The sequence below is a fragment of the Streptomyces sp. NPDC101490 genome (assembly GCF_044767145.1).
GTDB lineage: Bacteria > Actinomycetota > Actinomycetes > Streptomycetales > Streptomycetaceae > Streptomyces.
On record NZ_JBIWNI010000006.1, the window covers coordinates 284,250 to 334,518 of the forward strand.

Here is a 50,269-nt window from a genome sequence, read left to right on the forward strand (position 1 = left end):
CGGCGCGGACCAGCGGCGGAACAGGGTCGTGCCGGTGTCCTCGGCCAGGGCGAGGGACGCCGCCGTCAGGACCTCGGGCGGGTACGGCAGCCAGACCTGGAACTGATGGGTGTGCGGCCGTTCCGGATGAATGCGGAACCAGCCCGTCCCGGACTCCTCGAACACCTCCCGCAGGGCGTCCGCCACCACGCGCGCGTGGGCCACGTACGAGGGCAGCCGGGGCAGCTCGACGGCCAGGCCCCGGAGCGCGGAGAGCGCCGCCGGGTACTGCTGGAAGACATCGCCCCCGTACCGGTGCCGCCAGACCCTGGCCTCCGCCATGACGTCCTCGGGTCCGGCGAGCGCGGCGCCCGACATGCCGCCGAGGGACTTGTAGAACGACACGTACACGCTGTCCGCGAGCCCCGCGACCTCCGCGAGCGGACGGCCGAAACGCGTCGGGCACTCCCAGAGCCGTGCCCCGTCGAAGTGGACCACCGCGTCCCGCTCCCGGGCCGCCGCGACGACCGAGGCCAGCTCCTCCCAGGTCGGCAGGACGAAACCGGCGTCCCGCAGCGGCAGCTCCAGCATCAGCGTCCCGAAGGGCTCCGGGTGGTCCCGCACCTCCTCGGCGGTGGGCAGCCGGGGCTCGCCGGTCGGGTGGACGGTGCGGAGCCCGGAGACGGCCCCCAGGGCGCCGTCCTCGTGGACCTCGGGGTGGGCGAGCGGATGGAGGGCGACGACCGGGTTCCCGGTCCGTCCGGCCCAGCAGCGCAGGGCCACCTGCTGGGCCATGGTGCCGGTCGGGAAGAAGACCGCGGAGGGCATCCCGAGCACGTCGGCGACCCGCTGCTCCAGGAGCTCCACGACCCCGTTCCCGTACGCGTCCAGGGGCTCGTCGCCGTGCCCGGCGGAGTCCGTCCAGTCGGCCAGTCCGCGCAGGGCCGCGCCCGCCGTGCCGTCCACCGAGGCACGCCACAGGGTGCGCTCGGCACCGCCCCAGACCTTCGCCCGGTACAGCCGGGCCGCTTCCTCGTCCACGGGATCCACAGGTTTCATGCGCCGATCATCACACCGCCGTCCCCACCCTGTGGACAGCCGCGGGACAGCCACGGGAGAGCGTGAAACGCTGGCGTAGCATGACCAGAAATCGTCCGGTACCCGCCGAGGACTGGAACGGAAGGCCGTCCCCACCGTGAACGCACCAGCAGCGCCAGAGCCCCGAGCCGAGGACCGACCCGCCCGGCTCACCGTCGGAGTCGTCGGCGCGGGCCGCGTCGGCCCCGCTCTCGCCGCCTCCCTCCGGCTCGCCGGGCACCGCCCCGTCGCCGTCTCCGCGGTCTCCGACGCCTCCCGGCGCCGCGCCGCGGTCCTCCTGCCCGACGTCCCCGTCGTCGAGCCCGCCCAGGTCCTGGCCCTGGCCGACCTGGTGCTGCTCACCGTCCCCGACGACGCCCTGCCGGGCCTGGTCGAAGGCCTCGCCGACACCGGTTCCGTCCGCCCCGGACAGCTGCTCGTGCACACCTCGGGACGGTTCGGGGCCCGGGTCCTGGACCCCGCCCGGCGGGCCGGTGCCCTGCCGCTCGCCCTGCACCCCGCCATGACCTTCACCGGCACCGAGGTCGACGTCCAGCGGCTCGCGGGCTGCTCCTTCGGCGTGACCGCGCCCGAGGAACTGCGGATGGCCGCCGAAGCCCTGGTGATCGAGATGGGCGGCGAGCCCGAGTGGATCGCCGAGGACGCCCGCCCGCTGTACCACGCGGCCCTGGCCCTGGGCGCGAACCACCTGGTCACCCTGGTGGCCCAGTCGATGGAGCTGCTCCGCACGGCGGGCGTCGCCGCCCCCGACCGGATGCTCGGCCCGCTCCTGGGCGCCGCCCTGGACAACGCCCTGCGGTCCGGGGACGCGGCGCTCACCGGGCCCGTCGCGCGCGGTGACGCGGGCACGGTCGCCGCGCACGTCGCGGAGCTGCGCAAGCACGCGCCCGGCGCCGTCGCCGGATACCTGGCGATGGCCCGTACGACCGCCGACCGGGCCCTCGCGCACGGCCTGCTCAAGCCCGAGCTGGCCGAGGACCTGCTGGGCGTGCTCGCCGAGGGGGAGACCCGATGACCACGCAGAGCCCTTCGGGGACCCCGCACCAGCCGGGCACCCCGGGCACTCCGCACCAGCCGGGCACCCCGAGCGCGTCGGCCACTCCGGCCGCACCGGCCGCACCGAGCCCGGCGACCGCACCGAGCCCGGCGACCGCACCGAGCCCGGCGAACTCGCCGACCACGCCGACCACGGCCCTCGTCCGCACCGCACACGAGCTGCGGGCCGTCGGGGCGGGCGGTCCCCGGGCCGTCGTCATGACCATGGGCGCCCTCCACGAGGGCCACGCCACCCTGATCCGGGCCGCCCGCGAGCGGGCCGGGGAGCGCGGCACCGTCGTCGTCACCGTCTTCGTCAACCCGCTCCAGTTCGGGGCGGGCGAGGACCTCGACCGCTACCCGCGCACCCTCGACGCCGATCTGGCGCTGGCCGTCGGCGCGGGCGCCGACGCCGTCTTCGCCCCCTCCGTCGACGAGGTCTACCCGGGCGGGGAACCGCAGGTCAGGATCACCGCGGGCCCCATGGGCGAGCGCCTCGAAGGCGCCTCGCGGCCCGGCCACTTCGACGGCATGCTGACGGTCGTCGCCAAGCTCCTCCACCTCACCGCGCCCGACCTGGCGCTCTTCGGCCAGAAGGACGCCCAGCAGCTGGCGCTCATCCGCCGCATGGTCCGCGACCTGAACTTCCCCGTGGAGATCGTCGGGGTGCCGACGGTCCGCGAGGACGACGGCCTGGCCCTGTCCAGCCGCAACCGCTACCTGTCGGCCGGGGAGCGCCGCACCGCGCTCGCGCTGTCCGGCGCGCTGTTCGCCGCCGCCGACCGGCTCGCCGCGCAGGAGGCGCTCCGCGCGCGCGCCACCGCCCTGCCCGGTGCCCGGGAACGGGCCGGGACCCGCGCCGAGGCGCTCTCCCGGCTCGGCGAGGCCCGGTCCGCCGCCGACGCCCACGCGGTCGCGCGGGCCTCCGGGGGCCACGGCGCCGGAGCCGTCCGGGCCGCCGCCCGAGCCGTCCTCGACGAGGCCGCGAAGGCCGAGCCACCGCTCACCCTCGACTATCTGGCGCTCGTGGACCCGGCGGACTTCACCGAGGTCGCCGACGACCACGCGGGAGACGCGGTCCTGGCCGTCGCCGCGCGCGTGGGCGCCACCCGTCTGATCGACAACCTCCCCCTCCGCCTCGGAGGCACCACGTCCCCCGAGGACCCCACGTTCGGAGCGACCCCGTGACCGGAATACGGCTGCCCGCCCCCGCGCCCGGCTGGGCCGTCGACGCCGATGTCGTCGTGGTCGGCTCCGGGGTCGCGGGCCTCACCGCCGCCCTGCGCTGCACCGCCGCCGGGCTCCGTACGGTCGTCGTCACCAAGGCGCGCCTCGACGACGGCTCCACCCGCTGGGCCCAGGGCGGCATAGCGGCGGCCCTCGGCGAGGGCGACACCCCCGAGCAGCACCTCGACGACACCCTCGTCGCCGGGGCCGGGCTCTGCGACGAGCGGGCCGTGAGGGCCCTGGTCACCGAGGGCCCCGACGCCGTCCGCAGGCTCATCGCGACCGGCGCCGACTTCGACAAGGACGCCGACGGCGAGATCGCGCTGACCCGCGAGGGCGGCCACCACCGCCGCCGGATCGCCCACGCGGGCGGCGACGCGACCGGCGCCGAGATCTCCCGCGCCCTCGTCGGGGCCATCCGGGACCGGGGCGTACGGACCGTCGAGCACGCCCTCGTCCTGGACCTCCTCACGGACGCCGAGGGCCGTACGGCGGGCGTGACCCTGCACGTCATGGGCGAGGGACAGCACGACGGGGTCGGCGCGGTCCACGCGCCCGCGGTGGTGCTCGCCACCGGCGGCATGGGCCAGGTCTTCTCCGCCACCACCAACCCGGCGGTCTCCACCGGCGACGGCGTGGCGCTCGCGCTGCGCGCCGGTGCCGAGGTCTCCGACCTGGAGTTCGTCCAGTTCCACCCCACGGTGCTCTTCCTCGGCGCCGGGGCCGAGGGCCAGCAGCCGCTGGTCTCCGAGGCGGTCCGGGGCGAGGGCGCCCATCTGGTCGACGCCGACGGGGTCCGCTTCATGCTCGGGCAGCACGAGCTGGCCGAACTGGCCCCCCGGGACGTCGTCGCCAAGGCGATCACCCGCCGGACGCGCGAGCACGGCACCGACCACATGTACCTCGACGCCCGCCACTTCGGCGCCGCGATGTGGGCGGAACGCTTCCCCACCATCCTCGCCGCCTGCCGGGCCCACGGCATCGACCCGGTGACCGAGCCGATCCCGGTCGCCCCCGCCGCCCACTACGCCTCCGGAGGCGTCCGCACCGACCTGCGGGGCCGTACCACCGTCCCCGGCCTCTACGCGTGCGGGGAGGTCGCCTGCACCGGCGTCCACGGCGCCAACCGGCTCGCCTCGAACTCGCTCCTGGAGGGCCTGGTCTTCGCCGAGCGGATCGCCGACGACATCATCGCGGCCGCGCCGCGCGTGCCGGGGACCCCCGTGCCGCACCCGTCCCCGGCGCCCCTGCCGCTCCCGGTGGCCGGAGCCAGGACCCGCATCCAGCGGATCATGACCGCCGACGCGGGAGTGCTCCGCTCCGAGGCCGGCCTGCGGGAGGCCGCCGAGGCCCTGGAGGCACTGCACGGCGACGCCCTCGCGGGCGGCACCGACGACACCAAGGCCGGTGAACCGGGCGTGGACGCCTGGGAGACCACCAACCTGCTCTGTGTGGCCCGCGTCCTGGTCGCCGCCGCCCGCCGCCGCGAGGAGACCCGCGGCTGCCACTGGCGCGAGGACCGGCAGGACCGGGACGACGCCGACTGGCGCAGGCACCTGGTCGTCCGCCTCACCCCCGAGCGGACCCTCGACGTCCGGACGACCGACACCCATGACTTCCCCCCCACCTCCGATGCCCCGAGGGAGCCGTAAGTGACCACGCCCGAGGAAGCCCGTCCGCAGCCCGTGGACGTCCCCCTGATCCAGATCGGCGCCCCTTCGGCGGCCGAGGAGCCCGGCGGCTGCGGCGACGGCTGTGGCTGCGGCGGCGCGGAGGAGTTCGAGTGCGGGCTCGACCCCGCGCTCGCCGCACTGCTCGCGGACGCCGGTCTCGACCCCGTACAGGTCGAGGACATCGCGCACCTGGCCATCGCCGAGGACCTCGACGGCGGCGTCGACGTGACCACCGTGGCGACCGTCCCCGAGGACGCCGTCGCCACCGCCGACTTCACCGCCCGCGAGGCCGGTGTCGTGGCGGGCCTGCGGATCGCCGAGGCCGTCCTGTCCATCGTCTGCGCCGACGAGTTCGAGGTCGAGCGGCACGTCGAGGACGGCGCCCGCGTGGCGGCGGGCGAGGTCCTCCTCAGCGTCACCGCCCGCACCCGCGACCTGCTCACCGGCGAGCGCGGCGCGCTCAACCTCCTGTGCCGCCTCTCCGGCATCGCCACCGCCACGCGCGCGTGGGCCGACGTCCTGGAGGGCACGAAGGCCGAGGTCCGCGACACCCGCAAGACCACCCCCGGCCTGCGCGCCCTGGAGAAGTACGCGGTCCGCTGCGGCGGCGGCGTCAACCACCGCATGTCGCTGTCCGACGCGGCCCTCGTCAAGGACAACCACGTGGTGGCGGCCGGAGGCGTGGCCGAGGCGTTCAAGGCCGTCCGCGAGCTCTTCCCCGAGCTGCCGGTCGAGGTCGAGGTCGACACCGTGCACCAGATCCGCGAGGTCCTGGACGCGGGCGCCGACCTGATCCTGCTCGACAACTTCACCCCGGCCGAGACCGCGGAGGCCGTCGCCCTCGTCGATGGCCGCGCGGTCCTGGAGTCCTCGGGCCGGCTGACCCTGGAGAACGCGGCGGCGTACGCGGCGACCGGCGTGGACTACCTGGCGGTCGGCGGGCTCACCCACTCCTCCCCGATCCTCGACATCGGCCTCGACCTGCGCGAGGTGCGGGCCTGATGCTGCTCACCATCGACGTCGGCAACACCCACACGGTCCTCGGGCTCTTCGACGGCGAGGAGATCGTCGAGCACTGGCGGATCTCCACCGATCCGAGCCGGACCGCCGACGAGATGGCGGTCCTGCTCCAGGGCCTCATGGGGATGCACCCGCTGCTCGGCGTCGAGCTGGGCGACGGCATCGAGGGGATCGCGATCTGCGCGACCGTCCCCTCGGTGCTGCACGAACTGCGCGAGGTCACCCGCCGGTACTACGGGGACGTCCCCGCGGTCCTGGTGGAGCCGGGCGTCAAGACGGGCGTCCCGATCCTCACGGACAACCCCAAGGAGGTCGGCGCGGACCGCGTGATCAACGCGGTCGCGGCCGTCGAGCTGTACGGCGGCCCGGCGATCGTCGTCGACTTCGGCACCGCGACGACGTACGACGCGGTCACCACGCGCGGCGAGTACGCGGGCGGCGCCATCGCACCCGGCATCGAGATCTCCGTCGAGGCGCTCGGTGTCCGGGGCGCCATGCTCCGCAAGATCGAGCTGGCCAGGCCGCGCAGCGTGATCGGCAAGAACACGGTCGAGGCCATGCAGTCGGGCATCGTCTACGGGTACGCGGGGCAGGTCGACGGCGTCGTCGCCCGGATGAAGCGCGAACTGGTCGGCCCGCAGGGCGACACCTCGGACGTCACGGTGATCGCCACCGGCGGCCTCGCGCCGATGGTCCTCTCCGACTCCAAGGAGATCGACGAGCACGAGCCCTGGCTGACCCTGATCGGTCTGCGCCTGGTGTACGAGCGGAACGTCTCCCGCATGTGAGCCCCGCGCGGGCACGGCCGCCCGCGCGGGCGCGTACGAAGGGGGCTCCTGGCCCCGGGGAGCCTGTGCGGGCCCCGCCCGGGAAGCCCCCGGGGCCCGAGGGGCGCCCGGTCGGGCACGGGACGGGCACAGGCGGCTCGACGCGCCGTAAACATCCTGAGGGAAATTTGTCCGATTAGCGCGTATCGTCGGCCCATGCCCACGCCATACGGATCCCGTGGCGGCATGGCGTTCAGCGCGGACGAACTGCGCGTGCTCCGTCGTGCCCTCGCTGTCGCCCTGCATCCCGCCCCGCTCCAGGACGAGGACGTCCGGGACGCCCTGCGCCTGGCCGAATCGGTGGACGAGGCCGCGCGCGAGGCCGGTCGCCTGCGCGCCTTCCTCCTCGACGACCTGGCCCGCTACCGCCAGGCGCTGCCCGGGTCCCTCAGCGGCTATCTGGAGCTGCTCCAGGACGCCCTGGCCGCCGGGTACGAGCCCGCGGCCGACGACCTGGCCGCCCTGCGCGCGCTGCGCGGCAACCCGGCCGCCGCCGAGCTGCTGGCCCGCTGCCAGGTGCTCGCCGAGCGGTCCGTCCGCGCGCGGCTGGCCCGGATCTCCCAGGCCACCGCCACTCCCGCCCCCGGTGTCTCCCGGGCCCGGCTGCTCGCCCTCCCCGGCGGGCGGACGGCGGCCGACGACCCCCGGCCGAAGCCCCCGGCCCCGGCCGAACGGCCGGTGCCCAAGCCGTCCGAGGTGTTCCCGCCACGCCGGAGGCCCGTACCGCCGCCCCCGCCCGAGGAACGCGCCGCCGGATAGTTAGTCTGGTCGCCATGGACTACGTATCCGCGCTCCTGCCCCCCGTCGTGATGGCCGCCTTCTTCATCGGCCTCGTCGTCACGATCGTCAAGAGTCAGGGCGGTTCGAACAAGAACAAGGAGGACGCGGCCGTGGACGCCGCGTTCGCGCGCGCCGAGGCGGCCCGTCAGCCGAACGGCACCGCCACCTCCTGAACGGCACCGCCACCTCCTGAACGGCACCGCCACCTCCTGAACGGCGGAGCCCGGACGCGGCCGCACCCGAGCGCGGCCGCTCCCGACGCCGTCACTGCCTGATCCCCACCGCCCGGACGCCGTGGCCCTGCCGGGCCCCGCACCGGGCGGTCGGACGTGCCCAGGGCGCATGACCTTTCATGGTCATGCGCCCTTTTTGTTTGACTTCCTTCGTTTTGCATCGCCAATGAACACTTATTGACTGTTTGCGCACTAAAGTGACGCTGTGCCCCGTCCCCTGGGAGAGCTCGAAGACGCCGTCATGACGCGCGTCTGGCAATGGAACCGTCCGGTGACCGTCCGGGAAGTCCTGGAAGACCTTCAGCAGGAACGGTCCATCGCCTACACCACCGTCATGACCGTCATGGACAATCTCCATCAGAAGGGCTGGGTGCGCCGGGAAGTCGAAGGCCGCGCCTATCGATATACGGCGGTCTCCACCCGGGCCGCGTACTCGGCCGCCCTGATGAACGAGGCATGGGCCCGGAGCGACAATCCTGCGGCCGCCCTCGTCGCCTTCTTCGGGATGATGTCCCAGGAGCAGCGCGAGGCCCTCGACGACGCCGTCCGCATGGTGCAGCGCGACACCCCGCCGACCGCCCCCGCCCCGCCCGAGGAGGGCGCCGGGGGCCCCGGCGACGGGGAGCGATAGCGTCCCCCCATGTCGACGTCCGCTTCTTCCCCGGCCGCTTCCCCGGCCCCCGCCAGAGCCGTCACCGTCCGCAGGGCCCGCACCGGAGACGTCGCCGCGATCCGCCGTCTCGTCGATCCCTTCGTGGACCGGGGCATCCTCCTCGACAAGGCCACCGTCACCCTTTACGAGTCCATCCAGGAGTTCTGGGTGGCGGAACGCGACGAGGACGCCGTCGTCGTCGGCTGCGGCGCTCTCCACGTCATGTGGGAAGACCTCGCCGAAGTGCGCACTCTCGCCGTCGACCCCGAGTTCAAGGGCGCGGGCGTAGGACATCACGTGCTCGCCAAGTTGTTGCACACCGCCCGTTGGCTCGGCGTGCGCCGGGTATTCTGTCTGACCTTCGAAGTCGACTTCTTCGCGAAGCACGGCTTCACCGAGATCGGTGAGACCCCGGTGGACGGAGATGTCTACAGCGAGCTCCTGCGTTCCTATGACGAGGGAGTCGCCGAGTTCCTCGGTCTCGAACGAGTGAAGCCGAACACCTTGGGCAACAGCCGGATGCTTCTGCACCTGTGACCGGAACCCGGCACCGGCTCCACCCGGAACCCTATGTCCGAATCGCGCACGTTTCCCGCGCCGCCGGGCTTCTGAACCTCTCCCAGGGGTTTGTGTTTTTCCGGGAAAAGCGGTTTCCTTTCCGCGTACTGCATTTTCGATGAAAGGAAATCCGGTGGCACAGAAGGTTCAGGTCCTTCTTGTCGACGACCTCGACGGCGTCGAGGCGGACGAGACCGTGACGTTCGCGCTGGACGGCAAGACCTACGAGATCGACCTCACCACCGCCAACGCGGAAAAGCTCCGGGATCTGCTCGATCCGTACACCAAGAGCGGTCGTCGCACCGGTGGCCGTACGACCGGCGGACGCGGCAAGGGCCGTGTGGTGGCGACGGGCGGCCAGGACACCGCGAAGATCCGCGCGTGGGCCAAGGAGAACGGCATGAACGTGAACGACCGCGGTCGCGTTCCCGCCGACATCAAGGCCGCCTACGAGGACGCGAACCGCTGAGGCGCCAGCTGCTGAGCAGACGGGCCCCCGGCCCGGACACTCAGCAGCCGCGCCCGGTGGCACTCCACGGCCGCGGCGGCCACGAGCCGCGTCAGGCACGGGATGCCCGCACCGCCCCAGGGCGTGGAACGCAGGGCCGGAAGCGAGGACTCGACCTCACGGCCCGGCGCCGGAGGGCGCAGCCACACGGAGGCGTCCGGTGCGCCGGATCCGCCCCGCCCCGGAGGAAGGGGCGCGGTCATCCGGCCCCCGGCGCCCAGCACCGTGAGGTCCAGCGCGATCCCGCCCCATTCCAGCCAGTCCAGCAGTCCCGGCAGCTCCTCCGCCGCCCCGGCCGCCACGAGCAGCCGCATCCGGCGCCCGGTCACGGCCACCGGTCCCGTCGCCGGTCCCGTCCGGCGCAGCACCCGGAGCCCCGCGCCGAGGGGCAGCTCCAGGACGTCGAAGCGCAGCCCGGTGACCAGCCGCACCGGAGGGCCCGCCGCCGTCGCCCAGCCGAGCTCCCGCTCGTACCACCGTGCCGTCCCGCCGTCGGGCGGCGTACGGGGCGGCGGCACGGTGAGGGACATGTCCGGGGAACTCCCGGAGGAGCGCGTTGGTTACGCCCGCGGTGACGCACCGTCGCCCACTGGACGCGCAAGGTGTCCGTGATGGGGCGTACGAGTGCATTCGGCAGTGCGGGGTTGTTCGCTGGTAGCGGAGGGGACGGGGGTCTCCCGCATGGAGTGTCCGTCCCCACGGGTAAGACATTCCTAGTGGAGAGGGGCGACTCGCGGGCTTCGGGGTCTCACGTTCGCCATCGGCGTACTGATGGTGTGGGTAACTACTTGGCCTGCGGGAACATCATCTCGCACCATCGGGTTGGAGCATTTGTCGGCTGTTCGGCAGCAGGTCTCCCCACGCGAAGAGGGGGTGATCCGGACGGATGTCGGCAGTTGGAATGAGCGGTCCCCGCTTGCGGGACTAAGCTGCGGAAGGACAGGGAGGGGATCGACCCCTAACTGACTGACCGCTCTGAGGAGCGATTAACGATGTTCGAGAGGTTCACCGACCGCGCGCGGCGGGTTGTCGTCCTGGCTCAGGAAGAAGCCCGGATGCTCAACCACAACTACATCGGCACCGAGCACATCCTTCTGGGCCTTATCCACGAGGGTGAGGGTGTCGCCGCTAAGGCCCTGGAGAGCCTCGGGATTTCGCTCGAGGCGGTCCGCCAGCAGGTGGAGGAGATCATCGGGCAGGGCCAGCAGGCCCCGTCCGGCCACATCCCCTTCACTCCCCGTGCCAAGAAGGTCCTGGAGCTCTCGCTCCGCGAGGCCCTCCAGCTCGGCCACAACTACATCGGCACCGAGCACATCCTGCTCGGCCTGATCCGCGAGGGCGAGGGCGTCGCCGCCCAGGTCCTCGTGAAGCTGGGCGCCGACCTCAACCGGGTGCGGCAGCAGGTCATCCAGCTGCTCTCCGGCTACCAGGGCAAGGAAGCCGCCACCGCCGGCGGTCCTGCCGAGGGCACCCCCTCGACGTCCCTGGTCCTCGACCAGTTCGGCCGCAACCTCACCCAGGCGGCCCGCGAGTCCAAGCTCGACCCGGTCATCGGGCGCGAGAAGGAGATCGAGCGGGTCATGCAGGTGCTGTCCCGCCGCACCAAGAACAACCCGGTCCTCATCGGCGAGCCCGGCGTCGGCAAGACCGCCGTCGTCGAGGGCCTGGCCCAGGCCATCGTCAAGGGCGAGGTGCCCGAGACCCTCAAGGACAAGCACCTCTACACCCTGGACCTCGGTGCCCTGGTCGCCGGCTCCCGCTACCGCGGTGACTTCGAGGAGCGCCTGAAGAAGGTCCTCAAGGAGATCCGCACCCGCGGCGACATCATCCTGTTCATCGACGAGCTCCACACCCTCGTGGGTGCGGGTGCCGCCGAGGGCGCGATCGACGCCGCCAGCATCCTCAAGCCGATGCTGGCCCGCGGTGAGCTCCAGACCATCGGCGCCACCACGCTCGACGAGTACCGGAAGTACCTGGAGAAGGACGCGGCCCTCGAGCGCCGCTTCCAGCCCATCCAGGTCGCCGAGCCGTCGCTGCCGCACACCATCGAGATCCTCAAGGGTCTCCGCGACCGGTACGAGGCCCACCACCGGGTCTCCATCACCGACGAGGCCCTCGTCCAGGCCGCGACCCTGGCCGACCGGTACATCTCGGACCGCTTCCTCCCGGACAAGGCGATCGACCTGATCGACGAGGCCGGTTCCCGGATGCGCATCCGCCGGATGACCGCGCCGCCGGACCTCCGCGAGTTCGACGAGAAGATCGCCGGTGTCCGCCGGGACAAGGAGTCCGCGATCGACTCGCAGGACTTCGAGAAGGCCGCTTCGCTCCGTGACAAGGAGAAGCAGCTCCTCGCCGCGAAGGCCAAGCGGGAGAAGGAGTGGAAGGCCGGCGACATGGACGTCGTCGCCGAGGTCGACGGCGATCTGATCGCCGAGGTCCTGGCGACCGCCACCGGCATCCCGGTCTTCAAGCTGACCGAGGAGGAGTCCAGCCGTCTGCTCCGCATGGAGGACGAGCTGCACAAGCGTGTCATCGGGCAGAAGGACGCCGTCATCGGCCTCTCGCGTGCCATCCGCCGTACGCGTGCCGGTCTGAAGGACCCGAAGCGCCCCGGTGGCTCGTTCATCTTCGCCGGTCCGTCCGGTGTCGGTAAGACCGAGCTTTCGAAGGCGCTCGCCGAATTCCTCTTCGGCGACGAGGACGCGATGATCTCCCTCGACATGTCGGAGTTCAGCGAGAAGCACACCGTGTCCCGGCTCTTCGGTTCGCCGCCCGGATACGTCGGCTACGAAGAGGGCGGCCAGCTCACCGAGAAGGTGCGCCGCAAGCCGTTCTCCGTCGTCCTCTTCGACGAGGTCGAGAAGGCCCACCCCGATATCTTCAATTCCCTTCTCCAGATCCTGGAGGACGGTCGTCTGACCGACTCCCAGGGCCGGGTCGTGGACTTCAAGAACACGGTCATCATCATGACCACCAACCTCGGGACCAGGGACATCTCGAAGGGCTTCAACCTGGGCTTCGCGGCCCAGGGCGACACGAAGTCCAACTACGAGCGGATGAAGGCGAAGGTCAGCGACGAGCTGAAGCAGCACTTCCGTCCGGAGTTCCTCAACCGTGTGGACGACGTCATCGTCTTCCCGCAGCTGACCCAGAGCGACATCCTCCAGATCGTCGACCTGATGATCGGCCGCGTGGACGAGCGCCTGAAGGACCGGGACATGGGCATCGAGCTCTCCCAGTCCGCGAAGGAGCTGCTCGCCAAGAAGGGCTACGACCCCGTGATGGGCGCCCGTCCGCTCCGCCGGACGATCCAGCGCGAGATCGAGGACACGCTGTCGGAGAAGATCCTCTTCGGCGAGCTGCGTGCCGGTCACATCGTGGTCGTGGACACCGAGGGCGAGGGCGAGCAGCGCACCTTCACCTTCCGCGGCGAGGAGAAGTCGGCCCTGCCGGACGCCCCGCCGATCGAGGCCACGGGCGGCACGGGCCCGAACCTGTCGAAGGAAGCGTAGGGCTCACGTCCTGACGCGAAGGGGCGGCCCCGGAACCTGTCGGTTCCGGGGCCGCCCCTTTTCGCGCGTGCGTGGTGTCACTCCCGGGCGATCTCGACGCGGACATCCGGGGTCAGCCGGTCGGTCCCGGTGAGGACGGTGTCGCTCCACAGGGCCGTCAGCCGCTCCAGGTCTGCCAGCACCGAGACGTCCAGCAGGTCGACGGTATTGCTGGTCAGGGAGAGCCTACGCAGCGAGGGGAACACCCGGACGACGGTGATGAGCGAGGACGGGGTGCGGAGGGCGAGCCACAGGTCCGTGATGCCCGGCATGACGAGATCCTCAGGCAGCGCTTCCAGGTCCCCCTGGGTGACCGAGAGGGATGTCAGGGAGGGCAGTGTGGTGAGCTGCCTCCATTCCTCCTCGCGGATGGTGGGCGACAGCCACAGGTTCAGCTTGGTGAGTGCACCCAGGTGTGCCAGGGCTCCGAAGCCGCCGTCCGGCCAGGTGTCCAGGGTGAGCGAGGCCAGGGGCCCTGGGGCGGGGAGCACATCGGGGGACCAGGGCGCGTCGTTGGTTTCGAGCTGGAGGCTCTCCAACCGGGTGAGGGATGACAGGGCGCTCAGGTCGGGGTCGGGCTCATTGACGACCAGGCTGAGGTGGACGGGGTCGCAGCGGCGCAGCAGCGCGGTCACCGCGGCGGGTGAGACGGTGTCGTCGATGTCCAGGCGGTCCGGGCACAGGCCCAGCCGTTCCAACTCGGCGGCGTGCTCGTCGCCCCGGACCGTGAAGTCGAGGCCGGCCGGGTCGAGCCGGGCGACGATCCGCTCGGCGTAGGCGCGGGTCTCGAAGCGGGGCCACGCCCAGACCAGCTGGGAGCGGACGGGCAGCGAGGGGTGGCCGGTGAAGCGGGCCAGATAGGGGATCGCCGCGTCGCCGGGGATCCGGGAGGCCGTGATCACGGACATCAGTGCCTGCTCGTCGTCGAGCCCGGCGGGGGAGGGGAGCAGGCCGAGGACAGCGGGGCCGACGGTGGCCAGGGCGCGCGCCTCGTCAGGAGTACGGGGCGGGATGACCCGGGCCGTACGGTCCAGCAGCTCCTCGCGGATCTCCGGGGCCACCTCCGTCGCGTGGTCGAGGGCGGTCGCGGCGACGACGAGCAGCCGCAGCCGGGCGCCGGGCTCCTCGGCGCGGTCGGCGGCGGCCAGCAGTTCCCGGAGGATCTCCGCGCACTCGCGGGGCCGGGAGTGGCCCACCGCCATGCGGACGACGTCCTCCCACTGGTCGTCGGCGGCGTGGCCGATCAGGACGCCGATGTCCCAGCGGTCCACCAGGTGCTTGGCGGCCAGATAGTCCTGGAAGGTGCGGTGGACGAAGTCGAGGGTGCCGGGCGTGGGCTCGCGGAGGAGACCGCTGCGGTGCAGCAGATGGTCGAAGACGCGCTGCGGGTCGCCGTGCGCCGCGGCCTCGGGGACGGCGGGCACGGCCTCGGCGACGATCGTACGGGCGTGGTCGCGGTCCATCTGGGTGCGCCCGTTGAGCGTGAGCCAGTACGCGAGGCGCTGGATCAGCTGGATCTGCGGGGCCTCGCCGAGTTCCACCCCGTACGGGGCGCCCATGTCCCGCTCGCGGTCGCGGCGGGTGAGGAGCATGGAGAGGGCCGCGTCGTAGAGGGCCTTGCGGCCGCGCGGCAGGAAGCCGCGCCGGTCCCGGTGGAGGGCGCAGATCAGTCCGCACATCAGCGGGTTGGTGGCGAGCTTCGCGAGGTCGGGGGTGGCGTGCAGGGCGTCGACGAGGGGCTGCTCGTACGGGCCGGCGTCGGGTCCCGCGGCCGTGTGCCAGCGGCGTACGAAGGTGGTGACCTCGGCGCGGGACATCTCGGAGAGGGTGAGTTCGGTGAAGCCGTCGGCGGTGAGCCAGTCGTCCTTGACGGCCGAGGGGCGTGAGGTGACGAGCCAGCGGTTGGGGCCGTCGTAGGCGTCGACGAGGTCGCGCAGCCAGCGGCGGGTCCGGGCCCGTTCGGGTTCGGGGACCTCGTCGATGCCGTCGACGAGGACGAGGCCACGGCCCGCCCGGAGGACCCGGTCGGCCCAGCCGTCGGGCGGGGTGAGGGGGCAGCCGACGGCGGAGAGGAAACGGTCCGCCGGGGGCAGCGGGGCGTCGTGGCGGGTGAGGGTGCGCAGGGGCAGGACGAAGGGGACGGCGGCCCCGGTCGTTCCCGCCGGTCCTGCCTGCCCCGTCTGTCCTCTCTGTCCTGTGTGCCCCGCCTGCCGCTCCTGTCCTGCCTGTCCTGCCTGCGCCGCTTGTCCCGTAGGGCCTGTCCGTCCGGTGCTTCCGGCGCTCGTGGTCCGGCCGGTGCTTCTGGGGGTTCCGGTGGAGGTGATCGCCAGCCACTGGACGAGGGTGGTCTTGCCGGAGCCCGCGACCCCGCGCAGCAGGATGCGGGGGTGGCGGTGGAGGGCGCGGTCGGCGGGGACGCCGTGGCCGGGTGCGGCGCCCTGCCCGTTCCCGTCGGACCGGGCGGTCTCGCGGCCCGTCGCCTCCAGGGAGAGGTACGCCATGTCGAGGGGCCACTCGTCCGGTGAGTGGTGCAGGTCGATGCCGTAGATGGTGAGACGGCCGTGCTTCCTGGCGAGGTGCTCCAGGTAGCGCCGTTCGAAGTCCGCGTCCCGGGTGTCGGCTCTCGGTGTCCGGCGGACGAGTTCGTCGACCTTGGCGATGAGCTCGCTCTGGCCCCGGGTCTGTTCCACCAGGCTGCGGGCGACGAAGGTGGACCGGCGGGTGAAGAACTCGAGGACGTGGAGGCAGGCCCACTCCACGAGGGTCTCCAGGTAGTGGACGGAGTCCGTGGAGAGGCCGTCGGCGGCCGGGGCGGCGGCGCGCAGCCGCCGGGCGAGGGCGGTGTGGCCGAGGCGGACGGCCTGGACGTCGTCCATGTCGAGGTCGCCGAGGGCCAGGAGGGTCGCCGCGAGGGCGTCGGTGACGGCCTCGGCCTCGTCGGCGGGGAAGGGCCGCTCGCCGTCCCCGTTCAGGGACCGCTCGACCAGGGTCCCGGCGAGCCTGCGGACGTCCTTCTCGGTGAGGGTGCGGTGCTCGCCGCGGAAGGAGACCAGGGAGGAGAGCCGGACGGCGTCGGACCGTTCGATGAGACCCGCCCCGGGACCCTCGCTGACCAGCAGTTTCTTCAGGAGTGGGCCGATCGCGGCCGAGGCGAGGCGGGTGCCGATGAGCGCCGGTTCCATATGCGTGTGTCCCCCCGTGGGTTCCCCGGGGACGCGTCCCCCGTGGGTCCCCGAGGCGGTCAGCGTAGTGCGGGACCTCTCCGGGAGGTCTCCGGAACCTCGCGGGGACCTCTCCGGTACCTCTCCCGAACGTCTCCGGTACCTCTCGGGGAGGTCTCCGGCACCTCTCCGGGACCTCGCGAGGACCTCTCCGGGGCGGTCCGGGCGCGTGACCCAGGTCGCATCGGGGCCCGGTGCGTGGTGACAAGGCGCACAGGGGTTTTCGGGGGTACTAGCCGGAATAGTGGCGGCCTCCGGTGCCGGTTCGGTGCTTCCGGGAGGGAACCCGTGGGACGCGGCCCCGGGATCCGCGAAAAGGACGCGGGGCGGTTTCCCCGGCGGTTCGGGTCGCCCCTGACGTGCGGATAAACCGATCGTTTTGAGTCGTTATATCCCTTTTGTGGGGATCGATCCGAGGGTGTTCGAGGTGGATCTCCAGCGGAGATCGCTACGACGCAATGTCGTAGATGGGGTGTTTTGGGCTAGGTGGGGGTCCGGGTTACCAAGGTGGAGCAAGCCCGGTGCGGCACGTTCGCCCCGGGCTCCGCATCCCCCCGTTCGTCCCACCCGGAGGTTTTCCCCCGTATGTCGAAGCGCGTCATGAACCCCGTCGCCCGTGTCACCGTCGCCGCTCTCGCCGCCACGGGCCTGGGAGCGTCGCTGGTGGCCGGAGCAGGGTCCGCCTTCGCCGCCGAGGGCAGGACCGTCGCCCCGGTCACCGTCACCGCGTCCGCCGCGGTCGCCGCCCAGGCCCAGGCCCAGGCGCACGTCGCCGCCCAGGTGAAGGCCGCCACCGCGAAGGCGATAGGCGTCCAGCAGGCCGCCGCGAAGGCCGCCCCCGCCTGGGTCAAGCCGGTCAGCTCCTACACGCTGACCGCCGGCTACAACCAGGGCGGCGCCATGTGGGCCAGCAAGCACTCCGGCCAGGACTTCGCCGTCCCGGTCGGCACCCCGGTCAAGTCCGTGGGCGCGGGCACCGTCGTGAAGGCCGGCCCGAACGGCGGCGGCGACGGCCCCGCGTACGGCAACGCGATTGTCGTCAAGCACGCCGACGGCCGCTACTCGCAGTACGCCCACCTGTCGCAGGTCAAGGTGAACATCGGCCAGAAGGTCGCCGCCGGCCAGCAGATCGCCCTCTCGGGCAACACCGGCAACTCCTCCGGCCCCCACCTGCACTTCGAGATCCGTACGACCCCGAACTACGGCTCCGCCGTGAACCCCGGCGCCTTCCTGCGCGCCCAGGGCGTCACCATCTGATCCAGTACGTCTGATTCGGTACGTCTGATCCAGTACGCCTGATTCAGCGCATCTGATCCGGCGCGCGGAGGCCCGCGCGCCGGATCCAGTGCGTCCGGCCCACCGCGAGGTGCGGTCAGTCGGCCCGGTGGGCCGCTTCCAGCAGATCGAGGGCGACCTCGAGGGTGGCTTCGTGCTTCTCCTCGGTGTCGCCCTCGACGTTCTGCATGAAGAAGGTGCCCGCGTGCAGGGTGAAGACCGCGCTGACGCAGCGGACCTTGTCGACCACCGCGAAGTCCGGCTCCTGGGTCAGCCCGACCAGGGTGATCATGCGCTCCTTGAAGGTGAGGCCGACGGACAGCTCGCGGACCGTGGCCTGGTTCTCCTGCATGAAGCGGTAGAGCGGGGCGGCGGTGCGCAGGGCCCGCTGGTAGCGGCGCAGCATCTCCCGGCGGGTCTCCAGGGTGGCGGGCTGTTCCTGGGCCCAGGCGATCAGCTCGTCCATGGGCCGGGTCAGGTCCTCGAAGATGCCGACGAGGATGTCTTCCTTCGTCTTGAAGTGGTAGTAGAGCGCGGCCTTGGTGACGTCGAGGCGTTCCGCGATCTCGCGCAGCGAGGTCTTCTCGTAGCCCTGCTCGGCGAACAGGTCGAGGGCCACGTCCTGGATGCGCTGGCGGGTGTTGCCTCGGGCCATGGGTGGCCTCCACTTTCCAAAGAACTTACTTGACGACCGGCTAGTTACGGGTCTACTTTCCCCAGTGTAGTAACTAGCCGGGCGGCAAGTAAGGGAACGACATGACGACGCAAGCCACAGCGGTACCGGCGCAGGGGGAGACGGGGCAGCCACGCAGCGTCCGGGTCGTCCTCCTCGCCCTCATGATCGCGATGCTCCTCGCGATGCTGGACAACATGATCATCGGCACCGCGATGCCGACGATCGTCGGCGAACTCGGCGGCCTCGAACACCTCTCCTGGGTCGTCACCGCCTACACCCTGGCCACCGCCGCCTCCACCCCCCTCTGGGGCAAGGTCGGCGACATGTTCGGCCGCAAGGGCGTCTTCCTCACCTCGATCGTGATCTTCCTGATCGGTTCGGCCCTCAGTGGCATGGCCCAGGACATGGGCCAGCTCATCGGCTTCCGGACGGTCCAGGGCCTCGGCGCGGGCGGCCTCATGGTCGGCGTCATGGCCATCATCGGCGACCTCATCCCGCCCCGCGAGCGCGGCAAGTACCAGGGCATGATGGCCGGCGTCATGGCCCTCGCCATGATCGGCGGCCCCCTCGTCGGCGGCACCATCACCGACCACTGGGGCTGGCGCTGGTCCTTCTACATCAACCTGCCGCTCGGCGCCGTCGCCCTCGCGATGGTCACCGCCGTCCTGCACCTGCCGAAGAAGCAGCGCGCCACGGGCACCCGCATCGACTTCCTCGGCGCCGCGCTGCTCACCGTCGGCATCACCGCGATCGTCCTCGTCACCACCTGGGGCGGCACCGAGTACGCCTGGGGCTCGGCCACCATCGTCGGCCTCGGGGTCGGCGGCGCCGCGGCGCTCGCAGCCTTCCTCCTGGTGGAGACCCGGGCGAGCGACCCGATCATGCCGCTGCACATCTTCCGCAGCCGCAACTTCACCCTGATGTCCCTGATCGGCTTCATCACCGGCTTCGTCATGTTCGGCGCGGTCCTCTACCTGCCGATCTTCCAGCAGTCCGTCCAGGGCGCCTCGGCCACCAACTCCGGGCTGCTGCTCCTGCCGATGCTGCTGTCGATGATGGTCGTCTCGCTGGTCGTCGGCCGCTTCACCACCAGCACCGGCAAGTACAAGATCTTCCCGATCCTCGGCGGCGCGCTCATGACCGTCGGCCTGTTCCTGCTCTCCACGATGGACACCGACACCTCGCGCCTGGTCTCCGGCGTGCACATGGCGGTCCTCGGCGCGGGCATGGGCTTCCTCATGCAGATCACCATGCTGGTCGCCCAGAACAGCGTGGAGATGAGGGACATGGGCGTCGCCTCCTCCTCCACCACCCTCTTCCGGACGCTCGGCTCCTCCTTCGGCGTCGCGATCATGGGCGCGCTCTTCACCAGCCGCGTCCAGGACGAGATGACGGCGAACGGCGGCTCCGGGCTGACCGAGCGGACCGCGCAGCTCGACGCGGCCAGTCTGGCCAAGCTCCCGGCGGCGCTCCGCGAGGCCTACCAGCACGCGGTCGCCTCCGGCACGCACGGTGCCTTCCTGCTCGCGGCGGCGGTCTCCGTCCTCGCCTTCGTCCTCGCCCTTTTCGTCAAGGAGGTGACGCTCCGCGGCGCGGGCCCGGCGACATCCCCGAAGACCGCGGAGGGCGACGGCACGGCGAAGGTCGCCGAGACGGTCTGACGACTCGTCCCCGTACCCGCTCGTACCCCCGCTCGTACGCCCGTGGAGGGGCCGGTTCCGCCGAAGGGACCGGCCTCTTCGCCGTGCGCGGGGAGCCCGGTGCGATACGAGGGAAGGGCCCGGCGCCGTGCTTCCCCGCAGGCCCGAGGCCGTGTCCCGCGCGTCCCCGGTGCCGTGATCCGACCGGGCTCCTCGTCGTGTCCCGCGAGGCCCCGGTCCGTCCTCAGTCCTGGGGACGCAGGATCGGGAAGCTGCCCGTGTTCGTCGGCGCGTGGTCCGGCAGCCACAGGACCGCGATGGCCCCGCCGACGCCGTTCGGCGCCGACTCCGACGCCACGTTGCGGAAGGTGAGCCGGGCGCCGAGGACCCGCGCCTGGCCCGCCGCGATGGTCAGTCCGAGTCCGTGGCCCTGCCCCGCCCGGTCGCTCGTCCCGGTGCGGAAACGGCTCGGGCCCTCCTTCAGGAGCGCCTCGGGGAAGCCGGGGCCGTGGTCGCGGACCCGGACGACCCGCCCCTCGACCGTCACCTCGACCGGCGTCCCGCCGTGCTTGGCCGCGTTGGAGAGGAGGTTCCCGAGGACGCGTTCGAGGCGCCGGGGGTCGGTGTTCACCCAGGACTCGTGGACGACCCGGACGACCACCTCGGGGTCCAGGGCCCGTACCCGCCGCTCCACGAACTCGCCCAGCGCGATCTCCTGGAGCTCCGCGCGCTCCGACGCGCTGTCCAGCCGGGCCACCTCCAGGACGTCCTCGACCAGGGTCCGCATCGCCTGCGCCCGGTCCCGCACCAGCTCGGTGGGGCGCCCCGGCGGCAGCAGCTCGGCGGCGGTGAGCAGCCCGGTGACGGGGGTGCGCAGTTCGTGGGCGATGTCGGCGGTGACCCGCCGTTCCGCCTCGATCCGCTCGTTGAGGGCGTCGGTCAGGGCGTCCACCGCCCACGCGAGGTCGTCGGTCTCGTCCCGTACGACCCCGCCGACGGCGTCCCGGACGCGGACGTCGGTGTTGCCCTGGGCGACCCGCCCGGCGGCGACGGCCGCCTTCCTCAGCCGCCGGGACAGCTGGCCGCCGATGAGCACGCCGAGCGCGCAGCCGCCGAAGACCACCGAGACCGAGCCGATGACCAGGGCCCGGTCGAGGTCGTTCATGACGGTCGCGCTGCGGTCGGCGAAGGGGATGTGCAGGGACAGCACGTCCCCGTTGGCGAGGGGCACGGCGGCCCACACGTCCGGCGGCCCGCCGTGCCGGTGCTCCTGCACGTAGGTGCCGCGCCGCTTGTCCCGCATCAGCTGGTCCAGCTGGGCCGGCAGCGCGGGGTCGTTGAGCTTGGTGCCGAAGCGCGGTTCCTTGGGCTTCGAGGTCTCGTACATGCGCTGGGCGAAGAGCAGCCGCTCCATCTGCACCTCGCGCGCGTTGTCGAGCATCGAGATGCGGGCGGCGTTGTGGACGACCACGCTCAGAGTGACCGCGATGAGCGCGCCGACCGCCGCGATGGCGACGGCGATCTTCCAGCGGACCCCGGTACGGAGGGGGAGCAGCTTCACCGGTGCGGGCCCGCCCTAGCTCTTGAGCTTGTAGCCGAAGCCGCGGACCGTCTCGATCCTGTCCTGGCCGATCTTGGCCCGCAGCCGCTGCACATGGACGTCGACGACCCGGGTGTCGCCGCCCCAGCCGTAGTCCCAGACCCGCTCCAGGAGCTTGTCCCGGGACAGTACGGTGCCGGGCGAGGAGGAGAACTCCAGGAGCAGCCGCATTTCGGTCGGGGTCAGCGCGACGGGCACCCCGCCCCTGCGGACCTCCATGCCCTCGGTGTCGACCTCCAGATCGCCGAAGACGAGCAGCCCGCCGCCGTCGGTGCCGTCCTCCGCGCGCTCGCCCGTGCCGAGTCCGGCGTGGCCGAAGCGGCGCAGCACGGCCCGGATGCGGGCCATCAGGACGGAGCCGTCGAAGGGCTTGGTGACGTAGTCGTCGGCGCCCGCCTCGAGGCCGAGGACGACGTCGATCGAGTCGGCGCGCGCCGACAGCATGATCACCGGCACGGTCGACTCGTCGCGGATGCGGCGGCAGAGGCTGACGCCGTCCATGCCCGGCAGCATCACGTCGAGCAGGGCGATGTCCGGCCGCTGGGCGCGGAAGGCGTCGAGCCCGGAGAGCCCGTCGGGCATGGCGGTGACCCGGAAGCCGTCCCGCTCCAGGGCGAGCTGGGTGGCCTCACGGATGACGTCGTCGTCCTCGACGAACAGGACATGGGTTTCGGCCATCGTGCGGGTCCTTCGGGGTCTGCGGTTCCGGGGCGGACGGGACAGGAGCGGTGGGTGGGGCGGAGGGTGACGGACAGGGGCAGGGGGTACGGCTCAGGTCGGCGGGGTCACGGAGGGCGCGGGCTCCGCGATGCCCGAGTCGCCGACGGCCCGGCTGTAGTCGTTGTGCACCCAGTCGTGCTGGGTGAACCTGGTCCCCGCCCAGCGGTACGTGATGACGTCCTCGCCCGAGGGGTACGCGACCGGGTCGCCCTCCGCGTACACCTGCTTGGTGACGACGAGCTCGCCCCGGTCGATGGTGCCGTAGACCGCAGCGTCCTCCGCCGTGAACACGTTCTCGTACCGGTCGCTCTGCTTCCGGTAGACGTAGGTGCCGATGCCGACGGCGTCGCCGCAGGTCATCACGTTGACGACGACATCGGGCGCGGTGGAGTTGGTGAGATTGCCGTAGGAGGCGTCCACCGGGTAGGCGTCCGCGACGCACGGCTTCAGATCGGCCTTGAGCCGCTTGCCGATCTTGGGGTCGTCCTTGAGGAGCGCGATCGGGTCCACCCGCGCGGCGGACTCGGACTCGGGGCCGGTGGTCGCGGAGGGCGCGGGCGTCGGCGCCGCCGCGGCGACCTCGCCGCTGCGGGCCGCGCCCTCGTCGCGGGAGCCGGTGCCGCCGGTCGAACAGGCCGCGAGGGACAGGCCGACGGCGACGAGCCCGGCCGTCGCCGTGATGCCCGCCGCCCTGGCCGAGGAGAGCCTCCGCCGACCGGTGCCGTCCGCCCTGCGCGGGGGATGCCCCCGCAGGCCGGTGCCGTCCCGGTCGCGGCGGGACCCGCCGGACCAGCCGGACCTGTCGGACCAGCCGGGGGCGACGGTCGCGCCCGGGCCGTCCCCGGTGCGGCCCGCGCGGACATCGCCGCCGGGGCGGTCACCGTCATCGGTGCCGCCCCCGTGTCCTCTGCCGTCCGCTCCGCCGTCTAGGCCGCGCACCGCTCCCGCCCCCGCTCGTCGCCTCGTACGGTCGTCCGCTCCCCGGTCCGCCCCAGGGCACGGGCGTCGAGGTCACGGCTCTCCAGTTCCTGACGGAGCCGGGCGAGCGCGCGGTGGAGCGTGGACTTCACCGTACCGGTCGACATGCCGAGCGCCGCGGCGGTCTCCTCGGTGCTCATCTGCTCCCAGTGCCGCAGCACGACGACACTGCGCTGCTTCGGGGCGAGGACCTTCAGGACGTCCATGAGCAGGGCGCGGTCGGCGTGCTGCTCGGTCGGGTCGTCGACGCAGGCGTCGGGGAGCTGCTCGGTGGGCACCTCTTCGAGCTTGCGGGAGCGCCACCACTCGGTCCGGGTGTTGATCATGACCCGGCGGAGGTAGGCGTCGGCCAGAGACTTGTCGGCGATGCCGTCCCAGCGGCCGTACGTCCGGGCGAGGGCGGTCTGGAGCAGGTCCTGGGCATCGACGGGATCCGCGACGAGACGACGGGCACTGCGCAGCAGCGCGTCCTGCCGCGTGCGGACGTACTCCTCGAAATCGAGCACCTCGCCATGCCTCATCCGAACCGCCTCCGAACCCCGTGACCTGCTTCGTTCCTGCTGTCATGGATGACGCTACGGAGCGCGTGTCACGGGGCTGTGCGTGGCAGCCGTCGGTGGACGCACGGCTGTCCATCGGTTGTGTAACGACGGCAGGGGCGGGGTTTCGACCGGGAGAGGAGGTGTCCCAGGGACGCGAGAGGCCCGTGGGACGGGTCTCGGGACCTGCCCCACGGGCCTTCCGGTACGACGGCTCAGGCCGCCTGTGGCTACGGGCCCAGGCGCCCACCCCTACGGGTCCAGGTCCTCGACGACCAGGAGCTCAGGCCCCCGGATCCCTATGGGCCGGGGGCACCTCTCTGACCCTCTACGAGCAGACCTTCTACGAGAGACCTTCTACGGGCAGACCCCTACGGGCCGCCGCCGCACGGCCTCAGCTCATCGGCAGCCGGTAGCGGCTGCCGGACAGCGGCTCGACCAGACCGTCCGCGACCAGACCGTCCAGGGCCCTGGCCCGCTGCACCGGCTCGTCCCAGACCGCGTCCAAGGCCGCCTGCGCCACCGGCTCCCGCGACTCCCGCAGCACCGCGAGGAGCCGTCCCCTGACCTGCCGGTCGGTCCCCGCGTACGTCTGCCCGCGCCGGGGCGGCCCCTCGTGCTCGGGCTTTCCCGCGAGGAGCCAGGCGCACCGCCCGGAGATCGGGCAGCGCCCGCACTCCTCGTTCTTCGCGGTGCACACCAGGGCGCCCAGCTCCATCGAGGCGGCGGCCCAGCGGGCGGCCGTGGCCTCGTCCGCCGGGAGCAGCGCGCGGGCGAGCCGCCGCTCGGCGGCCGTGGTCGCGTTCGGCGGGTACCGCACTCCGGTCGCGGCCCGCGCGAAGACCCGGCGGACATTGGTGTCCAGGACCGCGTGCCGCTGCCCGTAAGCGAAGGAGGCCACCGCAGCGGCCGTGTACTCGCCGATGCCGGGCAGCGCGAGCAGGTGTCCGTGGTCGCTGGGCACGTCGCCGCCGTGCCGCTCCGTTATGGCCGTGGCCGCCGCGTGCAGCCGCAGCGCCCGGCGCGGATATCCGAGCCTGCCCCAGGCGCGGACCGCCTCGCCGGGGGCGTCGGCCGCCAGATCGGCCGGGCGGGGCCAGCGCGCGAGCCACTGCTCGTACACCGGGAGCACCCGGACCACGGGTGTCTGCTGGAGCATGAACTCGCTCACCATGACGCCCCAGGCACCGGCCTCGGGCCGCCGCCAGGGCAGATCACGGGCGTTCCGGTCGAACCAGGCGAGGACGGGCCCGTGCAGCTCCGCGGGGGGCGTCGGGACGGCGGGGTCGCCGGCGGCGCGCGCTTCGCGGGCCGGGGGAGCGACGGGGACGGGAGGAGTCTCGGTGGAAGTCATGGCACCACCGATCCTGGCACGTCCCCGACGCGATCAGTGCGCGCCGTGGCGCGCGCGGCGGGCTTCCTCGGCGCGCCGGGCGGCGCGTCCCCCCGCCGGGTGCACGCGCGGTCCGCGGCCCGCGCACCAGACCACGGCCGTGTTCCCGCTCGACCTCGCCGTGTCCACCAGGTTGGCCACCGGCCGCGCCGCGGCCCGCATCACGAGGAAGGCGACCAGACCGCCGAGGAGGACGCCGACCGTCACGTCGTGCGGGTAGTGGACGCCGACGAAGACCCGGGAGAAGGCCATGAGCAGGGCCATCGGCACGGTCAGCCAGACGACCCCGCGCCAGGACAGGGCGAGCGCGATGGCCGCGGCGCCCGCGATGGCCGCGTGGTTGCTGGGGAAGGACCAGTCGCCGTGCGGCGGGCAGGTGATCAGGGAGGCGGGCGCCCCGGCCACCGAGCGGCAGGGGCGTTCCTCGTCGACCACCGACTTGAAGGACTCGCTCACCACGTACCCGAAGGCGGTGGCGAGGGGGGCGAGCAGCGCGAGGGCCATCGCCCGGCTCGACCCCTCGCGGGAGCGCCACCAGCCGGCCAGGAAGAGGGCGCCGAAGAGCAGCAGCCCGGCCTCGGTCCAGACCTCGGCGAGCCACTGGAACCAGTGGGGGGTGGAGTGCGCGAAGTCCAGGACGTCGACATACAGACGGTCGGAGAGGTCGAGAAGGGTGTTCATGGTGCATGACGCTAACCGGAATCCACGGCGTCTCGCCCCGGGCCAACGGCCAGAGCGACCCCTGACGAAAGTGGGGGTCACCGGAAGACGTCCGTTATCTTCCGTTTAGGGCCGTCTTGGGGGGTGTCGGAGCGGGGGTCGGGGAAAAGTTCCCGCAACCGACGGATGTGATCATCGGCAAAACTTGATGGCTCGGGCGGCGGGTAGGGCGGGAGTTGGGCGTGATCTCTCGTAAGGTTCGGGTCGTGGGATCTTTGCGCAATCCGGTCGGGCCGCTTCCCTCCACCATCTACTGGCGACGGAGGGCGGTGGCGGCGTGCCTGGCGGCGCTTCTGGCGCTCCTCGCCTTCTGGGCCCTGGCCTCCGGTGACGATGGCGGCAAGAAGCCGAACGACGCCGCCAACGGCGCCTCCCCCACACCCCCCTCGATCACCCCGGGCCCCTCCGGCAGCGGAACCGCGATCAGCCAACAGCCCGGCGGACGAGACGAGTCGGGAGACTCCGAAGGCGTTACGGGCGGCGACGGCGGCTCGGGCGGCACCGGCACGGACCCGGGTACGACCGACGGCGGCACGGGCGACGGCGGCAGTGGCAGCGGCGGCAAGAACGGCGACACCGACGGCGCCGGTGGCGACGGCGGCGCGGGCACCGGCGCGGGCCAGCGCGTCCCCGCCGACTCCCCGCTCCCCAACTGCCCCTCCGGAGCGCTCCAGTTGACGCTCCGCAGCAGCAAGGTCAGCTACGAGACCGGTGAGAAGCCCCGGTTCCTGCTGGTCGCGAAGAACACCTCGGGCGCCGCCTGCAAGGCCGATCTCGGGCCGCGCAACGCCGTTCTGACGATCAGTGACAGCAAGGACGACGAGGTCTGGTCCAGCGCCGACTGCCCCCGGCCCGGCACCCCCGTGCTGCTGCGCGTCCCCGCGCGCACCACCATCACCCACACCGTCGAGTGGGACCGGGGCCGCAGCGCCCCGGACTGCGCCACCGCCCCGGCGGGCCGGGCGGGTCCCGGCACCTATCTGCTGGAGGCGACGATGCCGGGCGTGAAGGTGCTCCCGGCCCCGTTCAGCCTGGCGAAGGACTGAGCCGGAACCCCGTCCCGCCCACGGTCACGAACTGACGTATTCGTACGGGAGCGGGCCCCACGGGGCGGCCGACTCCCCACGACCCCCGCACCCGCCCGAGGCCCGAGCGGCCCCCACCACCCCCGCCCCGAGGACCGGAAAGGCCCGTCCCATGGTTTCGGTACTGCAGAACGTGGCGATCGACTGTGCGGACGCCTACCGGCTCGCCCTGTTCTGGAGCGAGGTGACGGGCTGCCCGCCCGCCCCGGACGCCAGGCCCGGCGACCGGGAGACCCAGGTGCTCCTGGCGGAGGGCCCGGTCCTCTACTTCAACCAGGTGCCCGAGCCGAAGACGGTCAAGAACCGCGTCCACCTGTGCCTGCGTCCCGACACCTCGCGCGACCAGGAGGTCGAGCGGCTGCTGGGCCTCGGCGCGACCCTGGTCGCGGACCACCGCGAGCCCGACGGCACCGGCTGGGCGGTCCTCGCCGACCCGGAGGGGAACGAACTGTGCGTCCTGCGCGGTGACTCCGACCGGGCCGCGACGCACCCCGGCCCTTCCTAACCCTTCCTAGCCCGAGCGGAACGGACCACTCAGGTCCCGGAGGAAGGCTCACGCCCCGGAGGACCGCTCCCGTCCGGGAGGACGGCTCACGCCCGGAGGACCACTCACGTCCCGGACGCGCCGCTCAGGTGCCGGGCGTACGGCTCCGGCGCGGTGAGGACCGCCCGGTCTCCGGGCGCACGGCTCCCGCTTAGACGTACCGCTCCAGGATCGAGGACTCCGCGAGCCGGGACAGGCCCTCGCGGACGCTGCGGGCCCGCGCCTCGCCGACGCCGTCGACGGCCTGGAGGTCGTCCACGCTGGCGGCGAGCAGCTTCTGCAGCCCCCCGAAGTGCTCCACGAGCCGCTCGATGATCGCGCCCGGGAGCCTCGGCACCTTGGCGAGCAGCCGGTAACCGCGCGGCGAGACCGCCGAGTCGAGGGTCTCGGGCGAGCCGCTGTAACCGAGCGCCCGTGCCACGACGGGAAGTTCGAGCAGCTCGGTGTGGGACAGCGCGTCCAGCTCGGTGAGCGCCTCCGCGACCGTCCGCGAACGCTTCGCCGTCGGCTCGGGAACGTAGTCCCGGACCACCAGCTCCCGCTCCGGCTCCACGCCCGCGATCAACTCGTCGAGCTGGAGCGACAGGAGCCGCCCGTCCGTACCCAGCTCGACGACGTACTCGGCGATCTCGGTGGCGATCCGGCGGACCATCTCCAGGCGCTGGGCGACGGCGGTGACGTCCCGGACGGTCACCAGGTCCTCGATCTCCAGGGCGGAGAGGGTGCCCGCCACCTCGTCGAGCCGCAGCTTGTAGCGCTCCAGGGTCGCCAGCGCCTGATTGGCACGGGACAGGATCGCCGCCGACTCCTCCAGGACCCGCCGCTCCCCGTTCACGTACAGCGCGATCAGCCGCATGGACTGCGAGACGGAGACGACCGGGAAGTTGCACTGCTTGGAGACCCGGTCCGCGGTGCGGTGCCGGGTGCCGGTCTCCTCGGTGGGGATGGAGGCGTCCGGGACGAGCTGCACACCCGCGCGGTGGATCTTGGTGATGTCCTTGTCGACGACGAGCGCGCCGTCGAGTTTGCAGAGCTCGCGCAGGCGGGTGGCGGCGAACTCGACGTCCAGCACGAAACCGCCGGTGCACATCGAGTCGACCGTCTTGTCCAGGCCGAGCACGATGAGACCGCCCGTGCTGCCCCGGAGGATGCGCTCCAGGCCGTCACGCAGCGCGGTGCCCGGCGCGACCGCGCTCAGGGCGGCGCGCATCAGCGCTTCGTTGCCGGAGCCCGCGCCGGACTTTCCGGGAGCTGCTGCCCCGTCCTTGGCTGCCACTGCACTCCTCCGGCTCGTACGGATGGGCGAGACCAGGGCAAAGTCTAGCGACACCACCCCGCCGCCCTCCGCCCCCGACCGATCGAGGGTGGTCCGAAAGGGGTCCCCACCCTGGCACGGGCCAAACCCTTCACACCTTTGCGAAGCGTACGGAGTCAATTCCCGGCGGGAAACAACGAAAGCACCCGCCCCGGGCCGGACACACCTTGAGGACGACCGAGACCGCCCGCACACCCCCGACACCCGCTCGGCCCCGCCCCGAGCCCGGCCCGGCCCCGCCCGAGCCCGGCCCGGCCCCGGGCGGACCGGCCAGGCGTGGACGGGGACGACCCGGACACCGGTGGGGCGTGGCCCCGGGACCGACCGGGGCGGATCGCCGGATCAGGTCCGGCCCCGACGGCCGACCGGGTCCGGACCGGGCGCCGACGGGTCCGGGCCGGGCGCCGACGGGTCCGGGCCGGGCGCCGCCCGCTGGCAGGCCCGGATTGACCGCCCGGCCTCCGGTGGGTGAAGGCCCGGGGGCGGACGGGGAGACACGCCCTACCCCTCCGCGTTCTCCGGGGCCTTCGCGCGGCGGCTGCGCGGCAGCACCCGCAGGGCCTCGCCCATGTCCGCGACCTCCGTCACCTTCATCCCCGGCGGCACCTTGCCCGGGTCCCCGGGGACCAGCGCGTGGGTGAAGCCCAGCCGGTGGGCCTCAGAGAGCCGCCGCTGCACCCCCGTCACCCGCCGGACCTCGCCCGCGAGTCCGACCTCACCGATCGCGACCAGGTTCTTCGGCAGCGGGGTGTCGCTCGCCGCCGAGGCCAGCGCCAGCGCGACGGCCAGGTCGGCGGCCGGCTCGGTGAGCTTCACCCCGCCCACGGTCGCGCAGTAGATGTCCCGCTTGCCCAGCGCGCTGATCCGCCCGCGCTGCTCCAGGACGGCCAGCATCATCGAGACCCGGGAGGTCTCCAGACCGGACGTGGTCCGCCGGGGCGACGGGATCTGACTGTCCACGGTGAGCGCCTGCACCTCCGCGACGAGCGGACGGCGGCCCTCCAGGGTGACCGTCAGACAGGTGCCGGGCACGGCCACGTCACGCCGGGTCAGGAAGAGCCCGGAGGGATCGGCGAGCCCCGTGATCCCCTCGTCGTGCAGCTCGAAGCAGCCGACCTCGTCGGTCGCCCCGTACCGGTTCTTCACGCCCCGGACCAGCCGCAGGCGCGCGTGCCGGTCGCCCTCGAAGCTCAGGACCACGTCGACCAGGTGCTCCAGGAGCCGGGGACCGGCGATGGCCCCGTCCTTGGTGACGTGGCCGACGAGCAGCGTGGACATGCCGCGCTCCTTGGACGCCCTGATGAGCGCCCCGGCGACCTCGCGGACCTGGGCCATGCCGCCGGGAGCGCCGTCGATCTCGGGGGAGGCGACGGTCTGCACCGAGTCCATGATCAGCAGCGAGGGCTTGACGGCGTCCAGGTGTCCGAGGACCGCCGACAGATCGGTCTCGGCCGCCAGATAGAGGTGGTCGCTCAGCGCGTTGATCCGGTCGGCGCGCAGCCGGACCTGGCTGGCGGACTCCTCGCCCGTGACGTAGAGGGTGCGGTGCTCTTCGCCGGCGGCCTTGGCCGCGACGTCGAGCAGCAGGGTGGACTTGCCGACGCCCGGCTCACCCGCGAGGAGCACCACCGCACCGGGCACCAGGCCCCCGCCGAGGACCCGGTCCAGCTCGTCGACGCCGGTGGAACGGGCGGTCGCCTGCCGGACGTCCACCTGCGCGATGGGGACGGCGGCGGTGGAGACCCGGCCCGCGGCGGTCGTACGGACGGCGGGCGCCCCGTACTCCTCGACCGTCCCCCAGGCCTGGCATTCGGGGCAACGGCCGAGCCATTTGGCCGTCTGCCAGCCGCACTCGGTGCAGCGGTAGGACGGCCGGTCCTTGGTCGATTTCGTACGGGCAGCCATGCCGCCCACCGTAGCGGCCACCACCGACAACGCCCCGGCCACCGCCCGACCGCCCCCGCCCGGGAAACGGGGAACACGAGGGCCCCGCTCCGGGCCTCCCCGTCCGGCCCCCGCCACCCGCTCCCACCAGCCCTGCCCGCACTCCACCCCTCCCGGCCCCTTTTCCACTCCTCCCGACCCGCCCCCACGGATCGGCCCCGTCCCCTGGTCCCGCCGTCCGGCCCCTCACCCGACCGGAGCCCCGGACGCCGGTCCCGGGCGACGGCGACCCGGCCCGGAGCGCCCGGTCCACTCCACAGCGACCGGCCCCCCACGGCGGCCTCCCGCCCCGGACCGCTGCCTCCCGCCCGGAGCGCCCCGGCGCCGCCCGCTCGATCGGAGACGGCCGCGCCCCGCCCGGAGCGACCCCGGCCCGGCCGGACCCCCTCGGGGCCCACCAGGAAGCGGCGCCCGCTCCCCCGTACGGCCGTCACCCGTCCAGGTGCCCCGGCCGTCACCCGACCGGGAACGGAACCCCGTATTCCTGTCCCCTTTCGGGCGGTAGCTTCACCCGTACGAATGAGAAGTCCGCGACCGGTACGAAGAGTGCCTCCCGCGCTGCCTACGGTCGAGCGGTGACGAGCAGCAGGCTGGACTCTCCCGCACGCACCACCGGCGCACACCGGGCGCACCCCGCCACGGAGCACCGGGGGACCCGCGCGTTCGGCCGTCGGCCCCCCGCCCGCCACGAGGCCGCCCTCGACGGCCTCTTCACGTACTGCCTCTCCGTGCTCTGCGACCACGACACGGCCACCGCCGTCCTCGGTGACGTCCTCGCCGTCGCCGAACGGCACCACGGCCGCTGTCCCTCCGACGAGGAGGGCCGCACGGCCTGGCTGTACGCCCTCGCCCGCTGGGCCTGTCTGCGCAGCCTCGGCGAGCAGCGCGGCCGACGCCAGGGCGCCCACACCGGCCGTCCCGCCGTCGCCGCGCCCGAGCCGCCCCGGGTCCCCGAGGAGACCGCCGAGCGCCGCCGCGCCGAACTCGCCCGGCTCGCCTGGCCGGAAGCCGCGGGCACCACCCCCGAGCAGCGCGAGGCCCTCGAACTGGCCGTCCGGCACGGACTCAGCCCCCGCCAGGTCGCCGCGGTGCTCTCCCTGGACCCGCTCGCCGCCCGCGAACTCCTCTCCGCCGCCGCCTGCGAGGTCGAACGCACCCGGGCCGCCCTCGCCGTCGTCGGAACCGGCAGCTGCCCCACCGTCGCCCGGCTCACCGGCGACCACCGGGTGCTCCTCTCGGCCGCCCTGCGCGCCGAGCTCGTCCGGCACGTCGACGACTGCCCCCGCTGCCGCAGGGCCGCCGAGCGGGTCGGCGCCACCACTCCCTGGCCCGGCACCGGCACCCTGCCCCCGGCCTCGCTGCCGCTGGTCGAAGCCCCCAGGGCCGCCGCCTACACGGCGATGCTGCACGTCCCCCGCGCGCGGGCCGGAGCCCCGCGCTTCGCGCCGACCGGCTTCCCCCTCGACCCCAAGGACCACGCCGCCCGCCGTGACCGGATGCGGGCCCGCGCGGTCACCACCACCGTGGTCGCGGCCGTGGTCGCCGCCCCCGTCCTCGCCCTGTGGACCTCCTCCCGGGGCACCCCCGACACCACCGCGGCCGCCCATGGCGGCACCCGGATCAGCGCCTCCGACGCCGATGCCGCCATCGGACCCGACGGCCGCCCCTACGACCCGTACGAGAACGCGGGCAACGCGCACACCACCCCCGACCCCCGCTTCACCCGGGGCAGCCGCGCCCCCGACGTCTCCGTCGAGGTCCTCAGCCCCGGCGGCCCCACCGGCCCCGCGGATCGCTCCCGTCCCGGCGAACCCGCCCCCGGCTGGATCACGGTGAGCGCCCGGAGCCACGGAGACCTCACGCTGCTCACGCTCACCGCCGCCGGAGGCTCCCCCGTCGACTGGTCGCTGTGGACGGACGCGCCCTGGCTGTACGTGAGCCGGGCCTCCGGCACCCTCGCCCCCGGCGCGGCGGTCACGATCGCCGTCCGCGTCGACCACCGGCGCGAACCCCGGGGCGCCTGGAGCGCGCGGGTCGGGGCGAACCCCTCGGGGGCGGTGGTCAGGATCGACGGCCGCGGCGAGCCCGCCCCACCCGTCGAACCGGGCACCCCGCCGCCGACCACCGGCCCGACCGTCCCGCCGACCAAGCCGCCGACGGGCCCGCCCACGACGGAGCCGACCACACCGCCGACCGGCCCTCCGGCCACGGAACCCCCGGTGACGGCCGACCCGGGGACCCCTACGGGCCCGCCCACGACCGAGCCGACCACCCGGCCGACGGAACAGCCCCCGGCCACGACGGACCCGGCCACACCGGAACCGACGTCCCCGCCGACGACGGAGAACCCGCCCCCGCCCTGACCGGGGGACCCACGGGCCCGGGGCCGTAGGGGAAGCCCAGGAGGGGCGGGCACCGGACGGGGCCGGGGCCGTACGGGAAACGCCCGTACGGGCGGTGCCGTACGGGCGCTGTGCGGGCGGTGCCCTGAGGAGGCGGCCCGTACGGGCCCCGCCGCTACTTCTTCTTCGGGCCCTTCGAGCTCTTCGGGTTCTCGGCGGCCACACCGCTCCCCGTGCTCTTCGTGCGTTCCGTGCGCTCAGGGTTCTCCGTGTTCTCCGGGTTCCCGGTCTTCTCCGGGGTTCCCCGCTTCACCGGGTCCGCCGGGTGCGGGGCCACCAGCGGCAGCGCCGAGGCGAGCCGGGCCTCGCACAGCCCGACGAGGACCTCGTACGCCTCCTTGCCCATCATCTCGGTCAGCTCGGGCCGGTAGGAGACGTAGACCGGCTCACCCGCCCCGTGCGCCGAGGTGGCCGAGGTGCACCACCAGTGCAGGTCGCGGCCGCCGGGACCCCAGCCCCTGCGGTCGTACTCGCCGATGGACACCTGGAGGACCCGGGTGTCGTCCGGCCGGTCGATCCAGTCGTACGTCCGGCGCACCGGCAGCTGCCAGCAGACGTCCGGCTTGGTCTCCAGCGGCTCCCGGCCCTCCTTCAGGGCCAGGATGTGCAGCGAACAGCCCGCGCCGCCCGCGAAGCCGGGACGGTTCTGGAAGATGCAGGACCCCTTCCAGCGGCGGGTCTGCCGGTCGCCGTCCTCGTCGAGCTGGGTCCAGCCGGACTCGCTGCCGACCTCGTGGAACTGCCACAGCTCCGGAGTGAGGCGCGCCACGTGCGAAGCGACCCGCTTCTCGTCGTCCTCGTCGGAGAAGTGCGCGCCGAGCGTGCAGCAGCCGTCGTCGGCGCGGCCCGCCTGGATGCCCTGGCAGCCGCTGCCGAAGACACAGGTCCAGCGGGAGGTCAGCCAGGTCAGGTCGCAGCGGAAGACCTGCTCCTCGTCGGCGGGATCGGGAAACTCGACCCACGCGCGCGCGAAGTCCAGCCCCTTCTCGTCGGGCTCCGCACCCCTGCCGCGCTTACCGCCGCCCTTCACCGACACCGGAACCTTCACCTCCGCGTCCCCGCGACTGTCCTTGCCCGGCTTCGCCTTCTTCGTCTTTGGCACAGGTCCAAGCGTATGCGGGCGGGAGCAGTACCGTTCCGCCATGAGACTCGGAGTCCTCGACGTCGGTTCGAACACAGTGCACTTCCTGGTGGTGGACGCCCACCCGGGCGCCCGGCCGCTGCCCGCCCACTCCCACAAGGCGGAGCTCAGGCTCGCCGAACTCCTCGACGAGCGGGGTGCCATCGCGCCCGCGGGCGTCGAGCGGCTCATCGCGACCGTCCGGTACGCGCTGCTCGCCGCCGAGGACAAGGGCTGCGAGGAGGTGCTGCCGTTCGCCACCTCGGCCGTCCGCGAGGCCAGCAACGCCGACGCCGTCCTCGCGCGCGTGAAGGAGGAGACCGGGGTCGAGCTCCAGGTCCTCACCGGGGAGGAGGAGGCGCGCCTCACCTTCCTCGCCGCCCGCCGCTGGTTCGGCTGGTCCGCCGGGAAGCTGCTCCTCCTCGACATCGGCGGCGGTTCCCTCGAAGTGGCGTACGGCATCGACGAGGACCCCGACACGGCGGTCTCGCTGCCGCTCGGCGCGGGCCGCCTCACCGCGGGCTGGCTGCCCGGGGACCCGGCGGACACCGCCGACGTGAAGGCGCTCCGCCGCCATGTGCGCGCGCAGATCGCCCGTACGGTCGGAGACTTCAGCCGCTCGGGGCGCCCCGACCGCGTGGTCGCCACCTCCAAGACCTTCAAGCAACTGGCCAGGATCGCCGGCGCCCCCGGCTCGGGGGAGGGCCTCTACGCCCAGCGGGTCCTGAGCCGCAAGTCCCTGGAGGAGTGGGTCCCGCGCCTGGCCGCCATGACGGCACCCGAGCGCGCGGCCCTGCCGGGAGTGTCGGAGGGCCGCGCGGGCCAGCTCCTCGCGGGCGCGCTCGTCGCGGAGGGCGCGATGGACCTGCTCGACGTGGAGGAACTGGAGATCTGCCCCTGGGCCCTGCGCGAGGGGGTCATCCTCCGCCGCCTGGACCACCTGCCGACGACCTGAGGACCTGAGGACCTGAGGACCTGACCGTCCGGGCCACGGGGGAGGGCCGGGCGGCGGCGGCCCGGGTCCGGCGGGGTGCGGCGGCCCGGCGGCCGGTACGGCCCCGGCGGCCGGACGGGGTCCCGGGGGAGCGCCGGGCCCGGCGACCGGCCCTGGCCTGACCCGGCTCGGTCCCAGCCTGACCCGGCTCGGTCTCGGCCTGACCCGGCTCGGCTCGGCTCGGTTCTCGGCCCGGCCGGACCGAGCCGGACCGGTCGGTAGCCCCGCCGCACCCTGATCAGCCCCGACCCCCGCCCATGGCCCGGCCCCCGCCCCCGGCCCGCTCCCCGCCCCCGGCGCGCTCCCGCCCGGCGTGACCGGAACCACCCCCCGGGGCCCCGGCCCGCCCCGTACCCTGTCTGGATGGCAGAACCAGCGGTGCGCGTCCCGGGCGTGAAGGTCGCCCTGTCGACCGCCTCGGTCTATCCGGAGTCGACGGCGACGGCCTTCGAGATCGCCGCGCGCCTCGGCTACGACGGCGTCGAGGTCATGGTGTGGACCGACCCGGTCAGCCAGGACGTGGAGGCGCTCCGCCGCCTCTCCGACCACCACGGGGTACCCGTCCTCGCGGTGCACTCCCCCTGCCTCCTCATCACCCAGCGCGTCTGGTCCACCGACCCGTGGGTCAAGCTCCAGCGCGCCCGGTCGGCGGCCGAGCGGCTCGGCGCGTCGACGGTCGTGGTGCATCCGCCGTTCCGCTGGCAGCGCCAGTACGCCAAGGACTTCGTGACCGGCATCTGGCGGATGGCGGACGAGACCGACGTGCGGTTCGCCGTCGAGAACATGTACCCGTGGCGCTACAAGGACCGCGAGATGCTCGCGTACGCCCCCGAGTGGGACGTCACCAAGGACGACTACCGGCACTTCACCGTGGACCTCTCGCACACCGCGACCGCCCGCACCGACGCCCTCGCGATGATCGACCGCATGGGCGACCGGCTCGGCCACGTCCACCTCGCGGACGGCCGGGGCTCGGCCAAGGACGAGCACCTGGTCCCGGGGCGCGGCACCCAGCCCTGCGCCGAACTCCTGGAGCGGCTCGCGGTCACCGGCTTCGACGGCCATGTCGTGATCGAGGTCAACACGCGCCGCGCGATGTCGGCCGCCGAACGCGAGGCCGACCTCGCGGAGGCCCTGGCGTTCACCCGGCTGCACCTCGCCTCGGCGGCCGGCCGCCCCACCCGGGTGCCGGGGCCGTGACCGCCCCGGCCCCGCGCAGGCGCGGCCGCCCGTCCCGTACCGAGGAGGAGAGCGGACCGGGCGCGCGGGAACGCATCCTGGAGGCGGCCCGCGACCAGTTCGCCGAACGCGGCTACGACAAGGCCTCGGTGCGCGGCATCGCCCGCGCCGCCGGGGTCGATCCGGCGCTCGTGCACCACTACTTCGGCACGAAGGACGAGGTCTTCGCCGCCGCCGTCGAGGTCTCCTTCGAGCCGACGACGGTCGTCCCGGCGATCCTGGACGGCCCGCGCGATGCCATCGGCGAGCGGCTCGCGCGCTTCTTCGTGGGGGTCTGGGAGAACCCGGCGAGCCGTGCCCCGCTGCTCGCGATCGTCCGCTCCGCGCTGACCCACGAGGCCGCGGCGAAGGTCCTGCGGGCGTTCGTGCTGCGACGGCTCCTGGAACGGATCGCGGACGAGCTGGACGTACCGGATCCGAAGTTCCGGGCCGAGCTCGCGGCCTCGCACATGATCGGGATCGCGATCCTGCGGTACGTGATCCGGGTCGAGCCGCTGGCCTCTGCGGACCCGGAGGACATCGTGGCCCAGGTCGCGCCGACGCTCCAGCGCTACCTGACGGAGGCGTGAGGCACACGACCCCGGCACCGACCGGTACGACCGGGGTCGGGCTCCGTACGACGGGGTCTCCGGCCCGTACGACCCCCGTCATGACCCCGTACGACCCGGGTCCCGGTCCCCGTACGACCGCGCTCGAAAGCTGAACACTCTGTCCGGCATACGGACGGACTGTCCAGATCTTGGTCCACGGCGTAGGCTCGACCGCAAGCACACCTGTCACTGAGGAGCGAGCGACGATGCCCGAGCTGAGGTCCCGCACTGTCACCCACGGGCGCAACATGGCGGGCGCACGCGCCCTGATGCGAGCCTCCGGTGTACCCGGCGCGGACATCGGCCGGAAGCCGATCATCGCGGTCGCCAACTCCTTCACGGAGTTCGTCCCGGGCCACACCCACCTCCAGCCCGTCGGCCGGATCGTCTCCGAGGCGATCACCGCCGCCGGTGCCATCCCGCGCGAGTTCAACACGATCGCCGTCGACGACGGCATCGCGATGGGCCACGGCGGGATGCTGTACTCGCTGCCCTCCCGCGACCTGATCGCGGACAGCGTGGAGTACATGGTCGAGGCGCACTGCGCCGACGCCCTGATCTGCATCTCCAACTGCGACAAGATCACCCCGGGGATGCTGATGGCCGCCCTGCGGCTGAACATCCCGACGGTCTTCGTCTCCGGCGGCCCGATGGAGTCCGGCCGCGCGACCCTCGTCGACGGCTCGGTCCGCACCCTCGACCTCGTCGACGCGATCTCCGACGCCGTGAACCCGAAGATCTCGGACGAGGACATCCGCCGCATCGAGGAGAACGCCTGCCCGACCTGCGGCTCCTGTTCCGGCATGTTCACGGCCAACTCGATGAACTGCCTGACCGAGGCCATCGGCCTCTCCCTCCCCGGCAACGGCTCGGTCCTCGCCACCCACACCGCCCGCCGGGCGCTGTACGAGAACGCGGCGCGCACCGTCGTCGACATCACCCGCCGGTACTACGACGAGGACGACGACTCCGTCCTGCCGCGCTCGATCGCGACCCGCGCGGCCTTCGACAACGCCATGGCCCTCGACATCGCCATGGGCGGCTCGACCAACACGATCCTGCACCTGCTCGCCGCCGCCCAGGAGGCCGAGCTCGACTACGGTCTGGCGCACATGGACGAGGTCTCGCGCCGGGTCCCCTGCCTGGCCAAGGTCGCCCCGAACGTCGCCAAGGACCGCACGTACTACATGGAGGACGTGCACCGGGCCGGCGGCATCCCGGCCATCCTTGGCGAGCTGTACCGCGCGGGCCTGCTCAACGAGGACGTCCACACCGTCCACTCCCGCTCCGTCAAGGAGTGGCTGGGCGCCTGGGACGTGCGCGGCGGCTCCCCGACCGAGGAGTCCGTCGAGCTGTGGCACGCGGCCCCCGGCTGCGAGCGCTCGTCGACCGCCTTCTCGCAGTCCGAGCGCTGGGAGACGCTCGACGTGGACGCGGCGGGCGGCTGCATCCGCGACGCGGCCCACGCGTACTCGAAGGACGGCGGTCTCGCCGTCCTGCGCGGCAACCTCGCGGCCGACGGCTGCGTCGTGAAGACGGCGGGCGTCGACGAGTCGATCTGGACCTTCGAGGGCCCGGCCGTGGTCTGCGAGTCGCAGGACGAGGCCGTCGAGAAGATCCTCAACAAGCAGGTCAAGGACGGCGACGTGGTCGTCATCCGCTACGAGGGCCCCAAGGGCGGCCCCGGCATGCAGGAGATGCTCTACCCGACCTCGTTCCTCAAGGGCCGGGGCCTGGGCAAGACCTGCGCCCTGGTCACCGACGGACGCTTCTCCGGCGGCACGTCGGGCCTCTCCATCGGCCACGCCTCCCCGGAGGCCGCCTCGGGCGGCACCATCGCCCTGGTCGAGGACGGCGACCGCGTCCGCATCGACATCCCGAACCGCTCGATCGAGCTGCTCGTGGACGAGGAGACGCTGGCCGCCCGCCGGACGGCCCTGAACGGCGTGTACGAGCCGAAGAACCGGCAGCGCAAGGTGTCGGCGGCCCTGCGCGCGTACGCGGCGATGGCGACGAGCGCCGACAAGGGCGCGGTCCGCGACGTGACGAAGCTGGGCTGACCCGGCGGAAGCGCCGGGTGGGGGCGGGAAGGGGCGACGAGCCCGTTCCCGCCCCCACCCGCTTCCGGGGCCCTCGGGCCGCCGCCGTACCGCCGGATCACTAGCTCAAGACACTCACCGGCTCAGGCTTCTCACCGGCTCAAGACACTCACCGGCTCAGATGGCCCGCAGGCCCACCAGGTCACCGGATCACCGGCTCAGGCCTCTCACCGTCGCAAGGCATTAACCGGCCCAGGCCTCTCACCGGCCCAGGCCTCTCACCGGCCCGGGCGGCTCACCAGGTCGCCGGGTCCCGCGCGTCCACCGCGAACACCGAGCCGTCCGGGGCCGAGCCGAACACCCGGTCGCCGACGATCAGCGGCGCGGGCACGAAAGGCGCGTACCCGAGGCGTCCGTCGAGGAGCCGGGGCCGGGTCTGTCCGATCATCGCCCCGCGCGCGGTGTCCACGGCGATCAGCCGCCCGTCCTGCACGGAGAAGTACAGCCGGTCGCCGGACCCGAGGACCGGCGCGGACACGTTCCCCGCCCCCGTCTCCAGCTCCCACAGCACCCCGCTGTGCCCCGCCGCCGTCTCGACGGCGGTCAGACGCCCGTTCGCGTCCAGCACATGGACGACCGTGCCCCGCACGGCGAAGCCCCGGACCTCGATCCGGTAGGGCAGGGGGACCTTGCGGACCGCGCCGCTCTCCGGGTCCAGCAGCAGAAGCCGGTCGAACAGCGAGCCCTGGTAGCGGGAACCGAGCAGCAGCGACCCGTCGCCGGTGCGGCCCAGCGCGTCGAGATAGCCGTCGAGGTCGTACGTCCGCACCACCTTCCCGGTGCGCGGGCGGAACTCCCCGACCCGGGTGCGCGAACTGTCGTCCGCCACCTCGAAGACCGGCATCAGCCCGGACCGGGCGTCGTACGGCCCTGGCTGGGGCACCCCGAATCCCTTCAGCGCGTGCTGCCAGAGCTGCTTCCCGGTCCGGCCGTCGACGGCCCGGATGCCTCCCGTGCCGTCGGTCAGGACGACCGCGTCACCGGCCGGCCAGTGCATCTCCGGCAGGCCGGGCGCGTCCGCGCGCCAGCCGGGGAGCCCGCCCCCGGTCGCGTACGCGCGGAGCGGACCGATCGCCGGGGCGGCGCCGACGAGACCGGGGGCCAGGAGGAACGGCGTGCTCGGCGGCTCCTCCTCGACGGGGGCGGTCCGCGACCAGACGACCCGGCCCGTCACGGGGTCGAGGCGGGAGATCCCGATGCCCCGGGCCGTGCAGTACAGCGCGCCACCACCGTGCGCGCAGGCGGGCGCGGCGATCTCGCCCCGCTTCTGGAGCGTGGTGTGCCAGCCGGTGAAAGCGGTGGCGACCTCGGCCGAGCGCTGGGGCTTCTCGGGTCCGCCCCGGGCGGTCGGGGTCAGGACCGCGTACGCCCCGGCCCCCGCCACCGCGAGCGCGGCGACGACGGCGAGGGTCGGGCGCGGACGGAGCCGCCCGAGCCGCCCGAGCCGACGGAGCCGCCCCGACCGACCGGGCGGCGGGGCGGGCGCGGCGAACCGGACCGGGGTGTCGGCGTCCCACGCGGCACCGCCGTCCCGCCCACCGGACAGGGCGTTCTGCCCCTCGGGCAGGGCGGGCCGCCGTCGCTGCGCCGGTATGAACGCCTCCGCCGCGTACGAGGGCGGCAGCAGCGCCGTCATGATCTCGGCCGGGGTGGGCCGGTCCTCCGGCTCCTTGGCGAGGCAGCGCGCGACGAGCGGCGCGAGGTCCTCGGGGACGCCGGTCAGGTCGGGCTCGTCGTGGACCACCTGGTAGGCCACGATGTACGGGCTGTCGGAGTCGAACGGGCCGTGCCCGGTCGACGCGTGCACCAGGACCGAGCCCAGCGCGAAGACGTCGGCGGCGGGACCGACCTCGCGCGGGCGCTGGAACTGCTCGGGAGCCATGAACGGCGGCGAGCCGATGAGCTTCCCGGTCTCGGTGTGCAGATCGCTGTCGACCGGCCGGGAGATGCCGAAGTCGATGACCTTGGGGCCGGTGTCGGTGAGCAGCACGTTGCTGGGCTTGAGGTCACGGTGGACGACCCCGGCGCGGTGGATGTCCCGCAGGGCCTCGGCGAGCCCGGCGGTGAGCCTGCGCAGCTCGGCGGGGGACAGCGGACCGTTCCGCTTGACCTGGTCGGCGAGGGTCGGGCCGGGCACGTAGAGCGTGGCCATCCAGGGGAGTACGGCATCGGGGTCGGCGTCCACCACGGGCGCGGTGAAGGCCCCGCTGACCCGGCGGGCCGCCGCGACCTCCTGGCGGAAACGAGCCCTGAACTCGGGGTCCTCCGCATACCGTGCGTGTACGACCTTGACCGCGAGCCGCAGTCCCGAAGCCGAGGCGGCGAGGTGTACGACCCCCATGCCGCCCGCGCCCAGACATGTCTGGAGCCGGTAGTCGCCCGCGTACTCAGGGCCCTCCGCTTCCCGGTCGGCACCTGTTCCGCGCAACGGTGGCATCGCCCACCCCCGTGTGATTCCCCGTCACCTCGCGCGCACGTGCGCGGCTCTCGGAGCCTAGTCCATGACCCCCGGGATGTCGGTGGAGCTTGCTAGCCTGCGCGTCGCGGAGAGTGAAACTCAGCGGAGCGCTTTTGCGCCACACGGGGGAGAACAGATGGGCACCGAAGAGAACACCACAGGACGTACGGCCACGGTCGCGCAGGTCACGGCGACGGCAGCCGCCGCCGCGCGCTATCCGCTCGCCCCGGGCTACCGGGTGAACGTGCGCTCCGGCCCCAGCACCCAGCATCCGGTCGTCCGCCAGCTCGCCGCCGGTTCCACCGTGGCGATCTCCTGCCAGAAGAACGGCGAGTCGGTCACCGGACCGTACGGCACCAGCCGGATCTGGGACGCCATCGGCTCCGGCGAGTACGTCTCCGACTCCTACGTGCACACGGGCAGCAACGGCTTCGTCGCACCGCGCTGCGCCTGAGGCCCTCGGCCTCCGGCCCGGGGATAATCGACCTCGTGAGCGACGACGAGCAGACCCCCCGCACGGCGGGCGCCCCCGACCCGGGCGCGTCCGACGGCACCCCCGCCGGACCGCGACCCGAGGAGATCCGTTTCTTCGGGACGAGCTGGGTGGATCACACCCGCCACTACGCGCTGCGCCGCGCGGGTCTCGCGGTGGGCTCGATCGCCGCCGCCGTCGGGGCCTGCTTCGTGCTGCGCTTCGCGTACGAGGGCCTGCAGATCGCGGACGTCGGCGGCATCGTCAACGTGCTGGTCGTCCTCATGTTCGCGGTCTGCAGCGCCATCGCCTTCAGCCGGACCTGGGAAGGCTTCGTGCGCCGCCCCGCCGACCCGGCCCGCGAGGAGTCCCTGCGCAGCCTCAAGACGATCGGCTTCATCGGCTCGCTCCTCGCCTACGGCGTCCGCTGTCTGATGGAGGCCCCCGGCGAGAAGCTCCGCCGCGCCGAGCACGAGACCGCCCGGGCCCAGTACGAGAAGCGCCGGGGCAACCGCACGGGCAACCCGGCGGCCCGCAAGAAGCCGAAGCGCAAGTAGCCGCGGCACGGGCGGATCCCTCCCGCCGGAGGGCCCGAACGGTCGATGTCACGTTCGGGGACACCCGCCGCGTCGTGTCGGTATGAAGACGACACCGCAGCCCCGCCCCGCCCACCGCGTCCTCGTCCTCGGCGCGGGATACGCCGGACTCATGACGGCCCTCCGGCTCGGCCCGCACGCCCAGGTGACGCTCGTCGACCCGGCCGAGCACTTCACCGAGCGCGTGCGGCTCCACGAGCGCGCGGCGGGACGCCCCGACGTCACCCACCCCCTGGCCGCCTTCCTCCACCGCACCGGCATCACCCACGTACCGGCCCGCGCCACCGCCCTCGACACGGCGGCCCGCCTGGTCACGACCGACGACGGCCGGGCGCTCCCGTACGACCGGCTCGTCTACGCCCTCGGCAGCCGCACCGGCCTGCCCACCACGAACACGGCGAACCCCCGCGCCTACACGGCGGAGACCGCCGACGCCCTCCACAAGCACCTGCGGGACCGGCCCGGCACGGTCGCCGTCGTCGGCGGCGGCCTCACCGGGATCGAGATGGCCGCCGAACTCGCCGAGACCTACCGCCCGCTCGGCACCTCGGTGCGCCTCCTCACCGGGGGCCGGGTCGGCGCCGGACTCTCCCCGCGCGGCGCGGCCCATGTGCACCGGGTCCTCCAGGCCAGGGGCGCCCGCGTGGAGGAGGGCCACCGGGTCGGATCGCCCGACGAGGTGGACGCGGACGTGGTGGTCTGGGCCGCCGCCTTCGTCCCGAACGCCGAACTCGGGGCCGCCGCGGGCCTCGCCCTCGCCCCCTCGGGCCGGATCGCCATCGACACCTCGCTGCGCTCGGTCTCCCATCCGGAGGTGTACGTCCCCGGCGACGCGGGCGCCGCCGCCCACCCCGGCGCGGACGGCGAACTGCGGATGGCCTGCGCCACCGCACTGCCCACGGGGATGCACACGGCCCGCTCGATCGTCCGGGAACTGCGCGGCGAGGAGCCCGAACCGCTCGCCTTCGGCTACCACTTCCAGTGCGTCAGCCTGGGCCGCAGGGACGGGCTCATCCAGTTCGTCCACCCGGACGACTCCCCCCGCGACCGCCTCCTCACGGGCCGCCCGGCGGCGGTGTTCAAGGAACTGGTGGTGCGCGGCGCGACCCGGTACATCCGCCACTCGGCACGCCGCCGCTGACGCCCGCCCGCCAGGACGCTTGACGGCGGATACCCCCGGGAGGACTATTCATCACATGATGAATTCCCTGCCGGGGCCCTCCGCCGACAGGCCCCCCGACCCCACCACTCCCCTTCCCCGCACCGACCCCACCCCCGCAGTTCCCAACTCCACCGACGTTCCCGCCCCCACCGCCCCCACCGCCCCCACCGCCCCCACCGGCCCCACTCCCGCCCTCACCGGCTCCACTCCCGGCGCCACCCCCACCGGCCCCACTCCCGCCCTCACCGGCTCCACTCCCGGCCGCACCGACCCCACTCCTGATCTCACGGACTCCACTGACTCCACGGACTCCACTGGTCTCACCCACCCCACTGGACCCACCCCTACCCCCAGCCCTCCAGGCCCCGCAGGACGAGCCGCCCCCGACCCCACCGACAACCCCATCGGCCTCACCCCAACCCCAAGCCCGGCCCCACCCACCACGGCAACCCCACCCACATCAGCAGGCCCAGAACCAGCCCAACCCCCCGCGCAACCCCCCGCGCCTCCAAGCACATCTCCCACCACATCTCCCACCGCATCTCCCGCAGAGCCCCCGGCCCCCGCCGTCTCTGTGGTCTCCGCCGTCTCCGCACACGGCCTCACCGTCGTCCGAGGTGGCCGCCCCGTCCTGCGCGGTCTCGACTTCACCGTCGCGGCAGGCCGCATCACCGGCCTCCTCGGCCCCTCCGGCTGCGGCAAGACCACACTCATGCGTGCCATCGTCGGCACCCAGGCCAAGGTCGACGGCACTCTCCGGGTCCTCGGCCGCCCCGCGGGCGACCCCACGCTCCGCTCCCGCATCGGCTACGTCACCCAGGCCCCCTCCGTCTACGACGACCTCACCGTCCGGCAGAACCTCGACTACTTCGCCGCCGTCCTGCTCCCCGGCCGCTCCCACCGCCGTGAACGCCGCGCCGCCGTCGACCAGGCCGTCGAAGACGTCGACCTCGTCTCCCACGCCGACGTGCTCGCGGGCCGGCTCTCCGGCGGCCAGCGCAGCCGCGTCTCGCTCGCCGTCGCGCTCCTCGGCACCCCGGACCTCCTCGTGCTCGACGAACCCACCGTCGGACTCGACCCCGTCCTCCGCCGCGACCTCTGGGACCTCTTCCACCGGATCGCCGCCGACCGGGGCACCACGCTCCTCGTCTCCTCCCACGTCATGGACGAGGCCGAACGCTGCCACCGCCTCCTCCTCATGCGCGAGGGCGAGGTCCTCGCCGACGACACCCCCGAGAACCTCCGCCGCCGCAACGACACCGCCACCGTCGAGGAAGCCTTCCTGCACCTGGTCGACGCGGCCGCCGCCCGTGCCACCGCGGCCCCCACGACCCGGCCCGCCCGTGAGGAGAACCGGCCATGACCCCCGCCCGCACCCTCGCCACCGCCGCCCGAGTGCTGCGTCAGCTGCGCCACGACCCCCGCTCGATCGCCCTGATGCTCCTGGTGCCCTGCGTGATGCTCGTCCTGCTCCGGTACGTCTTCGACGGCAGCCCCGGCACCTTCGACGGACTCGGCGCCTCGCTGCTCGGCATCTTCCCGCTCATCACGATGTTCCTGGTCACCTCCATCACCACCCTCCGCGAACGCACCTCCGGCACCCTCGAACGCCTCCTCGCCCTCCCCCTCGGCAAAGCCGACCTGATCGGCGGCTACGCCCTGGCCTTCGGCCTCGTCGCCGTCGTCCAGTCCCTCCTGGCCACCGGCCTCGCCCTCTGGGTCCTCGGCCTCGACGTCATCGGCTCCCCCTGGCTCCTCCTCCTGGTCGCCCTCCTCGACGCCCTCCTCGGCACCGCCCTCGGCCTCTTCGTCTCCGCCTTCGCCGCCTCCGAGTTCCAGGCCGTCCAGTTCATGCCGGCGGTGATCTTCCCCCAGCTCCTCCTCTGCGGCCTGTTCACCCCGCGCGACCGCATGGCCCCCGCACTCGAAGCGATCTCGGACGTCCTGCCCATGTCGTACGCCGTCGACGGCATGAACGAGGTCCTCCGCCACCCCGAGGTCACCGGCGCCTTCGTCCGCGACGCCCTGGTCGTCGCGGGCTGCGCGCTCCTGGTCCTCGGCCTCGGCGCGGCCACCCTCCGCCGTCGCACCCCGTGACCGCCCCTCGGACACCCGCACACCACCCCGCCCAGCGGTGCGAGGATGACGGCACGTACCCCCTCCGGCGAGGTGAACAGAGCCATGACCAAGACCGTCGCAGTCCTCGGCACCGGCAAGATCGGTGAAGCGCTCCTCAGCGGCATGATCCGCGCGGGCTGGCGCCCGGCGAACCTCCTGGTCACCGCCCGCCGTACCGAACGCGCCGAGGAACTCCGCACCCGCTACGGCGTGGAGACCGTCACCAACGCCGAGGCCGCCAAGCGCGCCGACACCCTCATCCTGGCCGTCAAGCCTCAGGACATGGGCCGTCTTCTCGACGAACTCGCCCCCCACGTCACCGCCGACCGTCTGGTCATCAGCGCCGCCGCGGGCATCCCCACCTCGTTCATCGAAGACCGTCTCACCACCGGCACCCCCGTCGTCCGCGTCATGCCCAACACCCCCGTCCTCGTCGACGAGGGCATGTCCGTCATCTCCGCGGGCAGCCACGCCACCCCCGCCCACCTCGCCCACACCGAGGAGATCTTCGGCGGGGTCGGCAAGACCCTCCGCGTCCCCGAGTCCCAGCAGGACGCGGCCACCGCCCTCTCCGGCTCCGGCCCCGCGTACTTCTACTTCCTCGTCGAGGCCATGACCGACGCGGGCATCCTCCTCGGTCTGCCCCGCGCCCAGGCCCACGACCTCATCGTCCAGGCCGCCATCGGCGCCGCCGTGATGCTCCGCGACAGCGGCGAGCACCCCGTCAAGCTCCGCGAGGCCGTCACCTCCCCCGCGGGCACCACCATCAGCGCCATCCGCGAACTGGAGAACCACGGAGTACGGGCCGCCCTCATCGCCGCCTTGGAAGCCGCCCGCGACCGCAGCCGCGAACTCGCCTCCGGCAACAGCTGAACCACCCCGAGCAGTCACCGCACCACCCCGAGCGGCCAGGGCCGGACCAGAGCGGTCGCCCACCACCACCCCGGACCATCACGGCCGTACGCGCCCAGCCGCCACGGCCACGGCACACGGGCCGACCGCTACCGCGCCACCGCGCCCTTCACCACCTCCTCCGTGCTCACGACCCGGGCGAACCGCCCACCGTGCAGCGACACCGCCGTCGCCCGGGTCAGCTCCTCCGCCGTCTGCGACCACCCGAACGGCCCCTCCAGGTCGAAGGTGTGCATCGCGTCCAGCACGAACAACACGTCGTATCCGAGGTTCCCGCCCATCCGGGCCGTCGTCTCGTTGCACATGTTGGTCTGGATGCCGACGATCACGATCTGCGCGATGTCCTGCCCCCTGAGCCACTCGTCGAGCGACGGCTCGCCGTAGAACGCCGAGTTCACACTCTTCGTCACCAGCAGCTCAGGCCCGTCCCCCTTCCCGCGCCGCTCCTCCACGAAGTCCTTGAACGCGTTCCCCGCGTACCCCGTCCGCAGCGGCGACCGCGCCCCCGTCGAGTCATGCCGTACGAAGACGACCGGCCGTCCCGTCTCCTGCCACAGATCGATCAGCGCCGCGATGTTCCTCTCGGCCGAGGGGTTGTTCCGCCTCCCCCAGAACTCCTCGTCGAAGCCCTTCTGCACGTCGACGACGACAAGGGCCGCGTTCTCCACGATGTTCTCCACGCTCTCCATGCCCCCGATCCTTCCCCCACGCCCACCCACCTCCCAGAGGGGTGAATGCCAGCGATCGATGGTTTACTGCCATGCGTGCCGCCCACCCCCGCACCCCGTCTCCAACGCGTCGCCCTCCTCTCCTTCCCCGGCATCCGCGCCTTCGACGTCTCCGTCGTCACCGAGGTCTGGGGCAGCGACCGCACCCTCCGTGGCGTCCCTCCCTTCGAACTCCGCAGGGCCGCCGCCGACCCCGACACCCCCGTCACCCTGCGGGGCGGCCTCACTCTCACCCCCGACCGCCCCCTCGACTGGCTCGACGACCTCACCCCCGACGACCTCGTCCTGGTCCCCGGCGTGGAGGACCCCGACGCCGATGTCCCACCCCCGGTCCTCGACGCACTCCGCCGCGCCCACGCCCGCGGAACGCCCGTCGCCTCGCTCTGCGCCGGCGCCTTCGTCCTCGCCCGCGCCGGACTTCTCGACGGCCGCCGCGCCGTCACCCACTGGCAGCTCGCCCGAACCCTCGCCGACCGCCACCCGAAGGTCCGGGTCGAACCCGACGCCCTCTTCGTCGAGGACACCGGCATCTGGAGCTCGGCGGGCACCGCCGCCGGTATCGACCTCTGCCTCCACCTCGTCCGCACCGCCCACGGCGCCGAAGCAGCCGCCGCCATCGCCCGCTCGATGGTCACGGCCCCCTTCCGCACGGGCACCCAGGCCCAGTTCATCGAGCACCCCACCCCCCGCGCCGACCGCGACGCCGACGCCCTCGCCACCGTCCGTGCCCACGCCCTGGCCCACCTCGACGAGCCGCACACGATCGCGACCCTCGCCGCCCGAGCGGGCATGTCCCCGCGCTCCTTCGCCCGCCACTTCCAGGCCACCACCGGCACCACCCCCCTGCACTGGCTCATCACCCAGCGCGTCGCCGCCGCACAGAAACTCCTGGAGCTCACCGACCACCCCCTCCCCGAGGTGGCCCGCCGCGCGGGCTTCGGCAGCGAGGTCACGATGCGCCAGCACTTCGCCTCGCACCTCGCCACCAGCCCGCGCGACTACCGCAACGCCTTCCGTCACCCGGCGGGCAACAGCCCGATCGCCCCGTAGGCCCGGTCCACCAGAGGCCGTGCCACCACCCGGGCCCGCTCGGCCCCGTCCCGTAGCACCTGATCAACGAAGCCGGGGTCCGCCGCCAACGCGGTATGCCGCTCCCGCAAGGGCCTCAGCAGTTCGACGACCGCATCCGCCGTGTCCTTCTTCAACGCTCCGTACGATGCGTATGCCCCGGCCAGAACCGAGGGATTCCCCCCGGTCGCCGCTGCCATCAGATCGAGTAGATTTGCGATTCCCGGCTTGACGTCCCGGTCGTACTCCACGTCCTGCCCGCTGTCGGTGACGGCCCGCATGATCTTCCGCCGCACGGTCTCCGCCTCGTCCAGCAGATAGACGATCCCCGACCCGTTCACGTGGGACTTCCCCATCTTCGAACGCGGGTCCTGCAGGTCCATGACCCGCGCCGCCACTTCCGGCCGGACCGCCCGGGGCACGGTGAAGGTGTGCCCGTACCGCTGGTTGAACCGCACCGCCAGGTCCCGGGTCAGCTCCACGTGCTGCGTCTGGTCCTCACCCACAGGCACCTCGTCCGCCCCATAGGCAAGGATGTCCGCCGCCATCAGTACCGGATAGGTCAGCAACGACAACCGCACGCCCTGCCCCGCCTCCCGCGCCAGGACGCTCTTCTCCCTGTACTGGATCATCCGCCGCAGCTCGCCGTCGGTCGCCACGCACTCCAGCAGGTACGACAGCCGTGCGTGCTCATCCACATGACTCTGTACGAAGAGGGTGCACAGCTCTGGATCGAGCCCCGCAGCCAGGAGCAGCGTCGCCGCCTGCCGGCTGAGCCGCCGCACCCGCGCCGGATCGTGTTCCACGGTCAGCGCGTGCAGATCGACGACGCTGAACAGCGCCTCAGCCCGGTGCTGGTCGACCTCGACCCACCGGCGCACGGCTCCGAGGTAGTTGCCCAGCGTCAGGTGCCCCGTGGGCTTGATCCCGCTGAAGATCCTTGTCATCGCGTTTCTTCTCCCTCTTCTCCTGGCCGCCGATCAGACGGCCCGGCTCCCGGAGGGGGATACGCGAACGGCCGCCGAAGCGGCGGCCGCGTGGTGCATGCGCGAGTGCGGGCCGCCGTCAGGCGGCCCACCACTGGGTGGTGTGCGCACGCGTAGTCATACGGAGAGCCTACGCCGCAGGACCTGGGTTGACATGGGATTCCAGGATCCGTAGTGTTCTCCGAGTTGTCCGACGTGAGCACCGACTCCGGTCGGCCCCGGACAGCCACTCCGCAAGATCCTCAGAAGCTGATGGCGCTTTGTCGTGCCGTTCTGCTTTTCGTGCGTTCTTGCGAAATGAGGAATCCGCGTTCGAAGTTCGGACGCAGCCGCCCGATTAGCGTCGGAGGCAGGGAATCCGCTAAAGTCTCACTCGTCGGAACGGCCCAACAGCCGGAAAGACAAATCCCGCTGACTGGGAATCAGACGCCGAAAGGATCTGATAGAGTCGGAAACGAAGGAAGCGCCCGGAGGGCCTGGAAACAGGAACGAAGGAAGCGTCCGCACCTTGAGAACTCAACAGCGTGCCAA

General features: G+C 73.0%; 43 protein-coding genes (1 of these 43 running past the window's edge). 27 read left to right on the forward strand and 16 right to left on the reverse strand.

The window, feature by feature from the left end:
- On the reverse strand, nt 1-1,038 hold the 5' portion of the coding sequence (locus ACIRQY_RS16075; RefSeq protein ID WP_403925838.1) for a threonine aldolase family protein. The gene continues 129 nt to the left of window position 1, outside the view; only the first 1,038 of its 1,167 coding nucleotides appear in the window; its start codon is at nt 1,036-1,038; the stop codon falls past the left edge of the window.
- Nucleotides 1,039-1,174: 136 nt separating this feature from the next.
- Between ACIRQY_RS16075 and ACIRQY_RS16080 the strand changes: the two genes are divergently transcribed.
- The 10 genes from ACIRQY_RS16080 to ACIRQY_RS16125 all read left to right on the forward strand — a co-directional run bounded on the left by ACIRQY_RS16080 (nt 1,175) and on the right by ACIRQY_RS16125 (nt 9,551).
- On the forward strand, nt 1,175-2,092 hold the full coding sequence (locus tag ACIRQY_RS16080) for a Rossmann-like and DUF2520 domain-containing protein (RefSeq protein ID WP_403925840.1): 918 nt from the start codon (nt 1,175-1,177) through the stop codon (nt 2,090-2,092).
- Nucleotides 2,089-3,300 (forward strand): pantoate--beta-alanine ligase, encoded by a 1,212-nt coding sequence (panC, locus tag ACIRQY_RS16085; RefSeq protein WP_403925843.1) that lies wholly within the window; start codon nt 2,089-2,091, stop codon nt 3,298-3,300. The genes ACIRQY_RS16080 and panC overlap by 4 nt, the downstream gene beginning before the upstream one ends.
- On the forward strand, nt 3,297-4,991 hold the full coding sequence (locus ACIRQY_RS16090; RefSeq protein WP_403925845.1) for an L-aspartate oxidase: 1,695 nt from the start codon (nt 3,297-3,299) through the stop codon (nt 4,989-4,991). Before panC ends, ACIRQY_RS16090 begins: the two co-directional genes overlap by 4 nt.
- Nucleotides 4,992-6,014, forward strand: a complete 1,023-nt coding sequence (nadC, locus tag ACIRQY_RS16095; protein WP_403925847.1) for a carboxylating nicotinate-nucleotide diphosphorylase — start codon at nt 4,992-4,994, stop codon at nt 6,012-6,014.
- Nucleotides 6,014-6,820, forward strand: a complete 807-nt coding sequence (locus ACIRQY_RS16100; protein ID WP_351785750.1) for a type III pantothenate kinase — start codon at nt 6,014-6,016, stop codon at nt 6,818-6,820. Before nadC ends, ACIRQY_RS16100 begins: the two co-directional genes overlap by 1 nt.
- Nucleotides 6,821-7,045: 225 nt before the next feature.
- Nucleotides 7,046-7,618, forward strand: coding sequence for a hypothetical protein (locus tag ACIRQY_RS16105; protein WP_403925927.1), 573 nt, complete (start codon nt 7,046-7,048; stop codon nt 7,616-7,618).
- A gap of 14 nt (nt 7,619-7,632) precedes the next feature.
- Complete coding sequence (locus ACIRQY_RS16110) at nt 7,633-7,812, forward strand: hypothetical protein (RefSeq protein ID WP_351785748.1); 180 nt, start codon at nt 7,633-7,635, stop codon at nt 7,810-7,812.
- Nucleotides 7,813-8,077: 265 nt separating this feature from the next.
- The gene (locus tag ACIRQY_RS16115) at nt 8,078-8,503 is read left to right on the forward strand and encodes a BlaI/MecI/CopY family transcriptional regulator (RefSeq protein WP_351785746.1); all 426 of its coding nucleotides are present in this window, start codon (nt 8,078-8,080) and stop codon (nt 8,501-8,503) included.
- A 9-nt stretch (nt 8,504-8,512) separates the two neighbouring features.
- Complete coding sequence (locus ACIRQY_RS16120) at nt 8,513-9,061, forward strand: amino-acid N-acetyltransferase (protein ID WP_351785743.1); 549 nt, start codon at nt 8,513-8,515, stop codon at nt 9,059-9,061.
- A 154-nt stretch (nt 9,062-9,215) separates the two neighbouring features.
- Nucleotides 9,216-9,551, forward strand: a complete 336-nt coding sequence (locus ACIRQY_RS16125; RefSeq protein ID WP_351785741.1) for an Lsr2 family protein — start codon at nt 9,216-9,218, stop codon at nt 9,549-9,551.
- On the opposite strand, the gene ACIRQY_RS16130 is transcribed toward ACIRQY_RS16125, so the two are convergent.
- Nucleotides 9,530-10,120, reverse strand: a complete 591-nt coding sequence (locus ACIRQY_RS16130; RefSeq protein ID WP_403925853.1) for an SCO3374 family protein — start codon at nt 10,118-10,120, stop codon at nt 9,530-9,532. The genes ACIRQY_RS16125 and ACIRQY_RS16130 overlap by 22 nt on opposite strands.
- A gap of 462 nt (nt 10,121-10,582) precedes the next feature.
- On the opposite strand from ACIRQY_RS16130, the gene ACIRQY_RS16135 reads away from it, so the two are divergent.
- Nucleotides 10,583-13,105, forward strand: coding sequence for an ATP-dependent Clp protease ATP-binding subunit (locus tag ACIRQY_RS16135; RefSeq protein WP_351785736.1), 2,523 nt, complete (start codon nt 10,583-10,585; stop codon nt 13,103-13,105).
- Between the two features lie 77 nt (nt 13,106-13,182).
- Here the strand turns inward: ACIRQY_RS16135 and ACIRQY_RS16140 are convergent, their stop codons facing one another.
- The gene (locus ACIRQY_RS16140) at nt 13,183-16,326 is read right to left on the reverse strand and encodes an NACHT domain-containing protein (RefSeq protein WP_403925855.1); all 3,144 of its coding nucleotides are present in this window, start codon (nt 16,324-16,326) and stop codon (nt 13,183-13,185) included.
- A 624-nt stretch (nt 16,327-16,950) separates the two neighbouring features.
- Here ACIRQY_RS16140 and ACIRQY_RS16145 point away from each other — a divergent pair.
- Nucleotides 16,951-17,622: a M23 family metallopeptidase gene (locus ACIRQY_RS16145; RefSeq protein WP_351785731.1), complete on the forward strand. Its 672-nt coding sequence runs from the start codon at nt 16,951-16,953 to the stop codon at nt 17,620-17,622.
- A gap of 115 nt (nt 17,623-17,737) precedes the next feature.
- On the opposite strand, the gene ACIRQY_RS16150 is transcribed toward ACIRQY_RS16145, so the two are convergent.
- Entirely contained in the window at nt 17,738-18,295 is a 558-nt protein-coding gene (locus tag ACIRQY_RS16150; RefSeq protein WP_351785728.1) for a helix-turn-helix domain-containing protein, read from the reverse strand.
- A 101-nt stretch (nt 18,296-18,396) separates the two neighbouring features.
- Between ACIRQY_RS16150 and ACIRQY_RS16155 the strand changes: the two genes are divergently transcribed.
- Complete coding sequence (locus ACIRQY_RS16155; RefSeq protein ID WP_403925860.1) at nt 18,397-19,977, forward strand: MDR family MFS transporter; 1,581 nt, start codon at nt 18,397-18,399, stop codon at nt 19,975-19,977.
- A gap of 223 nt (nt 19,978-20,200) precedes the next feature.
- Here ACIRQY_RS16155 and cseC read toward each other — a convergent pair whose 3' ends face one another.
- From cseC to ACIRQY_RS16185, 6 genes are all read right to left on the reverse strand, one after another.
- On the reverse strand, nt 20,201-21,517 hold the full coding sequence (gene cseC / locus ACIRQY_RS16160; RefSeq protein WP_351785723.1) for a two-component system sensor histidine kinase CseC: 1,317 nt from the start codon (nt 21,515-21,517) through the stop codon (nt 20,201-20,203).
- A 15-nt stretch (nt 21,518-21,532) separates the two neighbouring features.
- A complete protein-coding gene (gene cseB / locus ACIRQY_RS16165) occupies nt 21,533-22,234 on the reverse strand; it encodes a two-component system response regulator CseB (RefSeq protein ID WP_351785720.1) in 702 nt (233 codons plus the stop codon).
- Between the two features lie 93 nt (nt 22,235-22,327).
- A complete protein-coding gene (locus tag ACIRQY_RS16170; protein WP_403925863.1) occupies nt 22,328-23,215 on the reverse strand; it encodes a hypothetical protein in 888 nt (295 codons plus the stop codon).
- A complete protein-coding gene (locus tag ACIRQY_RS16175) occupies nt 23,203-23,775 on the reverse strand; it encodes a SigE family RNA polymerase sigma factor (RefSeq protein ID WP_351785718.1) in 573 nt (190 codons plus the stop codon). The genes ACIRQY_RS16170 and ACIRQY_RS16175 overlap by 13 nt, the downstream gene beginning before the upstream one ends.
- Before the next feature lie 412 nt (nt 23,776-24,187).
- Nucleotides 24,188-25,147 (reverse strand): A/G-specific adenine glycosylase, encoded by a 960-nt coding sequence (locus tag ACIRQY_RS16180; protein WP_403925866.1) that lies wholly within the window; start codon nt 25,145-25,147, stop codon nt 24,188-24,190.
- Nucleotides 25,148-25,180: 33 nt separating this feature from the next.
- Complete coding sequence (locus ACIRQY_RS16185) at nt 25,181-25,867, reverse strand: phosphatase PAP2 family protein (protein WP_403925869.1); 687 nt, start codon at nt 25,865-25,867, stop codon at nt 25,181-25,183.
- A gap of 245 nt (nt 25,868-26,112) precedes the next feature.
- On the opposite strand from ACIRQY_RS16185, the gene ACIRQY_RS16190 reads away from it, so the two are divergent.
- Both ACIRQY_RS16190 and ACIRQY_RS16195 read left to right on the forward strand, forming a co-directional pair.
- The gene (locus tag ACIRQY_RS16190; RefSeq protein WP_403925872.1) at nt 26,113-26,952 is read left to right on the forward strand and encodes a hypothetical protein; all 840 of its coding nucleotides are present in this window, start codon (nt 26,113-26,115) and stop codon (nt 26,950-26,952) included.
- Nucleotides 26,953-27,103: 151 nt separating this feature from the next.
- Nucleotides 27,104-27,496, forward strand: a complete 393-nt coding sequence (locus ACIRQY_RS16195) for a VOC family protein (protein WP_403925875.1) — start codon at nt 27,104-27,106, stop codon at nt 27,494-27,496.
- A 190-nt stretch (nt 27,497-27,686) separates the two neighbouring features.
- On the opposite strand, the gene disA is transcribed toward ACIRQY_RS16195, so the two are convergent.
- Both disA and radA read right to left on the reverse strand, forming a co-directional pair.
- A complete protein-coding gene (disA, locus tag ACIRQY_RS16200) occupies nt 27,687-28,811 on the reverse strand; it encodes a DNA integrity scanning diadenylate cyclase DisA (protein ID WP_351796402.1) in 1,125 nt (374 codons plus the stop codon).
- 540 nt (nt 28,812-29,351) lie between these two features.
- Complete coding sequence (gene radA / locus ACIRQY_RS16205) at nt 29,352-30,755, reverse strand: DNA repair protein RadA (RefSeq protein ID WP_351796399.1); 1,404 nt, start codon at nt 30,753-30,755, stop codon at nt 29,352-29,354.
- 614 nt (nt 30,756-31,369) lie between these two features.
- Here radA and ACIRQY_RS16210 point away from each other — a divergent pair.
- Entirely contained in the window at nt 31,370-33,157 is a 1,788-nt protein-coding gene (locus tag ACIRQY_RS16210; protein WP_403925878.1) for a hypothetical protein, read from the forward strand.
- 154 nt (nt 33,158-33,311) lie between these two features.
- On the opposite strand, the gene ACIRQY_RS16215 is transcribed toward ACIRQY_RS16210, so the two are convergent.
- A complete protein-coding gene (locus ACIRQY_RS16215; RefSeq protein WP_351796393.1) occupies nt 33,312-34,298 on the reverse strand; it encodes a hypothetical protein in 987 nt (328 codons plus the stop codon).
- 40 nt (nt 34,299-34,338) lie between these two features.
- Between ACIRQY_RS16215 and ACIRQY_RS16220 the strand changes: the two genes are divergently transcribed.
- From ACIRQY_RS16220 to ilvD, 4 genes are all read left to right on the forward strand, one after another.
- The gene (locus tag ACIRQY_RS16220; protein WP_351796390.1) at nt 34,339-35,271 is read left to right on the forward strand and encodes a Ppx/GppA phosphatase family protein; all 933 of its coding nucleotides are present in this window, start codon (nt 34,339-34,341) and stop codon (nt 35,269-35,271) included.
- Between the two features lie 402 nt (nt 35,272-35,673).
- Nucleotides 35,674-36,510, forward strand: a complete 837-nt coding sequence (locus ACIRQY_RS16225) for a sugar phosphate isomerase/epimerase (RefSeq protein WP_351796387.1) — start codon at nt 35,674-35,676, stop codon at nt 36,508-36,510.
- Entirely contained in the window at nt 36,507-37,118 is a 612-nt protein-coding gene (locus ACIRQY_RS16230) for a TetR family transcriptional regulator (protein ID WP_403925882.1), read from the forward strand. The genes ACIRQY_RS16225 and ACIRQY_RS16230 overlap by 4 nt, the downstream gene beginning before the upstream one ends.
- A gap of 227 nt (nt 37,119-37,345) precedes the next feature.
- Entirely contained in the window at nt 37,346-39,199 is a 1,854-nt protein-coding gene (gene ilvD, locus ACIRQY_RS16235) for a dihydroxy-acid dehydratase (protein ID WP_351796381.1), read from the forward strand.
- A gap of 274 nt (nt 39,200-39,473) precedes the next feature.
- Here ilvD and ACIRQY_RS16240 read toward each other — a convergent pair whose 3' ends face one another.
- On the reverse strand, nt 39,474-41,675 hold the full coding sequence (locus ACIRQY_RS16240; RefSeq protein WP_403925886.1) for a protein kinase: 2,202 nt from the start codon (nt 41,673-41,675) through the stop codon (nt 39,474-39,476).
- Between the two features lie 157 nt (nt 41,676-41,832).
- Between ACIRQY_RS16240 and ACIRQY_RS16245 the strand changes: the two genes are divergently transcribed.
- The 6 genes from ACIRQY_RS16245 (at nt 41,833) to proC (ending at nt 46,917) form a co-directional block, all read left to right on the forward strand.
- Nucleotides 41,833-42,150, forward strand: a complete 318-nt coding sequence (locus tag ACIRQY_RS16245; RefSeq protein ID WP_403925888.1) for an SH3 domain-containing protein — start codon at nt 41,833-41,835, stop codon at nt 42,148-42,150.
- Nucleotides 42,151-42,185: 35 nt separating this feature from the next.
- Entirely contained in the window at nt 42,186-42,725 is a 540-nt protein-coding gene (locus tag ACIRQY_RS16250) for a hypothetical protein (RefSeq protein WP_351796372.1), read from the forward strand.
- An 82-nt stretch (nt 42,726-42,807) separates the two neighbouring features.
- On the forward strand, nt 42,808-43,905 hold the full coding sequence (locus ACIRQY_RS16255) for an NAD(P)/FAD-dependent oxidoreductase (protein WP_403925891.1): 1,098 nt from the start codon (nt 42,808-42,810) through the stop codon (nt 43,903-43,905).
- Between the two features lie 595 nt (nt 43,906-44,500).
- Nucleotides 44,501-45,289, forward strand: coding sequence for an ABC transporter ATP-binding protein (locus ACIRQY_RS16260; RefSeq protein ID WP_403925893.1), 789 nt, complete (start codon nt 44,501-44,503; stop codon nt 45,287-45,289).
- The gene (locus ACIRQY_RS16265) at nt 45,286-46,023 is read left to right on the forward strand and encodes an ABC transporter permease (RefSeq protein ID WP_351796363.1); all 738 of its coding nucleotides are present in this window, start codon (nt 45,286-45,288) and stop codon (nt 46,021-46,023) included. Before ACIRQY_RS16260 ends, ACIRQY_RS16265 begins: the two co-directional genes overlap by 4 nt.
- A gap of 84 nt (nt 46,024-46,107) precedes the next feature.
- Nucleotides 46,108-46,917: a pyrroline-5-carboxylate reductase gene (gene proC / locus ACIRQY_RS16270; protein ID WP_351796360.1), complete on the forward strand. Its 810-nt coding sequence runs from the start codon at nt 46,108-46,110 to the stop codon at nt 46,915-46,917.
- Nucleotides 46,918-47,045: 128 nt separating this feature from the next.
- On the opposite strand, the gene ACIRQY_RS16275 is transcribed toward proC, so the two are convergent.
- Nucleotides 47,046-47,645, reverse strand: coding sequence for a cysteine hydrolase family protein (locus ACIRQY_RS16275; RefSeq protein WP_403925896.1), 600 nt, complete (start codon nt 47,643-47,645; stop codon nt 47,046-47,048).
- 45 nt (nt 47,646-47,690) lie between these two features.
- Between ACIRQY_RS16275 and ACIRQY_RS16280 the strand changes: the two genes are divergently transcribed.
- On the forward strand, nt 47,691-48,734 hold the full coding sequence (locus tag ACIRQY_RS16280; RefSeq protein WP_403925899.1) for a GlxA family transcriptional regulator: 1,044 nt from the start codon (nt 47,691-47,693) through the stop codon (nt 48,732-48,734).
- Here ACIRQY_RS16280 and trpS read toward each other — a convergent pair.
- The gene (trpS, locus tag ACIRQY_RS16285) at nt 48,701-49,699 is read right to left on the reverse strand and encodes a tryptophan--tRNA ligase (protein ID WP_403925902.1); all 999 of its coding nucleotides are present in this window, start codon (nt 49,697-49,699) and stop codon (nt 48,701-48,703) included. The two genes, ACIRQY_RS16280 and trpS, sit on opposite strands and share 34 nt — an antisense overlap.
- Nucleotides 49,700-50,269 lie beyond the last annotated feature (570 nt).

Excerpts from the sequence above, each read along its gene's own strand:
- panC (WP_403925843.1), top strand. The coding sequence starts at position 2,089 with ATGACCACGCAGAGCCCTTCGGGGACCCCGCACCAGCCGGGCACCCCG.
- ACIRQY_RS16100 (WP_351785750.1), top strand. The coding sequence starts at position 6,014 with ATGCTGCTCACCATCGACGTCGGCAACACCCACACGGTCCTCGGGCTC.
- ACIRQY_RS16105 (WP_403925927.1), top strand. The coding sequence starts at position 7,046 with ATGGCGTTCAGCGCGGACGAACTGCGCGTGCTCCGTCGTGCCCTCGCT.
- ACIRQY_RS16110 (WP_351785748.1), top strand. The coding sequence starts at position 7,633 with ATGGACTACGTATCCGCGCTCCTGCCCCCCGTCGTGATGGCCGCCTTC.
- ACIRQY_RS16120 (WP_351785743.1), top strand. The coding sequence starts at position 8,513 with ATGTCGACGTCCGCTTCTTCCCCGGCCGCTTCCCCGGCCCCCGCCAGA.
- ACIRQY_RS16130 (WP_403925853.1), bottom strand. The coding sequence starts at position 10,120 with ATGTCCCTCACCGTGCCGCCGCCCCGTACGCCGCCCGACGGCGGGACG.
- ACIRQY_RS16135 (WP_351785736.1), top strand. The coding sequence starts at position 10,583 with ATGTTCGAGAGGTTCACCGACCGCGCGCGGCGGGTTGTCGTCCTGGCT.
- ACIRQY_RS16140 (WP_403925855.1), bottom strand. The coding sequence starts at position 16,326 with ATGGAACCGGCGCTCATCGGCACCCGCCTCGCCTCGGCCGCGATCGGC.
- ACIRQY_RS16145 (WP_351785731.1), top strand. The coding sequence starts at position 16,951 with ATGTCGAAGCGCGTCATGAACCCCGTCGCCCGTGTCACCGTCGCCGCT.
- ACIRQY_RS16150 (WP_351785728.1), bottom strand. The coding sequence starts at position 18,295 with ATGGCCCGAGGCAACACCCGCCAGCGCATCCAGGACGTGGCCCTCGAC.
- ACIRQY_RS16155 (WP_403925860.1), top strand. The coding sequence starts at position 18,397 with ATGACGACGCAAGCCACAGCGGTACCGGCGCAGGGGGAGACGGGGCAG.
- cseB (WP_351785720.1), bottom strand. The coding sequence starts at position 22,234 with ATGGCCGAAACCCATGTCCTGTTCGTCGAGGACGACGACGTCATCCGT.
- ACIRQY_RS16175 (WP_351785718.1), bottom strand. The coding sequence starts at position 23,775 with ATGAGGCATGGCGAGGTGCTCGATTTCGAGGAGTACGTCCGCACGCGG.
- ACIRQY_RS16180 (WP_403925866.1), bottom strand. The coding sequence starts at position 25,147 with ATGACTTCCACCGAGACTCCTCCCGTCCCCGTCGCTCCCCCGGCCCGC.
- ACIRQY_RS16185 (WP_403925869.1), bottom strand. The coding sequence starts at position 25,867 with ATGAACACCCTTCTCGACCTCTCCGACCGTCTGTATGTCGACGTCCTG.
- ACIRQY_RS16195 (WP_403925875.1), top strand. The coding sequence starts at position 27,104 with ATGGTTTCGGTACTGCAGAACGTGGCGATCGACTGTGCGGACGCCTAC.
- radA (WP_351796399.1), bottom strand. The coding sequence starts at position 30,755 with ATGGCTGCCCGTACGAAATCGACCAAGGACCGGCCGTCCTACCGCTGC.
- ACIRQY_RS16220 (WP_351796390.1), top strand. The coding sequence starts at position 34,339 with ATGAGACTCGGAGTCCTCGACGTCGGTTCGAACACAGTGCACTTCCTG.
- ACIRQY_RS16225 (WP_351796387.1), top strand. The coding sequence starts at position 35,674 with ATGGCAGAACCAGCGGTGCGCGTCCCGGGCGTGAAGGTCGCCCTGTCG.
- ilvD (WP_351796381.1), top strand. The coding sequence starts at position 37,346 with ATGCCCGAGCTGAGGTCCCGCACTGTCACCCACGGGCGCAACATGGCG.
- ACIRQY_RS16240 (WP_403925886.1), bottom strand. The coding sequence starts at position 41,675 with ATGCCACCGTTGCGCGGAACAGGTGCCGACCGGGAAGCGGAGGGCCCT.
- ACIRQY_RS16245 (WP_403925888.1), top strand. The coding sequence starts at position 41,833 with ATGGGCACCGAAGAGAACACCACAGGACGTACGGCCACGGTCGCGCAG.
- ACIRQY_RS16255 (WP_403925891.1), top strand. The coding sequence starts at position 42,808 with ATGAAGACGACACCGCAGCCCCGCCCCGCCCACCGCGTCCTCGTCCTC.
- ACIRQY_RS16265 (WP_351796363.1), top strand. The coding sequence starts at position 45,286 with ATGACCCCCGCCCGCACCCTCGCCACCGCCGCCCGAGTGCTGCGTCAG.
- proC (WP_351796360.1), top strand. The coding sequence starts at position 46,108 with ATGACCAAGACCGTCGCAGTCCTCGGCACCGGCAAGATCGGTGAAGCG.
- ACIRQY_RS16275 (WP_403925896.1), bottom strand. The coding sequence starts at position 47,645 with ATGGAGAGCGTGGAGAACATCGTGGAGAACGCGGCCCTTGTCGTCGTC.
- ACIRQY_RS16280 (WP_403925899.1), top strand. The coding sequence starts at position 47,691 with ATGCCAGCGATCGATGGTTTACTGCCATGCGTGCCGCCCACCCCCGCA.
- trpS (WP_403925902.1), bottom strand. The coding sequence starts at position 49,699 with ATGACAAGGATCTTCAGCGGGATCAAGCCCACGGGGCACCTGACGCTG.